The organism is Streptomyces mayteni (assembly GCF_054783955.1).
Window position 1 is genome coordinate 1 of sequence record NZ_BAAGPR010000009.1, and the last position, 57,671, is coordinate 57,671.

Annotated in this window: 42 protein-coding genes and 4 pseudogenes (1 of these 46 running past the window's edge); 30 read left to right on the top strand and 16 right to left on the bottom strand. The window is 73.1% G+C overall.

What is annotated here, in order from left to right; all coding sequences use genetic code 11:
* A pseudogene (locus tag ACYVPE_RS06470) lies at window positions 1-102 on the top strand (IS481 family transposase); the annotation flags it as partial.
* Here the strand turns inward: ACYVPE_RS06470 and ACYVPE_RS06475 are convergent.
* The gene (locus tag ACYVPE_RS06475; protein ID WP_461032435.1) at window positions 99-509 is read right to left on the bottom strand and encodes a Fur family transcriptional regulator; all 411 of its coding nucleotides are present in this window, start codon (window positions 507-509) and stop codon (window positions 99-101) included. The pseudogene ACYVPE_RS06470 and the gene ACYVPE_RS06475 sit on opposite strands and share 4 nt — an antisense overlap.
* A 302-nt stretch (window positions 510-811) precedes the next feature.
* On the opposite strand from ACYVPE_RS06475, the gene katG reads away from it, so the two are divergent.
* Window positions 812-3,043: a catalase/peroxidase HPI gene (katG, locus tag ACYVPE_RS06480; protein WP_461032436.1), complete on the top strand. Its 2,232-nt coding sequence runs from the start codon at window positions 812-814 to the stop codon at window positions 3,041-3,043.
* Window positions 3,044-3,109: 66 nt separating this feature from the next.
* Here katG and ACYVPE_RS06485 read toward each other — a convergent pair whose 3' ends face one another.
* The 3 genes from ACYVPE_RS06485 to ACYVPE_RS06495 all read right to left on the bottom strand — a co-directional run bounded on the left by ACYVPE_RS06485 (window position 3,110) and on the right by ACYVPE_RS06495 (window position 5,720).
* Window positions 3,110-4,138, bottom strand: a complete 1,029-nt coding sequence (locus ACYVPE_RS06485) for a methyltransferase (RefSeq protein WP_461032437.1) — start codon at window positions 4,136-4,138, stop codon at window positions 3,110-3,112.
* A gap of 165 nt (window positions 4,139-4,303) precedes the next feature.
* The gene (locus ACYVPE_RS06490; RefSeq protein ID WP_461032438.1) at window positions 4,304-5,311 is read right to left on the bottom strand and encodes a DUF6745 domain-containing protein; all 1,008 of its coding nucleotides are present in this window, start codon (window positions 5,309-5,311) and stop codon (window positions 4,304-4,306) included.
* A gap of 82 nt (window positions 5,312-5,393) precedes the next feature.
* Entirely contained in the window at window positions 5,394-5,720 is a 327-nt protein-coding gene (locus ACYVPE_RS06495) for a hypothetical protein (RefSeq protein ID WP_461032439.1), read from the bottom strand.
* Between the two features lie 160 nt (window positions 5,721-5,880).
* Between ACYVPE_RS06495 and ACYVPE_RS06500 the strand changes: the two genes are divergently transcribed.
* The 10 genes and pseudogenes from ACYVPE_RS06500 to ACYVPE_RS06545 all read left to right on the top strand — a co-directional run bounded on the left by ACYVPE_RS06500 (window position 5,881) and on the right by ACYVPE_RS06545 (window position 19,674).
* Window positions 5,881-6,849 (top strand): STM4015 family protein, encoded by a 969-nt coding sequence (locus ACYVPE_RS06500; RefSeq protein WP_461032440.1) that lies wholly within the window; start codon window positions 5,881-5,883, stop codon window positions 6,847-6,849.
* Window positions 6,842-7,981, top strand: coding sequence for an STM4014 family protein (locus ACYVPE_RS06505; protein ID WP_461032441.1), 1,140 nt, complete (start codon window positions 6,842-6,844; stop codon window positions 7,979-7,981). The genes ACYVPE_RS06500 and ACYVPE_RS06505 overlap by 8 nt, the downstream gene beginning before the upstream one ends.
* A gap of 44 nt (window positions 7,982-8,025) precedes the next feature.
* Window positions 8,026-8,832 carry an STM4013/SEN3800 family hydrolase gene (locus ACYVPE_RS06510; protein WP_461032529.1) on the top strand — a complete coding sequence of 269 codons (807 nt, stop codon included), beginning with the start codon at window positions 8,026-8,028 and terminating at the stop codon, window positions 8,830-8,832.
* Complete coding sequence (locus ACYVPE_RS06515; RefSeq protein WP_461032442.1) at window positions 8,829-10,184, top strand: STM4012 family radical SAM protein; 1,356 nt, start codon at window positions 8,829-8,831, stop codon at window positions 10,182-10,184. The genes ACYVPE_RS06510 and ACYVPE_RS06515 overlap by 4 nt, the downstream gene beginning before the upstream one ends.
* A gap of 11 nt (window positions 10,185-10,195) precedes the next feature.
* Complete coding sequence (locus ACYVPE_RS06520; RefSeq protein WP_461032443.1) at window positions 10,196-11,071, top strand: STM4011 family radical SAM protein; 876 nt, start codon at window positions 10,196-10,198, stop codon at window positions 11,069-11,071.
* Window positions 11,072-11,075: 4 nt separating this feature from the next.
* A complete protein-coding gene (locus ACYVPE_RS06525; protein ID WP_461032444.1) occupies window positions 11,076-11,960 on the top strand; it encodes an ABC transporter substrate-binding protein in 885 nt (294 codons plus the stop codon).
* Between the two features lie 111 nt (window positions 11,961-12,071).
* A complete protein-coding gene (locus ACYVPE_RS06530; protein ID WP_461032445.1) occupies window positions 12,072-14,723 on the top strand; it encodes a SpoIIE family protein phosphatase in 2,652 nt (883 codons plus the stop codon).
* Window positions 14,724-14,867: 144 nt separating this feature from the next.
* Window positions 14,868-16,178, top strand: a complete 1,311-nt coding sequence (locus ACYVPE_RS06535) for a YncE family protein (RefSeq protein WP_461032446.1) — start codon at window positions 14,868-14,870, stop codon at window positions 16,176-16,178.
* Between the two features lie 124 nt (window positions 16,179-16,302).
* Window positions 16,303-18,726, top strand: a pseudogene (locus ACYVPE_RS06540) (glycoside hydrolase family 95 protein); the annotation flags it as partial.
* Between the two features lie 6 nt (window positions 18,727-18,732).
* Window positions 18,733-19,674 carry a LamG domain-containing protein gene (locus ACYVPE_RS06545; protein WP_461032530.1) on the top strand — a complete coding sequence of 314 codons (942 nt, stop codon included), beginning with the start codon at window positions 18,733-18,735 and terminating at the stop codon, window positions 19,672-19,674.
* 59 nt (window positions 19,675-19,733) lie between these two features.
* Here ACYVPE_RS06545 and ACYVPE_RS06550 read toward each other — a convergent pair whose 3' ends face one another.
* From ACYVPE_RS06550 to ACYVPE_RS06585, 8 genes are all read right to left on the bottom strand, one after another.
* Window positions 19,734-20,717 (bottom strand): substrate-binding domain-containing protein, encoded by a 984-nt coding sequence (locus ACYVPE_RS06550; RefSeq protein WP_461032447.1) that lies wholly within the window; start codon window positions 20,715-20,717, stop codon window positions 19,734-19,736.
* Window positions 20,718-20,751: 34 nt separating this feature from the next.
* Entirely contained in the window at window positions 20,752-21,756 is a 1,005-nt protein-coding gene (locus tag ACYVPE_RS06555) for an ABC transporter permease (RefSeq protein WP_461032448.1), read from the bottom strand.
* On the bottom strand, window positions 21,753-23,297 hold the full coding sequence (locus ACYVPE_RS06560; RefSeq protein WP_461032449.1) for a sugar ABC transporter ATP-binding protein: 1,545 nt from the start codon (window positions 23,295-23,297) through the stop codon (window positions 21,753-21,755). The genes ACYVPE_RS06555 and ACYVPE_RS06560 overlap by 4 nt, the downstream gene beginning before the upstream one ends.
* The gene (locus tag ACYVPE_RS06565) at window positions 23,287-24,549 is read right to left on the bottom strand and encodes an enolase C-terminal domain-like protein (protein WP_461032450.1); all 1,263 of its coding nucleotides are present in this window, start codon (window positions 24,547-24,549) and stop codon (window positions 23,287-23,289) included. Before ACYVPE_RS06565 ends, ACYVPE_RS06560 begins: the two co-directional genes overlap by 11 nt.
* Before the next feature lie 220 nt (window positions 24,550-24,769).
* Window positions 24,770-26,377, bottom strand: coding sequence for an amidase (locus tag ACYVPE_RS06570; RefSeq protein ID WP_461032451.1), 1,608 nt, complete (start codon window positions 26,375-26,377; stop codon window positions 24,770-24,772).
* Window positions 26,374-26,676, bottom strand: a complete 303-nt coding sequence (locus ACYVPE_RS06575) for a hypothetical protein (protein ID WP_461032452.1) — start codon at window positions 26,674-26,676, stop codon at window positions 26,374-26,376. Before ACYVPE_RS06575 ends, ACYVPE_RS06570 begins: the two co-directional genes overlap by 4 nt.
* Window positions 26,677-26,870: 194 nt before the next feature.
* Window positions 26,871-27,992: a ferric reductase-like transmembrane domain-containing protein gene (locus ACYVPE_RS06580; RefSeq protein WP_461032453.1), complete on the bottom strand. Its 1,122-nt coding sequence runs from the start codon at window positions 27,990-27,992 to the stop codon at window positions 26,871-26,873.
* Between the two features lie 155 nt (window positions 27,993-28,147).
* The gene (locus tag ACYVPE_RS06585; protein ID WP_461032454.1) at window positions 28,148-28,555 is read right to left on the bottom strand and encodes a nuclear transport factor 2 family protein; all 408 of its coding nucleotides are present in this window, start codon (window positions 28,553-28,555) and stop codon (window positions 28,148-28,150) included.
* Window positions 28,556-28,673: 118 nt separating this feature from the next.
* Here ACYVPE_RS06585 and ACYVPE_RS06590 point away from each other — a divergent pair, with 118 nt between their 5' ends.
* Together ACYVPE_RS06590 and ACYVPE_RS06595 are read left to right on the top strand one after the other, a co-directional pair.
* Window positions 28,674-29,438, top strand: coding sequence for an MBL fold metallo-hydrolase (locus ACYVPE_RS06590; protein ID WP_461032455.1), 765 nt, complete (start codon window positions 28,674-28,676; stop codon window positions 29,436-29,438).
* A 63-nt stretch (window positions 29,439-29,501) separates the two neighbouring features.
* Entirely contained in the window at window positions 29,502-29,873 is a 372-nt protein-coding gene (locus ACYVPE_RS06595; protein ID WP_461032456.1) for a DUF488 domain-containing protein, read from the top strand.
* A gap of 95 nt (window positions 29,874-29,968) precedes the next feature.
* Here ACYVPE_RS06595 and ACYVPE_RS06600 read toward each other — a convergent pair whose 3' ends face one another.
* Window positions 29,969-31,657, bottom strand: a complete 1,689-nt coding sequence (locus tag ACYVPE_RS06600) for a cellulase family glycosylhydrolase (protein ID WP_461032457.1) — start codon at window positions 31,655-31,657, stop codon at window positions 29,969-29,971.
* Window positions 31,658-31,967: 310 nt separating this feature from the next.
* Between ACYVPE_RS06600 and ACYVPE_RS06605 the strand changes: the two genes are divergently transcribed.
* From ACYVPE_RS06605 to ACYVPE_RS06635, 7 genes and pseudogenes are all read left to right on the top strand, one after another.
* On the top strand, window positions 31,968-33,248 hold the full coding sequence (locus ACYVPE_RS06605) for an extracellular solute-binding protein (protein ID WP_461032458.1): 1,281 nt from the start codon (window positions 31,968-31,970) through the stop codon (window positions 33,246-33,248).
* A 75-nt stretch (window positions 33,249-33,323) separates the two neighbouring features.
* Window positions 33,324-34,415, top strand: a complete 1,092-nt coding sequence (locus ACYVPE_RS06610; RefSeq protein WP_461032459.1) for a carbohydrate ABC transporter permease — start codon at window positions 33,324-33,326, stop codon at window positions 34,413-34,415.
* Window positions 34,412-35,287 carry a carbohydrate ABC transporter permease gene (locus tag ACYVPE_RS06615; protein WP_461032460.1) on the top strand — a complete coding sequence of 292 codons (876 nt, stop codon included), beginning with the start codon at window positions 34,412-34,414 and terminating at the stop codon, window positions 35,285-35,287. Before ACYVPE_RS06610 ends, ACYVPE_RS06615 begins: the two co-directional genes overlap by 4 nt.
* 49 nt (window positions 35,288-35,336) lie before the next feature.
* Window positions 35,337-36,545 carry an ROK family protein gene (locus ACYVPE_RS06620; protein WP_461032461.1) on the top strand — a complete coding sequence of 403 codons (1,209 nt, stop codon included), beginning with the start codon at window positions 35,337-35,339 and terminating at the stop codon, window positions 36,543-36,545.
* A 74-nt stretch (window positions 36,546-36,619) separates the two neighbouring features.
* Window positions 36,620-36,811 (top strand): annotated as a pseudogene (locus tag ACYVPE_RS06625) (IS5/IS1182 family transposase); the annotation flags it as partial.
* A gap of 46 nt (window positions 36,812-36,857) precedes the next feature.
* On the top strand, window positions 36,858-37,355 hold the full coding sequence (locus ACYVPE_RS06630; protein ID WP_461032462.1) for a DinB family protein: 498 nt from the start codon (window positions 36,858-36,860) through the stop codon (window positions 37,353-37,355).
* Window positions 37,356-37,655: 300 nt separating this feature from the next.
* Window positions 37,656-38,363: a uracil-DNA glycosylase gene (locus ACYVPE_RS06635; protein WP_461032531.1), complete on the top strand. Its 708-nt coding sequence runs from the start codon at window positions 37,656-37,658 to the stop codon at window positions 38,361-38,363.
* A 6-nt stretch (window positions 38,364-38,369) separates the two neighbouring features.
* Here the strand turns inward: ACYVPE_RS06635 and ACYVPE_RS06640 are convergent, their stop codons facing one another.
* Window positions 38,370-38,852 (bottom strand): hypothetical protein, encoded by a 483-nt coding sequence (locus ACYVPE_RS06640; RefSeq protein ID WP_461032463.1) that lies wholly within the window; start codon window positions 38,850-38,852, stop codon window positions 38,370-38,372.
* Between the two features lie 53 nt (window positions 38,853-38,905).
* Window positions 38,906-39,946 carry a LacI family DNA-binding transcriptional regulator gene (locus tag ACYVPE_RS06645; RefSeq protein ID WP_461032464.1) on the bottom strand — a complete coding sequence of 347 codons (1,041 nt, stop codon included), beginning with the start codon at window positions 39,944-39,946 and terminating at the stop codon, window positions 38,906-38,908.
* A 221-nt stretch (window positions 39,947-40,167) separates the two neighbouring features.
* On the opposite strand from ACYVPE_RS06645, the gene ACYVPE_RS06650 reads away from it, so the two are divergent.
* The 8 genes and pseudogenes from ACYVPE_RS06650 to ACYVPE_RS06685 all read left to right on the top strand — a co-directional run bounded on the left by ACYVPE_RS06650 (window position 40,168) and on the right by ACYVPE_RS06685 (window position 56,328).
* Complete coding sequence (locus ACYVPE_RS06650; RefSeq protein ID WP_461032465.1) at window positions 40,168-41,439, top strand: ABC transporter substrate-binding protein; 1,272 nt, start codon at window positions 40,168-40,170, stop codon at window positions 41,437-41,439.
* A 12-nt stretch (window positions 41,440-41,451) separates the two neighbouring features.
* On the top strand, window positions 41,452-42,387 hold the full coding sequence (locus ACYVPE_RS06655; protein WP_461032466.1) for a carbohydrate ABC transporter permease: 936 nt from the start codon (window positions 41,452-41,454) through the stop codon (window positions 42,385-42,387).
* An 8-nt stretch (window positions 42,388-42,395) separates the two neighbouring features.
* The gene (locus ACYVPE_RS06660; protein WP_461032467.1) at window positions 42,396-43,220 is read left to right on the top strand and encodes a carbohydrate ABC transporter permease; all 825 of its coding nucleotides are present in this window, start codon (window positions 42,396-42,398) and stop codon (window positions 43,218-43,220) included.
* A complete protein-coding gene (locus tag ACYVPE_RS06665) occupies window positions 43,217-45,226 on the top strand; it encodes a glycoside hydrolase family 127 protein (RefSeq protein ID WP_461032468.1) in 2,010 nt (669 codons plus the stop codon). The genes ACYVPE_RS06660 and ACYVPE_RS06665 overlap by 4 nt, the downstream gene beginning before the upstream one ends.
* Window positions 45,227-45,240: 14 nt before the next feature.
* Window positions 45,241-49,314: an Ig-like domain-containing protein gene (locus tag ACYVPE_RS06670; protein WP_461032469.1), complete on the top strand. Its 4,074-nt coding sequence runs from the start codon at window positions 45,241-45,243 to the stop codon at window positions 49,312-49,314.
* Between the two features lie 695 nt (window positions 49,315-50,009).
* A pseudogene (locus ACYVPE_RS06675) lies at window positions 50,010-55,391 on the top strand (SDR family NAD(P)-dependent oxidoreductase); the annotation flags it as partial.
* 50 nt (window positions 55,392-55,441) lie between these two features.
* Entirely contained in the window at window positions 55,442-56,038 is a 597-nt protein-coding gene (locus tag ACYVPE_RS06680; RefSeq protein ID WP_461032470.1) for a TetR family transcriptional regulator, read from the top strand.
* A gap of 29 nt (window positions 56,039-56,067) precedes the next feature.
* Window positions 56,068-56,328 carry a hypothetical protein gene (locus tag ACYVPE_RS06685; RefSeq protein WP_461032471.1) on the top strand — a complete coding sequence of 87 codons (261 nt, stop codon included), beginning with the start codon at window positions 56,068-56,070 and terminating at the stop codon, window positions 56,326-56,328.
* A 334-nt stretch (window positions 56,329-56,662) separates the two neighbouring features.
* On the opposite strand, the gene ACYVPE_RS06690 is transcribed toward ACYVPE_RS06685, so the two are convergent.
* Window positions 56,663-57,268, bottom strand: coding sequence for a TetR/AcrR family transcriptional regulator (locus tag ACYVPE_RS06690; protein ID WP_461032472.1), 606 nt, complete (start codon window positions 57,266-57,268; stop codon window positions 56,663-56,665).
* 142 nt (window positions 57,269-57,410) lie between these two features.
* Between ACYVPE_RS06690 and ACYVPE_RS06695 the strand changes: the two genes are divergently transcribed.
* Window positions 57,411-57,671, top strand: partial view of a PQQ-dependent sugar dehydrogenase gene (locus ACYVPE_RS06695; RefSeq protein ID WP_461032473.1) — the start only. Its footprint extends 2,208 nt past the window's final position; only the first 261 of its 2,469 coding nucleotides appear in the window; its start codon is at window positions 57,411-57,413; the stop codon falls past the right edge of the window.

The window sequence follows — 57,671 nt, forward strand, 5'->3', positions numbered from 1 at the left end:
CCCAACTGGCTCCACACCTACAATCACCACCGCGGACACACCGCACTCGCAGGCCAACCACCCGCCAGCCGCGTCCCCAACCTCACAGGGCAATACACCTAGGCGCAGGAGGGACACAACCCCCGGTAGGTGACCTCGACTTCGGAGACCGCGAAGCCGAATCGTTCCTCCACGGGGAGGTCGGTGAGCGGGTCGCCCGTGGGGTGGACATCGCGGATGGTGCCGCAGTTCGAGCACACCAGGTGCTGGTGCGGCCGGTGCGCGTTGGGGTCGTAGCGCTTGGCGCGGCCGTCGGTCGAGACCTCTATCACCTCGCCGAGCGTGACCAGCTCCCCCAGGGTGTTGTAGACGGTCGCCCGGGATATCTCGGGCAGCCGCCGCGCCGCGCGGGCGTGCACCTCGTCGGCCGTGAGGTGCACGTGCTCGCCGTCGAGGACCTCCGCAACGACCCGCCGCTGGGAGGTCATTCGCCAGCCACGCCCTCGCAGTCGTGCCAGCAGGTCGCTCATGTCTGTTCACCTGTTCAGGTTCGGCGGGACGCCAGGAGTTCACCCGTGGACGGCCCGGCTCCGATGGGATACGGCCTTGGCACCCATCTTGACTTGGACTCTGTCTATCGTAGGATCTGTTCTGGTGATAGCCAAGGGACAGGACGACTCAAGTAGCTCTCCTCGGCGTGGGCGACGATCGCCCCCGGGGTGTGCGACCGCGCGAGTCCGCATGCCCTTCGCACGCTCCGAGCCTTTCGCATTCCCGTTCCATCGCCCGCAGTTGCCGGGCACTATGATCCGCCTTCGCCGGAAGGAAAGCCATGTCCGAGAACCATGACGCCAACGCCGTAGACGCGAGGACGGAGGGCGCGGGCGGTTGCCCCGTCGCGCATGGTCGCGCTCCGCATCCGACCCAGGGCGGCGGTAACCGCCAGTGGTGGCCGGAGCGGCTCAACCTGAAGATCCTCGCCAAGAACCCGGCCGTGGCCAACCCCCTCGGCGAGGAGTTCGACTATGCCGAGGCGTTCAAGGGCCTGGACCTGCCGGCGGTGAAGCGGGACATCGCCGAGGTGCTGACCACCTCGCAGGAGTGGTGGCCGGCGGACTTCGGCCACTACGGGCCGTTCATGATCCGCATGGCGTGGCACAGCGCCGGCACCTACCGGATAAGCGACGGTCGCGGCGGCGCCGGCGCCGGTCAGCAGCGGTTCGCGCCGCTCAACAGCTGGCCGGACAACGGCAACCTCGACAAGGCCCGCCGCCTGCTGTGGCCGGTCAAGAAGAAGTACGGCCAGAGCCTCTCCTGGGCCGACCTCATGGTCCTCACCGGCAACGTGGCCCTGGAGTCGATGGGCTTTACGACCTTCGGCTTCGGCGGCGGCCGCGAGGACGTCTGGGAGGCCGAGGAGGATGTCTACTGGGGCCCCGAGACCACCTGGCTCGGCGACGAGCGCTACACAGGCGACCGCGAGCTGGAGAGCCCGCTCGGCGCGGTGCAGATGGGTCTCATCTACGTCAACCCGGAGGGCCCGAACGGCAACCCGGACCCGATCGCCGCGGCGCGCGACATCCGGGAGACCTTCCGCCGGATGGCGATGAACGACGAGGAGACGGTCGCGCTGGTCGCGGGCGGCCACACCTTCGGCAAGACCCACGGCGCCGGCCCGGCGGAGAACGTCGGCGCCGCCCCCGAGGGCGCCCCGATCGAGGAGCAGGGCCTGGGCTGGCGGAACACGTTCGGCAGCGGCAAGGGCGGCGACACGATCACCAGCGGTCTCGAGGGCATCTGGACGCCCACCCCGATCGCCTGGGACAACAGCTTCTTCGAGACGCTGTTCGCCTACGACTGGGAGCTCTTCGTGAGCCCGGCGGGCGCCCAGCAGTGGCGGCCGAAGGAGGGCGCGGGCGCGGGCACCGTGCCGGACGCCCACGACGCGTCGCGCAGCCACGCCCCGACCATGCTGACGACCGACCTCGCGCTCCGCTTCGACCCGGTCTACGAGCCGATCTCGCGGCGCTTCCTGGAGAACCCGGCGGAGTTCGCGGACGCCTTCGCGCGCGCCTGGTTCAAGCTGACCCACCGCGACATGGGCCCGGTCGTGCGCTACCTCGGCCCCGAGGTGCCGACCGAGGCGCTGCTGTGGCAGGACCCGCTGCCCGCGGTGACCCACGAGCTCGTCGACGCCGAGGACGTCGCCTCCCTCAAGGAGCAGGTCCTCGCCACCGGCCTCTCGGTCTCCCAGCTGGTGTCCACCGCGTGGGCCTCCGCCTCGTCCTTCCGGGGCAGCGACCGGCGCGGCGGCGCGAACGGCGCCCGCGTCCGCCTGGAGCCGCAGCGCGGCTGGGAGGTCAACGACCCCGACCAGCTGGCCACGGTGCTGAGCGCGCTGGAGGGCGTCCAGGCGACCTTCAACGCCGCCCAGCCCGGCGACAAGCGGATCTCGCTCGCCGACCTGATCGTGCTGGCCGGCGGCGCCGCCGTCGAGCGGGCCGCCGCCGAGGCGGGCGTCACCGTCGAGGTGCCGTTCACCCCGGGCCGCGCGGACGCGTCGCAGGAGGAGACCGACGCCGAGTCCTTCGCCGCGCTCGAGCCGACCGCCGACGGGTTCCGCAACTACCTGGGCAAGGGCAACCGGCTGCCGGCCGAGTTCCTGCTCGTCGACCGGGCGAACCTGCTGACGCTGAGCGCTCCCGAGCTGACGGTGCTGGTGGGCGGCCTGCGGGTGCTGGGCGCCAACCACCAGCAGTCCTCGGTCGGCGTCCTGACCGCCACCCCCGGCGTGCTGACCAACGACTTCTTCGTCAACCTGCTCGACCTGGGCACGACGTGGCGGCCCACCGCCGGGGACGCGAACACGTTCGAGGCGCGGGACGAGGCCACCGGCGAGGTCCGCTGGACCGGCAGCCGGATCGACCTCCTCTTCGGGTCGAACTCCGAGCTGCGCGCGCTCGCCGAGGTCTACGCGAGCGATGACGCGAAGGAGAAGTTCGTGGGCGACTTCGTCGCTGCCTGGGACAAGGTGATGAACCTGGACCGGTTCGACCTGGTCTGATCGACGCCGTGCAGGCCGGCCCCCTGGCGGGGCCGGCCTGTACCGCTGTCCGCCGCCGCCCGGGCCCTAGGTCGCGGGCGCCTTGCGGCAGACGACCAGGGTGTCGAACGGGCCGAGCCGGCGGCTCGTCACGGACGAGAAGCCGGCGGCCGTGGCGTGGTCGCGCAGTTCCTCGTAGCTGCACGAGGTTCCGCCCCTGGTGAGCACGAGCATGGTGAGGCTGATCTTCAGGTTCACGCTCTCCGCCGGGTCAGCCAGGCCGCTGACCAAGCGGTCGTAGATCAGCAGCGCCCCGCCGGGGTTGACGCTGTCGAACGCCTTCCTGATGAGGAACTCCCGCTGCTCACGCGACCAGTCGATCACCGCGTGGCCGATCATGACGACGTCCGCCGGCGGGAACGGTTCGGTGAAGAAGTCCCCCGGGTGGAACGTCATCCGGTCGCTCACGCCGCGCTCGGCCGCCTTCTCCTCGAAGAGGCGGGCCATGATCGGCAGGTCGAGGACGTGGCCCGTCAGGTTCGGATGGGCCGCGACGAGGTGGGAGACCATGTTCCCCCGGCAACCGGCCAGGTCGAGCACGGACCGGTAGCGCCCCCACTCGCCGAAGGTCGTGATGAGGTGCGGGGCCAGCGGCTCCGTCATGTGGTCCATCTGGCTGGCGAACTGCCGGGTCACGTCGAGGCCCGCGACCGCCTCCATGAAGTGCGACCCGTCGTGCGGGGCGCCGGTGCGGAGCGACGTGGTGAATCCGAACAGGGCTGGGAACAGCCGACGTTGCAGCAGGTCCCCCGTGTATGTCGCGGTGTGGCGGACCAGGTAGCGGTCGGCCGCCGGGCTGTTGCGGTACTGCTCGCCCGTTCGTTCGAGCAGCCCGTTGATGACGAGCAGGTTCAACCAGTCCCGCACCCCGCGCGGCTGGAGGCCGAGCTCGGTGCGGATGGTCTCGCTGTCGGCCGGCCCCGAATGCAGCAGGGTGAACAGGCCGAGTTCGAGTCCGGTCGCCATGGCCTGTGCGTCGAGGAGAGAGGTGGTCAGGTTGAAGAAGTTGGCGGGCGTTTCCTCGCCGCTTTCGGCGATTTCCGCTTCGGTGTGCATCGCGTGCCTTCTTCTTTCCGAAGGGTCGAATTCCTCCTCCATTAGGAATGGCATATCTGCACATGTCAAGAAGAGCGAAAAGGTATGACCATGGGATAGTAATTCACAAATCTACGGGCGTTGAATCACTCGGAACTCCGGTGCGCAGCGTTCACTGTGAAACTCTCAGGTCTGCCGCAACGGGGCGTACGCCTCCTCGCTCAACCCGAACGTCCACGCCACCCCTTCGCGCGCCGTGCTCGTCGTGGGAGGCACCCGGAGCCAGTACGTGCGGCTCGTACCGTCGGGTTCCGGGGTCGAGTTGACGACCTCGACCATCACCACGTCCTCGTCGCCGACCAGCGGTATCCGCCAGAGCACGCCCGTCTCGTCGCGGTGCACCGGTTCGGCGTCCGACTCCCGCAGATAGCGGTCGTAGCCGTAGTGCTCCAGCATCACGCGCCGCAGCTCGGCGTTCTCCTCCCCCCGGATGACGGCCGGCGTCAACGTGCCGAGCCGGTCGAGGAACTCGGCGGGGACCGGCAGCCCGCGCCAGCCGTACAGGGCGAACCCGTCGGGGTAGGCGAGCGCCGGCCCGTCGCCCCGGTCCAGGCGGCCGGCCTCGTCCCTGTGCAGCTCGGTCGGCCGCTCGCTGACCACCGCGACCTCCGCGTAGGGCCACCACCAACCCGAGGTGCGCGCCACCTCGGCCAGCCCGTGGAGCGGCGACTCGGGGCCGGTGTCCAGGGCGCTCAGCCAGGCGGCCTCGTGCTGCCCGAGCACGGCGTCCAGCAGGAGCAGCCGGACGCGGGGCTCGTCGGCGCGGCCGGCCGCCGCCTCCTCGACGATCCGGGCGCGGATCCGGTCGACGAGCGGGGCGGTCGACTCCCACAGGTCCGCGCCGGTCGCGCGCCAGTGCTCGCCCCAGCCCGTGGGCCCCAACCGCGTGTGCGACCGGTCGCGTTCGGCGGCCAGCGGGCGGTCGCGGAGCGCGCCGCGCACACTGGGCCCGGTCGCCTCCGGCGCCTCGGACAGCAGCCGGATCGCCGCCCGCGGCGACTCGACCCAGACGATCCGCGCCGGCTCCGCCAGCCCGGCCCGCCGGTAGGCGAGGCGGACGCCCGCCTCGGCCGCCGCCCGGTCGCCAGGGCCGGTTGCCGTCGCGACCGCCCGCCAACTCGTCCGCTCCGTCATGTCGTCGCTCTCCCTCGTTCGTTGGATGTGCCCGCTGGGTGTGCCGGTGGTGGCCGCCGACGCCTCGGTCGGCTCGATCGCCTCAGTCGGCGACGATCCGCACCGAACCCGGCACGTACTCGCGCTGCCTGACGACCCGGTACCAGCCCTTGGGCAGGGTGATGGCGGCGTGCTCCTCGTGGACGACCCGGGCGCCGTCCGGCACGTGCAGCACCATCGAGTCGAACGCGCCGGCCTCGCGGATCAGCCGGCCAGGGCCGACCACGGCGTGCGCGTGCCCGGTGACCTCGCCGAGCGCGAGCACGAGCCTGCCGCGCCCGTCCCTCGGCTCCGACGCCGCGTCACGGGCCGTCGCGGGCACGGCGTCCTCGGCCAACGGCGCGATCAGCACGTCTCCCTGCCGGTACATGGATCTCCCTCCCGTGGGCCGCCCGGTGCGCCCCACGACAGGAACCGTAGGCACCGCCACTGACAGTCGCCCCGCCCGACGACCCGCGAACGGCGTTGTCAGTGGGGCTTGGTACAACTCCCGTGACGGTCGATCAAGACGACGAGAGAGCGGGCGCCACATGACCATCAACGGCCACCTCGAAGAGTTCCACGGCCTGGGGGCGTACGAGTTCCCGGACGCCGTGAAGGGCCCGGCGGACGCGGCGGGTCTGCCGGCTCCCGAGTCCGTGGCCTGGTGCGTCAGGGTCGACTCCTACGACAGCGCGGAGGAGTGGGAGGAGGCCTTCGCCCGCTTCGTCGCCGCCGTCGACACGAGCCGGGTGCGGGCGCTGATCGTGGGCGCCTGGAGCAACGTGTACGACACCGGTCCCGAGGCCGTGATCGAGGCGCTGGTGGCGGCCCGCGACCGGCTGCCGGCGCTGCGCGCGGTGTTCCTCGGCGACATCGTGATGGAGGAGTCGGAGATCTCCTGGATCACCCAGGGCGACGTGGCCCCGCTGCTCAACGCCTTGCCGGAGCTCGAGGAGTTCGGGGTGCGCGGCGGCAACCAGTTGGTGTTCCCGGCGGTGCGCCACGAGCGGCTGCGGAAGCTGACGATCGAGACGGGTGGCATGCCGGCCCAGGTGGTTCGGGGGGTGGCCGCGAGCGACCTGCCCGCGCTCGTCCACCTGGACCTGTGGCTTGGCACCGCGAACTACGGCGGCGACTCCGAGTTGGCCGACGTGGCCCCGATCCTGGCCGGCACCCGACTGCCCGCCCTGAAGCACCTGGCGCTGCGCAACAGCGAGATACAGGACGACATCTGCCGCGGGCTCGCGTCGGCCCCCGTGGTGGCCCGCCTCGAGGTCCTCGACGTGTCCATGGGGGTGCTGACCGACGACGGGGCGAGCGCGCTGCTCACCGGCCAGCCTCTCACCCACCTCCGGGTGCTCGACATGCACTACAACTACCTGAGCGAGGCGATGCGCGGCCGCCTCCGGGAGGCGCTGGAGCCGGCGGGCGTGCGGGTCGACCTCGACCCCGACGACGTCGACCTGGACGAGGACGAGGACGGCGACGTCTGGCGCTACGTGTCGGTGGGTGAGTAGCCCGGTGCCGGAGGACGCGCCGCGGTGGGCGGTGGTCGGCAACGGCGAGAACCGGCGCGTCCGGCTCTTCGTCGCGGCGGCGCGCGCCGCCGGAGTCGCGGAGCCGCGCGTCGTCGAGTGGCGGGACGTGCTGCGCGACGGCGGCCACGACTTCGCCGCCGACGAGTTCGTCCGGCTCGACTCGCCGGGCGAGAACGGCGAGGTGGACCGCCTGCTGCGGGGCGTCGAGGATCCGACGCGGGTGGAGGGCTCGGCCACCTGGTACGCGCGCCTGCTGGGCGCGGTCCGGTCGCTGCGGGGCGGGGTGCGGCTCGACGATCCGGCCGATCTCGCCGCCCTGTTCGACAAGCGGCTGTGTCACGCGCGGCTGGCCGCCGCGGGGATCCCGGTGCCGCCCTCGCCGACCTCGGGCGGCGGCGCGCCGCCGCTGCGCGGCTGGGACGACGTGCGGGCCGCGATGCGGGAGCACGCCGGGCCGCGCGTCTTCGTCAAGCCGGCCCATGGCTCCTCGGGCTCGGGGATCCTGGCCGTCGAGGCCGCCGCCGGCCGGATCGCCGCCACCACGTCGGTCGAGGTCGCGCCGGGCGGCCGGCTGCACAACTCGCTGCGGGTGCGCCGGCTCACGGACGAGCGGGTGATCGCCGGCATCGTGGACACGCTGGCCCCCGAAGGGCTGCACGTCGAGCGCTGGCTGCCGAAGGCCACCCTCCAGGGCCGGTCGGCCGACCTGCGGGTGCTGGTGGTGGCCGGCCGGGCCACGCACGCCGTGGTGCGCACCAGCCGCCACCCGCTGACCAACCTCCACCTGGGCGGGGCGCGCGGCGACCTGGCGGCGGTGCGGGCGGTGGCCGGGGACCGCTGGGCCAGCGCGCTCGACGTCTGCGAGCGGGCCGCCGGCTGCTTCCCCGGCACGCTGTGCGTGGGGGTCGACCTGCTCCCGGCGACCGGCTGGCGCGGGTTCGCCGTCGGCGAGGTCAACGCCTTCGGCGACCTGCTGCCCGGCCTGACCGGGCTGCCGGGCGGCGTGGCCGAGGGCCTGGACGGCTACACGGCGCAGCTCGCCGCCGCGGCCCACTGGGCGCCCGCGTCGCTTCCTTCCCCGCACCGCCTCCCGTCGAGGATCCCCGCATGAGCACCGACCCGCGCGCCGACCGACACCCCGACCCGATCCCGGACATGAACGAGGTGGTGGGCCGCGACGACCTGCTGCTGCTCACCCTCGACACCCTGCGCTACGACGTGGCCGTCGCGTCGGCCGCCGCCGGCCGGCTGCCCAACCTGACGGCCCGGCTGCCGGGCGGCGGGTGGGAGAAGCGGCACGCGCCAGGCAGCTTCACCTTCGCCTCGCACCAGGCCATGTTCGCCGGCTTCCTGCCGACCCCGGCCAGGCCCGGGCGGCATCCCCGGCTCTTCGCCGGCCGGTTCGCCGGCAGCGAGACCACCGACGGCCGCACCTACGTCTTCGACACGCCCGACCTGGTCTCCGGCCTCGCCGAGCGCGGCTACCACACGGTGTGCGTCGGCGGCGTCGGCTTCTTCGACAAGCGGGGGGCGCTCGGCAGCGTGCTGCCCGGCATGTTCCTGGAGAGCCACTGGGAGCCGGAGTTCTCCGTCGCCTCACCGACCTCCTTCGAGGCCCAGGTGGCGCGCGTCGAGCGGATCGTCGCCGAACTCCCCGCCGAGCGGCGGCTGTTCCTCTTCCTCAACGTCTCCGCGCTGCACCAGCCCAACTGGTTCCACCTGCCGGGCGCCAGCCGGGAGGCCGGGGACGGCCTGGCCTCGCACGCGGCGGCGCTCGAGTACGTCGACCGGCACGTGGGGCGGCTCTTCGCCGCGATGAGCTCCCGTCGCCGCTGCTTCGCCATCGTCTGCTCCGACCACGGCACCGCCTACGGGGACGACGGGTACACCGGGCACCGCCTCGGCCACGAGGCCGTGTGGACCGTCCCCTACCGCCACTTCTTCCTGGAGCCGTCCGCATGACCGTCACCGCCGCGCCCCCCGGGGCGCGCCTGCCCCGCCCCTACCAGCACTACGTCTACGCCTATCCGCACAAGACCGCCTACCGGGAGCTGACGCACCGGCCCCGGCTGGCCGACGTCTGGGCCGGGGAGTCCCGGCAGGCCCTGTCGTTCTACGCGCACATACCGTTCTGCGAGGTGCGCTGCGGCTTCTGCAACCTGTTCACCCGGGTCGGCGCGCCCGAGGGGCTGACCGGCCGCTATCTCGACGCGCTGGACCGGCAGGCGGCCGCGGTCCGCGAGGCGTTGGGCGACGAGGCGCCGGTCCGCTTCGCCAACGCGGCGTTCGGCGGCGGCACTCCGACGTTCCTGGAGGCCGCCGAGTTGGCGCGGCTGTGCGACATCGCGGAGCGGCGGATGGGGGTCGACCTCCGGGCGATCCCGCTGTCGGTCGAGGCGTCCCCGGCCACGGCGACGGCCGACCGGCTCGCCGTGCTCGCCGAGCGGGGCGCCACCCGGCTGAGCCTGGGGGTGCAGACCTTCGTCGAGGCGGAGGCGCGCTCGGCGGTGCGCCCGCAGCGCCGAGCCGATGTGGAGGCGGCGCTCGCCCGGGTCAGGGAGGCCGGCATCCCGGTCCTCAACATCGACCTGATCTACGGCATCGACGGGCAGACGGCGGCGAGTTGGCGGTCCTCGCTGGACGCGGCCCTCGCCTGGCGGCCCGAGGAGATCTACCTCTACCCGCTCTACGTCCGCCCGCTCACCGGCCTCGGCCGGCACGCCGACCCGGCGGCCGCCGACCGCGCCTGGGACGAGGCCAGGCTGAGCCGCTACCGGGAGGGCCGCGACCACCTGCTGGCGAGCGGCTACCAGCAGGCGTCGATGCGGATGTTCCGCCGGGCCGACGCGCCGGCGCAGGGTCCCGACGACTACGCCTGCCAGACCGACGGCATGATCGGGCTCGGCTGTGGCGCCCGCTCCTACACGTCGTCGCTGCACTACTCCTTCGACTACGCGGTGGGCATGCGGGAGATCCGCGGCATCATCGACGCGTACACCGCCACCGAGGACTTCGGCCGGGCGGTCCACGGCCGGGCGGTCGACAGGGACGAGGCCAGGCGCCGTCACCTGTTGCAGTCGCTGCTCCAGGCGCGGGGGCTCGCGGTGGCCGACTACCGGCACCGGTTCGGGGCCACGCCGCAGGCGGACTTCCCCGCCGAGTTGGCGACGCTGGCCGACCGGGGCTGGCTGGCCGAGGCCGGGCCCGAGTGGCTGCGGCTCTCGCCCGAGGGGCTCGCCCACTCGGACGCCGTGGGGCCCGGGTTCTTCTCCCCCACCGTGCGGGCGGCGATGGCCGCCTACGACCCGAGGTGACGGCGGCCGCCATGCATCTGACCGTCCTGTACCGGGGCCCGCTCGCCTCCTGCGACTACGACTGCCCCTACTGCCCCTTCGCCAAGCGGCGGGACTCGGCGGCCCAGCTCCGCGCCGACCGGGCGGCGCTCGACCGGTTCACCGGCTGGGCGCGGGCCCGTCCGGAGGAGCGGCTCTCGCTGCTCTTCACCCCCTGGGGCGAGGGCCTGACGCGCTCCTGGTACCGCCGGGCGCTGGTGGAGCTCTCGCACGAGCGGCACGTCGACCGGGTGGCGATCCAGACGAACCTCAGCTGCCGCACCGAGTGGTTGGCGGAGGCCGACCTGGACACGCTGGCGCTGTGGTGCACCTTCCACCCGGGGCAGACGCCGTACGAGCGGTTCCTCGACAAGACCCACCGACTCGCTACGCTCGGCGTCCGCTTCAGCGTCGGCGTGGTCGGCCTGCCCGAGCACCTGGCGCCGGCCCGCCGGCTCCGCGCCGACCTGCCCGAGCACGTCTACCTGTGGGTGAACGCGGCGGAGGGGCACCGCTACTCAGACGAACAGGCTGCGGAGTGGACCGCGTTGGACCCGTTGTTCCCGTTCAGCCGCGATCCGCACCGCTCGGCGGGCCGCCCGTGCCGCACCGGTTCGACGGTGGTCTCGGTCGACGGCGAAGGCACGGTGCGCCGCTGCCACTTCGTCCGCGCCGAGCTCGGCAACCTCTACGACGGCTCCTACCGCGCGGCCCTCGCTCCGCGGCCCTGCCCACTGGCGGTCTGCGACTGTCACATCGGCTACGTCCACCTGGAGACGCTGCCGCTCTACGACGTGTTCGCGGGCGGCGTGCTGGAACGCGTCCCGACGGCGGCCGCGCTCGGCGCGGCGGGGCAGGGCCTACGGTAGGGGGGTGCGCATCGTCTCCCTCCTCCCCTCGGCGACCGAGATCCTGTTCGCGCTCGGCGCGGGCGACGACGTGGTGGGCGTGACGTTCGAGTGCGACCATCCGCCGGAGGCCCGCGGCCGGCGCATCGTGTCCACCAGCGCGCTTCCCCAGGACCTCTCGCCGGTCGGGATCGACCGGCTGGTCAGCGAGCGGATGGCCGCCGGCGAGGATCTGTACCACCTGGACCGGGGCGCGCTGGCCGGTCTCGCGGCCGATCTGGTGGTCACTCAGGACCTGTGCGCGGTCTGCGCGGTGGACGTCTCGACGGTGCGGGAGGCGCTCGACCACCTCGCCTGCTCCGCCGAGGTGCTCACCGTCGACCCGCACACGCTTCCCGAGGTGCTCGACTCGATCCTGCTGATCGGCGGAGCCACCGGCACCGGGGAGCGGGCCCAGCGCCTGGTGGCGCGGTTGGCCGACCGGCTGGCGGCCGTGCGGGCGCGGGTGGCCGCCGAGGAGCCGGTGCCGGCCTTGGTGCTGGAGTGGACCGACCCGCCGTTCGCGCCCGGGCACTGGGTTCCCGACATGATCGAGGCGGCGGGCGGGCAGTGCGTGCTCGGCGCCTCCGGGGCGCGTTCCCACCGCACCGACTGGGAGGCGGTGGCCGGCGCCGGGGCGGCCGTGGTCGTCTGCGCGCCGTGCGGCTTCGGGCTGGACGAGTCCGCCCGGCTGGCCGGTCAGGTGGCCGACCGCCTGCCGCCAGGGGTGCCGCTGTGGGCGGTGGACGCCAACGCCTCCTTCGCCCGTCCTGGTCCGCGCCTGGTCGACGGCGTCGAGGCGCTGGCCGGCGTCTTCCACCCCGCGGTGGCCGGCCCGCCGGATCCGGCGCTGGCCCGGCGGATCGCCTGACCGTCCGTTCTCGTCGTCCACCCCTGCCGCCCGTCCCCGCGGCTGGTGACGGCGGCTGGTGGTGGCGGCCGGCCGGTTGCGGCCCCAACAGTCTTTATATACAAGATTGATATGAAATGGTCCCGGTCGGAGAGGTGGACCGACCGGTTCTCCGCCGGGCGGCGCGCACTCTCCGCGCTGGCCCCGCGCAGCATCGCCGCACAGGTGTTCGCCCTGGTGACGGCGATCATGCTGTTCTTCGTGATCGCCGGCGCGGTGACCCTGGTGGCACAGGCCCGCCGCAGCAGCGAGGACCAGGCCAGGGGGCGGGCGCTCGCCGTCTCCGAGGCGCTCGCCCACACCCCCGAGGTGCGGCGCGCGCTGGAGTCCGACGATCCGTCCACGCCCCTGCAACCGCTGGCCCAGAGCGTCCGGCGGCACGCCGACGTCGACTACGTCGTGATCACCGCACCGAACGGCGTCAGGTTCACCCACCCGAACCCCAGGGAGATCGGCAAGAAGGTCGAACAGTCCCTCTCCCCCGCCACCGAGGGCCGAGCATTCACCGACAAGGTGCCGGGCCAGACGATCTCCGCCGCCTCGATCCGCGCCGCGGTGCCCGTCGAGGACTCCACCGGCCGGGTGATCGGCATCGTCAACACCGGCGTCACCATTCCCAACGCCACCCACGACATCGACCGCGGGATGCCCCTCATCCTCGGGATCACCGGGGCGGCCCTGCTGCTGAGCGCCGGCGCCGTGGCGCTGGTGACCAGGCGGCTGCGACGGCAGACCCACGGCCTCGGCACCGCCGAACTCACCCGCATGTACGAGCACCAGGACGCGGTGCTGCACTCCGTCCGGGAGGGCATCCTCATCACCGACGACGACGGCCGGCTGCTGCTGGTCAACGACGAGGCGCGGCGACTGCTCGGCCTGGCCGAGGACACCCAGGGCCGGCACGTGACCGAGGTCGGCCTCGGTCCAGAGGTCGGCGAGCTGCTGGCCACCCAGCGGGTCGCCAACGACGAGGTCGTCGAGGTGAGCGACCGGCTGCTCGCCGTCAACCAGCGCCCGGCCGAGCGGCGCGGACGCCCGATGGGCGCCGTCGCCACCCTGCGCGACACCACGGAGCTGCGCGCGCTGGCCGACCGGGCGGACGTGGCACGCCAACGGCTGAAGCTGCTGTACGACGCGAGCGTCGCGGTCGGCACCTCGCTCGACATGCGCCGCACCGCGCAGGAGCTGGCGCAGGTGGCGGTCCCGCGTTTCGCCGACGTCGTCACCGTGGACCTGCTGGAGTCCGTGCTGGCCGGCGACGAGCCGAGGGACACCGACCGGCGGACCCGGCGCGTGGCGCGCGCCGGCGGCCGGGAGGACACCCCGCTGGCCCGGGTCGGCGAGCGGGTCGAGCTCGAAGCCGCGGTGCGGGGCGGCGACGGCGCCGACGGGCGGGCGATCGTCAGCCACGCGCCCTACCCGGAGCACGGCGTCCACTCGCTGCTCACGGTGCCGCTGCGGGTGGGCCGCGTCGTCCTCGGCCAGGTCGGCTTCTGGCGGACGGACGACACCCCGCCGTTCGACGACGACGACCAGTCGCTCGCCCACGACCTGGCCAGTCACCTCGCCGCCTGCGTCGAGAACGGCCGCCGGTTCACCGGGGAGCACGCCAGGGCCCTCGACCTCCAGCAGAGCCTGCTGCCCCGCGACCTGCCGGAGCAGACCGCGGTCGACGCCGCGTTCCGGTACCTGCCCGCGGTCACCGGGGTGGGCGGGGACTGGTACGACGTCATCCCGCTGTCCAGCGCGCGGGTCGCGCTGGTCGTCGGCGACGTGGTGGGGCACGGCCTGCGCGCGGCCGCCACCATGGGCCGGCTGCGCACGGCGGTGCAGAACTTCTCGGCGCTCGACCTGCCGCCCGACGACCTGCTGGCGCATCTGGACGAGCTGGTGGTGCGGCTCGACCGGGACGCGGCCGCCTCGAACGGCGGGGACGGGATCATCGGGGCCACCTGTCTCTACGCGATCTACGACCCGGTCTCCCGGCACTGCCTGCTGGCCCGCGCCGGCCATCCGCTGCCGGCCCTCGTCCGGCCCGACGGCTCCGTGGAGTTCCCCCAGCTGCCGGCGGGACCCCCGCTCGGCCTCGGCGGCCTGCCGTTCGAAGCCGCGGACCTCGAACTCCCGGAGGGCAGCAGCCTCGTGCTGTACACCGACGGCCTCGTCGAGGACCGCGACCGCGACATCACCGCGGGGCTCGACCGGCTGGGCGCGGCCCTGGCCCACCCGGGGCGGACGCCGGAGGAGACCTGCCAGGCGGTGACGGACGCGCTGCTGCCCGAGCGCCCCAAGGACGACATCGCGCTGCTCGTCGCGCGCACCAACGCCCTCGACGCGCGGCACGTCGTCAGTTGGGACCTGACGGTCGACCCGTCGGTCTGCGCGGGCATGCGGGCCGCGGTGACCGAGCAGTTGGCGCAGTGGCACCTCGAGGAGCTGGCCTTCACCACCGAGCTGGTCGTCAGCGAGCTGCTGGGCAACGCCATCCGGCACGCCGCGGGGCCGATCCAGCTGCGCCTGCTGCGCAACCGCGCGCTGATCTGCGAGGTCGCCGACGGCAGCACCATCGCCCCGCATCTGCGGAGCGCGGCCGGCAGCGACGAGGGCGGGCGCGGCCTGTTCCTGGTCGCGCAGCTGGTGACGAGCTGGGGCACCCGCTACACGAGCACCGGCAAGGTGATCTGGACCGAGCAGACCCTGCCGCCCACCGCCGGCGGCGGGTGACGGCGCGGCGGGGCGCCGTTCTGGCCGAAATCCGCGGTGGTGCTCGCCCGCGATTTCACGAATATGTATCACGTTCATGTTTTGACTTAGCATGCACATGCCCTCATGACCGCCCGTCACACCGACGTGAAGGGAAGCTTCGCCATGACCAAGAGGCCCCACCTGACCAACCGAAAGGGAGGCGCGGCCCTCCACTCGGCCCTCCGCTCGGCCCTCCGCGTCGCCCTGGCCGCCGGGCTGCTGGGCGCCGGCCTCACCGCCCCCGCGGCGGCGCAGGCCGCCCCCGCCGAGACCCGGCAGGTGCTGTTCGTCGGGAACAACTGGGACGGCACCGTGGACGTGGTCACCCCCGACGCGGAGTTGGCGCGCGTCGGCCGGATCAACGTCGTACCCGACCTGGAGGAGCGCCTGGCGGAGATCCGCTGGAACCCCATCCGCTGGGCCTACTTCATCAGCATCCGCCACCTCATCGGCGAGGGACACGACCAGTTCGTCGACGACATGTACACCACCCAGGACGGCCGGACCCTGATCGTGTCCCGGCCCAGCCTGGCCGACGTCGTCGGCATCGACACCGAGAGCGGCGAACTGCGCTGGCGGTTCCCGGTGGCCGGCCAGCGCTCGGACCACATGGCGCTCTCCCCCGACGGCACCGAGGTCGCCGTCTCCGCGTCCACCGCCAACACCGTGCACCGGCTCGACGTGAACACCGGCGAGGAGATCGGCAGCTTCACCACCGGCGACCAGCCACACGAGAACATCTACACGCGCGACGGCGAACGGATCATCAACGCCAGCATCGGCACCGTCTACACGGCGCTCGACGCGCCCTGGCTCGACTGGACCAAGGGGCAGCGGTACCTCCAGATCACCGACCGCGAGACCGGCGAGGTGCTGCGGCGCGTCGACATCCGGGCGAAACTCGCCGAGGCCGGCTACCCGGACATGAGCTCGTCCGTGCGGCCGATGACGCTCTCCCCCGACGAGCGCTACGTCTACCTCCAGGTCTCGTTCTTCCACGGCATCGTCGAGTACGACCTGGAGCGGGACCAGGTCACCCGGGTCGCCGAACTCCCGGTCGCCGAGGCCGTCGAGGACCTGCCGCGCGAGGAGTACCTCCTGGACTCGGCCCACCACGGCATCGCGATGAACCCGGAGGGCACCGCCATCTGCGTCGCGGGCACGATGTCCGACTACGCCACCGTCGTCCCCCGCGACACCCTGCGGGCCGGCGAGCTGGTCACCACCGGGACCAAGCCCTACTGGGCGACCCAGAGCGCCGACGGCGAACACTGCTTCGTCTCCTGGAGCGGCACCGACCAGGTCTCAGCCATCTCCTACGAGACCGGCGAGGAGGCCGGCCGGGTGACCGTGGGCGACCACCCGCAGCGGATGCGGCTCGGGTATCTGCCCACCGACTGGACCGATACATCGGATGTATCGTCTGTCAAGTGACGGCGCACTGCTGAAGTTTCGCGTTTCCTCACGGTGAACTCCGGGCAGAGCTCGGATGTATCGACGGTCCTGGCATGGGCGAGGTAACGCGATGGTCGAACAAGGCGTCCCCAGACGCGTCTTCATGGCCGGGCTCTCGGGCGCGGCCGCGGGCCTCGGACTGCCGGTGCCGCCCGCTGCGGCGGCCGGCGGCACCGGCTTCACCGGCGGCCAGGAGAACGAGGGGCGGCGGCCAGCGGCCGCCGCCCCGACCCTGTGGTACGAGGAGCCGGCGACGGACTGGGAGTCGCAGTCGCTGCCGCTCGGCAACGGCGCCCTCGGCCTGTGCGTCTTCGGCGGGATCGGCACGGAGCGGCTGCAGTTCAACGAGAAGACGCTCTGGCTCGGCGGCCCTGGCGCGCCCGGCTACGACTTCGGGAACTGGCGCTCGCCACGCCCCGGCGCGGTCGAGGAGGTGCGGGAGCGGATCGACGCCGAGCTGCGGGTCGACCCGGAGTGGGTCGCGGACCGGCTCGGCCAGCCCAAGACGCACTTCGGCTCCTACCAGCCCTTCGGCGACGTCTGGATAGCCATGGCGCCGGAGCCGGCCGACGTCAGCGGCTACCGGCGCCACCTCGACATCGGCGAGGCCGTCGCCGGCGTCCGCTACGTGTCGGGCGGCGTGCCCCACACCCGCGAGTACTTCGCCTCCGCGCCCGACGGGGTGATCGTCGCCCGGCTCACCGCCGACCGGCCGGGCGCGGTCGGCCTCACCGTGTCGGTCACCACCGCGGCCAACCGCTCGCGGCGCGTCACCGCGAGCGGCGGCCGGATCACGCTCGCCGGCGCGCTGAACGACAACGGCCTGCGCTACGAGTCGCAGCTCCAGGTCCTCAACCGGGGCGGCACCAGGACCGACAACGCCGACGGCTCGGTGACGGTGGCCGGCGCGGACTCGGTGGTGCTGGTGCTGGCGGCCGGCACCGACTACGCCGCCCGCTACCCGCGCTACCGCTCGGGCGTCGCCCCGCACGGACCGGTGACCGAGCGGGTCGACCGCGCGGCCGGGAAGGGGTTCGACCGGCTGCGGGCCGCCCATGTGGCGGACTACCGCGCCCTGTTCGACCGGGTCCTGCTCGACCTCGGCGCGGCGGAGGCCGCCGTCCCCACCGACGAGGCGCTGCGCGCGTACCAGGAGGGCTCCCTCGACGCGGCGGCGCGCCGGGCGTTGGAGACGCTGTACTTCCAGTACGGCAGATACCTGTTGATCTCCTCGTCCAGGGCCGGCTCGCTGCCCGCCAACCTCCAGGGCGTGTGGAACCACTCGACGAGCCCGCCGTGGAGCGCGGACTACCACGTCAACATCAATCTCCAGATGAACTACTGGCCCGCCGAGACCACCAACCTGTCGGAGACCACCGGGCCGTTGTTCGACTACGTCGACGCGCTGGTGGCACCCGGCGAGGTGACGGCCCGCGAGCTGTACGGCGCCGGCGGCTGGGTGGTGCACAACGAGACGACCCCGTACGGGTTCACCGGCGTCCACGACTACCCGTCGGCGTTCTGGTTCCCGGAGGCCGGCGCCTGGCTCGCCCAGCACTACTACGAGCACTACCTGTTCACCAGGGACGAGCGGTTCCTGCGGGAGCGTGCCTATCCGATGCTGAGATCGCTCGCGAGGTTCTGGATCGACGCGCTGGTCACCGACCCGAGGGACAGCACGCTCGTGGTGTCGCCGAGCTTCTCGCCCGAACAGGGCGACTTCTCGGCCGGCGCCTCGATGTCGCAGCAGATCGTGTGGGACCTGCTGACCAACACCGCGGCCGCGGCCGGCGCCGTCGGCGATCGGAGCCCCTTCGTCACCGAGCTGACCGACACCCTCAGCAGGCTCGACCCGGGGCTGCGGATCGGCTCGTGGGGCCAGTTGCGGGAGTGGAAGGAGGACTGGGACGAGCCGGGCAACACCCACCGGCACGTCTCGCACCTCTTCGCGCTCCACCCGGGCCGGCAGCTCTCGGTGCGGGAGGACGCGCAGCACGCCGCGGCGGCCGAGGTCTCGCTGCGGGCGCGTGGCGACGGCGGCACCGGCTGGAGCAAGGCGTGGAAGGTCAACTTCTGGGCGCGGCTGCTCGACGGCGACCACGCGCACCTCATGCTGTCGGAGCAGCTGCGCTACAGCACCCTGGCGAACCTGTGGGACACCCACCCGCCGTTCCAGATCGACGGCAACTTCGGCGCCACGGCGGGCGTCGCCGAGATGCTGCTGCAGAGCCACCACGGGGTGATCGACCTCCTGCCCGCGGTGCCGGCCCGCTGGGCGCGCGGCTCCGTCACCGGCCTGCGGGCCCGTGGCGACGTCACGGTGGACCTGGAGTGGCGCGGCTCCACCCCGACCAGGGCCGTGCTGCGGGCCGGCGTCTCCGGTGAACTGACCGTGCGCGGCGGCATGTTCGGCGGGCTGTTCCGGGTCACCGAGCTGGCGACCGGACACGCTGTCGACGTGGCGCGGGACGGCGAGCAGATCACCCTGCGGGCCAGGGCCGGCCGGGCCTATCTGGCGACCTCCCAGGTGACCATGGAGCTCTCGGTCCCCGAACAGGCCGCGCCCGGCACCCCGTTCACCGCCGAGGTCACCGTGTCGGCCAGCGGCCGGACGGTGCCGGCGGGCGAGCTGACCCTCGGCCTGCCCGCGGGCTGGTCGGCAAGCCCGGCCCGCCACGCGGTGCCGGCCGTCCGGGACGGGCGGTCCCACACGGTCGGCTTCGAGGTCACGCCGCGGGCCGGCGAGCGGCCGGAACACCGGCTGCGGGCGGTGCTGGTCGGCGACGGCTGGGTGACCGGCGCCGTCGCCCTGGTGACGGCCGAGGCCGGCCCGCCCTGCCCGGTGCCGCCGGACGGGCTGACCCTGGTGGCGTGGGACCCGCGTTCCGGCGCCACGGTCGCGGACGCCTCGGGGCAGGGCAGGGACGCCACGGTGGAGGGCGTCGCCGGCTACCAGGAGGCCGGCCCGACCGGCACCGCGCTCACCCTGGACGGCGGGGCGTTCCTGCGGACGGCGCCGACGACGCTCGGCTTCCTGCGGGTGGCGACGTTCGCGGCCGAGGTCAGGGTGGACGGCACGGGCGGCTACCGGCGGCTGTTCGACTGGCAGCCGAGCGGCGACGACGGCCGCGACGGCGTCCTGATCGACCTGACGCCGTCGAACGCGGTGCGCTTCATCGGCGCGGGGGCCGGCGTCACCACCTCGGCCACCGTGCCGACCGGCCGGTTCGTGGACCTGGTGGTCACCATGGGCGACGGCGGCCGGCTGACCGTCTACCTGGACGGGCGGGAGGCCGCGACCGCCCAGGTGCCGAGCACCGGGATCAACGGCTGCGCCACCCGCGAACTGCGGTTCGGCGCCGACCAGAACGGCGGCCAGCGGCTCGTCGGGGCCGTCGACCGGATGGCGGTCCTCGCCGGCCTGCTCGGTCCCGAGGAGATCGGCGACTGGCAGCGCCTGGCCTTCGGCGAGTAGCACGGCGTGGGCGGCGCCCGGGAACCATCTCCCGGGCGCCGCCCACGCCGTCGTTCCGGCTACTCGTAGAGCGCGGCGCGGATCGTCGGGTCGTCCACGTTGGTCTGGTCGTACCAGTGGAACGCGGTGTCGATGCGCTCCGGCAGCTCCTCCCCTTCGATCGCGGCCAGCGCCGCGTCGACGAGTTGCCGGCCCATGTCGACCGGGTCCTGGGTGACGGCGCCGGTCATCTCACCGCTGCTGACGGCGTCGATCTGGGCCTGGCCCGAGTCGAAGCCGACGACCGCGATGTCGTCCCGGCCGCTCTCCCGGACACCGTTGATCACGCCGATCGCGGAGCCCTCGTTCGCCGCGTAGATCCCGGCGAGTTCGGGGTTGCCCTGGATGATGGACCGGGTGATGTCGGCGGAGGCCAGCTGGTCGCCGCCACCGTACTGCGGGTCGAGCACGGTGATGCCCGGCGCGTTCTCCGCCATCCACTCCAGGAAGCCGTCCCTGCGGTCCCGGCCGGAGAGGCTGGTCTGGTCGTGCACCACCAGCGCGACGGTGCCCTCCCCGCCGACCGCCTCCGCCAGGTGCTCGGCGGCCTCGGCGGCGGCCGCCCGGTTGTCGGTGGCGACCGTGGTCACCGGCACGTCGCTCTCCACGCCTGAGTCGAACGCCACCACCGGGATCTCCTGCGAGCTGGCCTGCTGGAGCAGCGGTTCTGCGGCCTGCGAGTCGAGGGCGGCGAACCCGATGGCGTCCGGCGACCTGGCCAGCTCGTTGGTGAGCAGGTTGACCTGTTCCTCCACGTCGGCCTCGGTGGGCGGCCCGACGAAGGTGACGCGGGCGCCCCTGGCCTCCGCCTCCGCCTCGGCGCCCTCCTTGACGGACTGCCAGAACTGGTGCTGGAACCCCTTGGAGACGATGGAGATGAGCGGCCCGTCGCCCCCGCCTCCTCCGCCGCCGCCCCCGCCGGTCCCGTCGTCGGCACAGGCCGTGGCCAGCATCGCCAGGGCCGCGCAGAGGACCGCGGCGAGGCTCCTTCTCGTCTTCATCATCACCAGATCTCCCTCGTTCTGGTCAGGGACGTGCTCATGACGTCTCGCGCCGGCGCACCCGGTCGGTGTAGACGGCGAGGAGGATCACGCAGCCGAGGATGACGTTCTGCCACTCCTGGGGGATCGACATGATCTGCAGCCCGTTGTTCAGCACCGAGATGATCAGCGCCCCGATCAGGGTGCCGACGATCGAGCCCTTGCCGCCGGAGAGCGACGTGCCGCCGATCACGACGGCGGCGATCGCCTGCAGCTCGTACCCCATGCCGGTGGCGGGCTGCGCCGAGCCGAGCCGGGCGGAGATCAGCACGCCGGCCAGGCCGGTGAAGAGCCCCGCGAACGTGTAGATGACGATCTTCCAGCGCCGGACGTCGATCCCGGAGAGTGCGGTGGCCTCCTCGTTGCTGCCGATCGAGTAGGTGTAGCGGCCGAGCACGCTCTTGGTGAGCAGCACGCCGGCGACGGCGGCGATCACCAGGAGGACGAGCACGGCGTTCGGGATGTCGACGCCGGGGACCAGGTGACCGGTGGAGATGTCGCCGTAGCCCGACACGTCGGTGAAGTAGATGGGCGTGCTGTCCGAGACGACCAGGGCAAGACCCTCGGCCACCAGCATCATGGCGAGCGTCGCGATGAACGGCGGGATCCGCAGCACGGCCACGTTGACGCCGTTGACGAGCCCCATGAAGCCGCCGAACAGGATGGTGGCGAGCACGCCGACCGCCAGCGGCAGGCCGGCGTTGACCAGGAAGACGCCGGACATCACGGCGCACAGCGCCATGCCGGTGCCGATCGACAGGTCGATGCCGGCGGAGATGATGACGAAGGTGGTGCCGACGGCCAGCGTGCCGATCACCACGGTGGAGAACAGGATCGAGATGAAGTTGTCGTAGGTGAAGAAGTAGGGGCTGGCAATCGCGAAGAACGCGTAGATCACGACGAGGCTGGCGAAGGCCAGCAGTTGTTGGAGGCGGCTCCTGATCGCCGCCAGCGTGCCGCTCTCCGGTCGCCGTCCGACCGCCGGCGCCTTGGCCGTCGTCATGGCCGACCCGCCGTCCGGTCACTGGCCTCGGCGGTCTCGCCGGGCCGCAGCGTCGCGTAGCGCATGATGTTCTCCTGAGTCGCCTCGGCGGCGTCGAGCACGCCGGTCACCCGCCCCTCGCTCATCACCACGACCCGGTGGGAGAGGCGCAGGATCTCCGGCAGTTCGGAGGAGATCATGATGATCGACTTCCCCTGTGCCGCGAGTTGGTTGAGCAACTGGTAGATCTCGTCCTTGGCGCCCACGTCGATGCCGCGGGTCGGCTCGTCGAAGATGAGGACGTCGCAGTCCTTCACGAGCCACTTCGCGATGACGACCTTCTGCTGGTTGCCGCCGGACAGGTGCTTCGTGGTCTGGTGCGCGGACGGCGTCCTGATACGGAGCGACGCGATCAGCTGCTCGGCCCTGGTGCGCAGCGGCCCGTCGCGGACGAACCCGGCCCGGGTGAACCGGTCGCGCAGCGCGCTGAGCGCGATGTTGGCCTTGACGTCCTGCTCCAGCAGGAGCCCGAACCGCTTGCGGTCCTCGCTGAGATAGCCGATGCCGAGCCTGGCGGCGTCGGCCGGGTTGCCGATCCTGACCTCCGTGCCGCGCAGGGTGATCCGGCCCGCGGTGCGCGCGTCGGCGCCGACCAGCGCCCTGGCGACCTCGGTGCGCCCCGAGCCCATGAGCCCGGCGAAGCCCAGGATCTCGCCGTGTCGGAGGTCGAAGGAGACGTCGCGGAGCAGGGACCTGGTGGTGAGCCCCCGCACGCCGAGCACCGTGTCGCGGTCGGCGCGGACGCCCTCGGGGCGGCTGTCGGCGGTGATGGCCCGGCCGACCATCAGCGCGATGATGTCGGGGGTGGTGGCGGTCGGGACGTCGAGGGTGTCGACGTACTCGCCGTCGCGGATCACCGTGACCCGGTCGGCGATCCGCTTGATCTCGCCCATCCGGTGGGAGATGTAGATGACGCCGGTGTCGGGTCGGGTGAAGCGGCGGATCAGCTCGTGGAGCGTGGCGACCTCGGCGTCGTTGAGGGCGGCCGTGGGCTCGTCCATGATCAGCACGCGCGGCCGGTACGAGAGCGCCTTGGCGATCTCCACCATCTGCTGGTTGGCGACGGTGAGTTCGCCGACCACGGCGCGCGGGTCGAGGGGCAGTTCGAGCCGTTCGAGCAGCGCGGCCGCGTCGGCGTTGAGCCCCCGGTCGTCGAGCAGCAGCCGGCCGAGGCGCGGTTCGCGGCCGATGAAGATGTTCTGGGCGACGGTCAGGTCGGGGACGAGGTTGAACTCCTGGTGGATGATGCTGATGCCCAGTTCGAGCGCGTGCCGCGGGCTGGTCGGGCGGTAGGGGCGGCCTCCGAGCCGGAAGTGCCCGGCGTCGGCGGTGTGGATGCCGGACAGCAGCTTCATCAGGGTGGACTTCCCGGCGCCGTTCTCGCCGACCAGCGCCAGCACCTCGCCCGCGCGCAGTTCGAGGCGCATGGCGCGCAGCGCGCGGACGCCGGGGAAGCTCTTGTCGACGCCCTCGACCTCGAGCAGCGCCGGCTCAGCCGCCATGGGTGTACTCCTCGATGGAGCGTGGGCGCATCTCGGTGCCGGCGCCGGGGGCCAGGGGTGGGTGGTAGCGCCCGTGGCGGACGTCGACCGGGGTCACGAAGTGTTCGTGGAGGTGGTCGACGAACTCGATCATCCGGTTCTCGGCGGAGCCGGAGACGGCGAGGTAGTCGAACATGGCGAGGTGCTGGACGGCCTCGCACAGGCCGACGCCGCCGGCGTGCGGGCAGACCCGGACCCCGAACTTCGCGGCCAGCAACAGGATCGCCACGTTCTCGTTGACCCCGGCGACGCGGGTCGCGTCCAACTGCAGCACGGAGAGCGCCTCGGCCTGCAGGAGTTGTTTGAACAGCACCCGGTTGGCGCCGTGTTCGCCGGTGGCGACGGGGATGGGCGCGATGGCCCGGGCGATCGCCGCGTGCCCGAGGACGTCGTCGGGGCTGGTGGGCTCCTCGACCCAGGCGAGGTCGAACGGCCGCAGCGCCTCGATCCAGCGGATCGCCTCGGCCACGTCCCACCGCTGGTTGGCGTCCACCGCGATCCGCACGTCGGGGCCGACCGCCTCCCGCGCGATCCGCAGGCGACGGATGTCGTCGGCCAGATCGCCGCCGACCTTGAGTTTGATCTGGGTGAAGCCCTGTTCCACGGCCTCCCGGCAGAGCCGGGCGAGTTTGTCGTCGTCGTAGCCGAGCCAGCCGGGGCTCGTGGCGTAGGCGGGATACCCCTCGGCCAGTAGCCGGGTCTCGCGCTCGGCCCGCCCGGGGTGGGCGGCTCGGAGGATGTCCAGCGCCTCGTCCCTGGTCAGGGCGTCGGTGAGATAGCGGAAGTCGACCAGGTCGACGATCTCCTCGGGGCTGAGCGAGGCCAAGAGCCGCCATAACGGCTGGCCGGCGCGCTTCGCCCGCAGATCCCACAGCGCGTTCACCACCGCGCCGACCGCCATATGCATGACACCCTTTTCCGGGCCCAGCCAGCGCAGCTGCGAGTCGTGCACCAACTCCCGCCACAAGCCGCCGAGATCGGCCAGCGTGGCCGCCACGTCCCGACCGACCAGATGCCCTTCGAGGGCCCTGAGCGCCGCCACCTGGACGTCGTTGCCACGGCCGATCGTGAAGACGAAGCCGTGACCCTCAAGACCGTCGCCGGCATCGGTCACCAGCCGGAGATACGCGGCCGAGTAGTCCGGGTCCGGATTCATGGCATCCGAACCGTCCAGCGTCCGCGAGGTGGGGAAACGTACATCGTGCGTGTGCATGCCGATCAGTCGAGCCACAGACACACTCCCTCTACGGGATCTACGTCACGGCGCACCATAGACATCCGATGAATCACCGTCAAGACTGCCGTGGGTTCCGCTGTTTGATCCCGGAGGCCCGGAGAGGCTTTGTCAAGACACCCGACCAATAGCGGGCCTGGTGCGGACCTGGCGGATCTCCGGCCGGCCGCCGAGCGGTGGGCCGGAGATCGCCGAGGGCTCAGGCGGAGGTGGCCGCCGCCTCCTCCGCGGTCAGGCGCGGCGCCGCGGTCGCCATGGTGCGCGCCCGCGACGTGGCCGTCGTCGGGTCGGCCGGGCGGCGCGTGTGCCAGTCGGTGACCGCCTGGTAGGCGGCGACCACCTCGAGCAGCCGGTCCTCCTCGTAGGGCTGGCCGCCGAGGATCACCCCGGACGGCACGCCGTTCACGAAGCCGGCGGGGAAGCCGATCTCCGGCAACCCCAGGATGTCGAACGGCACGACGTCGGTCTGGAACACCACGTCGCACTCGCCGAGCACGCTGTCGAAGACCTCCCGCAGCAGGTGGTTCTTGGCCCGCTGCGCGGTGATCCACTCGTCGCCCGACAGCATCAGCCCCTGCAGCCAGGACAGCAGCGAGACGCCGAACTTGCGCGGGTCGTCGCGCAGCCAGTGCCGGAACGGCTCGGTGCGCTCCGCGAGCCGCGCGCTGTTGAACGCGCCGGTGAGCAGGGACCAGTCGTCGGGGTACGCGACGTCGACCAGGGTGACGCCGGGGATGGCGTCCAGCTGGTCGAGGAGCGCCCGGCGCACGTCGGTCGCGGAGTTCAGGAAGTCGGCCGGCACGCCGATCCTGGTGGCCCGGCGCAGCCGGACCCGGCCGCGCGAGGAGACCGGCGTGGCCGACGTCACCAGATCGGGCACGGACGGCAGGCCGAGGGTGCGCGGATCGTCGCCGTCGGGGCCGGCCATCACCGCGAGCATCAGGGCGGCGTCCATCGCGTCCCTGGCCAGCGGTCCTACGTGGTCACGCGTGTAGGAGAGCGGGATCACGCCGTGGACCGAGGCCCGGCCCATGGTGGGCTTCAGGCCGGTGAGGTTCTGCCGGTTGGCGGGCAGCACGATCGATCCGCCGGTCTGGGTGCCGATGGACGACGAGGCGAGACGCCCGGCGACGGCGCAGGCCGGGCCGGTCGAGGAACCGCCGGGATCGGTGGCCGGGTTGTCCGGGGTCCAGGCGTTGACGGTGGTGATCTCGCCGTTGGGCCTGGTCGCCCTGGTGGTGGCCAGCGGCCCCATCTGCCCCTTGCCGAGCACGATGCCACCCGCGCCGGTGAGCCGGGCGACCACGGTGGCGTCGTAGTCGGGGACGAAGTCCTCGAAGACGTAGGAGTTGCAGCGGGTCGGGACGTCCTTGGTGAAGAAGTTGTCCTTGATGCAGAGCGGGATCCCGGACAGCACGCCCCGTGGGCCGCTGCCCCGGTCGGCGGCCCGTGCCGCGGCCCGGGCGGCGTCCGCCGTCACCTCGGCGTACGCCTGGTAGACGGGGTCGTACGCGGTGATCCGGTCCAGGTACGCCTCGATCAGGGTGGCCGAGGTCAGCTTGCGGCGCTTGATCAGCACGGCGGCCTCGGCCAGGGTGGCCTCGGTGGGGTCGCGCCGCGCCTCGTCCCGCACGTCGATGTCCGGCAGCCGGGGTTCGGTCCGGCCGCCGCTCGCCGTGCGTGACGGGGTCACGGCGGCGGGGGTGCTCGCGGCGGCGGGCGCCGCGAAGGCCGCGCCGCCGGCCACGGCCCCGGTGGCCGCGGCGGAACTCGCGAGGAACGTCCGGCGGTTGAGGGCTCTACTCATCGTGTGTCCGCCCCTCCGGTCCAGGCGTCGGTGATCGACGGGTAGAGCAGCGGTGGTGCGGCCTGCTGCGCGTAGGCGGCCGCGGGCCGCCCCTCGACCGGGGGCGACCAGCCCGCGATCGCGACGGGCGACGACGTGACGAACGACCGCAGGGAGCGCAGCGCCTGATCGCGCGTGGGCACGCCGGTCTCCGGGTCCGGCTGCTCGGGCAGCCGCTCCAGGTCGAAGCCGGCCAGGGCGAGTCTCGTTCGTATGTAGGCGTCCACCTGTTCCGAGGTGGGCGGCTGGGGTTGGCTCAACGCATCCTCCGTGGTGCTCGGCGAGGAGTGACTCGGCGTGACTTCATCACCCGTTCATGACCGCCCGATTGAGGCCGCATATCACCATTGTTACCGCTGTTACCGGTGATTCACCGAACGGCCGACTCCGGCCGTCACGCCATGTCACCGGTGGTCGCCGGCCCGCACCCGTGCGGACCGGCGACCGGTGGCCGTCAGCCGGCGGGTTGCGGCAGGTCGGCGGCGCGGTCATCGCCCTCCCGGGACCGCGCGGCGGCCGGCCCCGAGGGGCGGAGGCGGTGGGCGACGGCCACCAGGACCAGGGTCAGCACCAACAGCCCCGTCCAGATGACCCACTGTTCGGGCCAGAGCCCCGCCGAGGCGCCGTCCGGGGTGCGGCCGCCGTCGGTTCCGGAGACGATGACGGCCGCCAGGCCGACGATGGTGGCGACGACGGCGAGCCGTCCTGCGACGCGGACGGTCAGGGGCAGCGACCGCGGTTCCCGGCCGGGCCGGCGCGGCCGCGACGGCAGCCGCAGCCGCTCGCTCGGCCTGGCGGGCGCCAGCAGCCGGAGCAACAGCAGCCCGGCGAGCGGCATCTGCAGCGCCCAGACCAGCGTCCGGAAGGATCCGTCGTACCAGACGTTGGTGCCGTACAGCAGGGTGTGCCAGACGCTGAGCACGTAGACGACGAGGATGAAGCGGTGCAGCGCCCGCCACATGCGGGCGCCCGTCCGCTGCCGCACATAGTAGGCGAGCCCCAGCACGATGCCGAGGTAGAACGCGATCAGCCCCAGGAGGATCGCGATCCGGCCGGTGCCCGAGGGGTATCCGCCGGGCACGAACGCCTCGACGAACGCGGTCCGCACCAGGTCGCCCGCGGCCTGCCCGTCGAAGTTCGCCTGGACCTCGGCGCCGAAGAACGTGACCGCGTGCATGAACATCAGCCCGATGGTCGTCAGGCTGGTGGTGCGGTGCCACTTCTCGACCCGAGCCGCCGACAGCCAGCGCCACGGCGGCAGGCTCCCGGACCTGAGCAGGCCGAAGACGATGGTGACGTAGGCCCACAGCAGACCCGACCAGCCGAACGCCTGGCACAGCCAGTACAGCCAGTACCGGGGCGCGTCGGCGAGGAAGGGCATCACCTCGGTGGTGCCCGAGGTGCCGTTCTCGACCCTGACCCACAACCACCAGAAGACGAGGCCGGTGATCACCAGGGCCAGGCTGGCGTCGGGTACCGCGGCACGGGCGTCGGCCCGGAGGCCGGGCCCGTCGAAGCGCCTGGCGACTCTTCGCCTTCCGGCCGGGGGCACGACGGGTTTCGTGGAGTCGGTCATCGGAGTCCCGTTCTCTCGGAGTGACTTCGCGGCCCAGCCCCCGGTGACGACCTCTCACGTGCTTTTTCCCCGAGACTAATCGCGATGCCGACGGGCCGGAAGACGCGGGAACCCGGCGGTGTGCCGCGCCCTCCGGCCCGTGACCGCCGGGGCGGTCAGGCCGCGGGACGTGAGAAGACGAGCGCGATGTCCGCCTTGTCGAAGCGCCAGCCGGCCGGCGTCCTGGCGGCGGCGCAGACCACCCGCACTCCGGCCTCCCGGTGCGGCGGCCGCCCCTCCCGGTAGAAGTAGACGAGTTGGGTCGCCGAGGCGGACCCCCGGTCGCCTTCGACGGCCACCTCGACGTCACCGTGCAGATGCAGGGTGCGCTCGCCCTCGGGCCGGGACTGGCGCAGGTGGTCGGTCACCGCGTCGATCCCGTTCAGCCGGCCGCCGACGGGCGACCGCACCGTCACGTCGTCGGCGTAGACGGTGTGGGCGTCGTCGTACCGCGCCTCGTCGAGGACGCGGGAGAGCCGGGCGAACAGGCCGGCGATCTCGGCCCGGTCGGTGGTTTCTGACATGACTCGATCCCTTCGTTGGTCATTCCAACATTTACCGCACCGACCATACCCCCAACCCGTTGGCCACGCCAACGATTGCCCTCCTGTCACGCGTTCCAGACCGTGGGAGCCTTGGGGGATGCGCCCCCGCGTGCGAGAGGTCGGGTCGGACACGTTCCTCGTCTCCGGCAGCGACACCAACTGGGTCATCGTCCGGGACGGCGACGCCGCCACCCTGATCGACAGCGGCTATCCGGCGGACCACGACGGGGTGCTGGCCTCGCTGGCCGCCGTCGGGGTGGCGCCCGAGGGGGTGGCCGCGCTGCTGCTGACCCACGCCCACGTCGACCACCTCGGCTCGGCCGAGGCGCTGCGCACCCGGTACGGCACGCCGGTGTTGGCGCACCCTGAGGAGGTGCCGCACGCCAGGCGGGACTTCCTCGACCAGGTGTCGCTCGGCCGGATCGCCGCCCGGGTGTGGCGGCGCGGGGTGGCGCCGTGGGCGGTGCGCGCGATCCGCGCCGGGGCGACGGCCGACGTGGCGGTGGCCGAGCCCCGCCCCTTCCCGGCGCCCGGCCCCCTCGACCTGCCGGGGGCGCCGCTGCCGGTCCACACCCCGGGCCACACCCGCGGCCACTGCTGCTACCTGCTGGCGGACCGCGGCGTCCTGGCCACCGGCGACGCGCTGGTGACCGCGCACCCCACCTCCCGGGTGACGGGACCGCAGCTGCTGCCCGACATGTTCCACGCGGACCGCGCCGGGGCGCTCCGCTCCCTCGCGGCGCTCGAGACGCTGCCCGCGGAGCTGCTGCTGCCCGGCCACGGGCCGGCGCTGCGGGGCGACCCGCGGGCGGCGGTGGCGCGGGCTCGCGAGTCGGCGACACCGCATCGCTACAGTGGGTGACCGTGCGGGCGCGCGGTGTCCCGCCGGCCGGTCGCTCACCGACGAGTCGAGGAGAGGTGTGGCATGACGAAGCGGATCACCTGTCGCAGGGTCTACGAGGACGTCGCGACCGGCGAGGGAAAGCGGGTGCTCGTCGACCGGGTCTGGCCGCGCGGCCTGACCAAGGAGGCCGCCAGGCTCGACGAGTGGCTGCGGGACGTCGCGCCCTCCACCGAGCTGCGCCGCTGGTACGGCCACGACCCGGCGAGGTTCGACGAGTTCCGGCGCCGCTACCTCGCCGAACTGCGCGACGCCGACCACCGCCCGGCGGCCGGCCGGCTGCGCGAGCTGGCCGAGCACGACCGGGTCACCCTGCTGACCGCCACCCGCGACCTCGACCACAGCCAGGCCGCCGTGCTGGCACACTGGCTGGCCGACGGCTCGGCCGAACGCTGACCCACGCCCCACCCGCCCGCGACCGGGCCGCCGCGCTCGCCACCACGCCCTACAGGCCAGGCGGCGAGCGGACGACGGCGGGGTCGGTGCCGCGGTCAGGCCGTGGCGCAGGCGCTGCCGCTGAGGGTGAACGCGGAGGGAACCGCGTTGGTGCCGCCCCGGTTGCCGAGGAAGCCGAGGCTGACGGAACCGGCCGCCGGGATGCTGTTCGTGTACGCGGCGGGGGTCACGCTCACGTTGGCGCCGCTCTGGGTGGCCGTGCCGCCCCACATGTTGCTGATGGTCTGTCCGTTGGCGAACGCGAAGGCGAGGGTCCAGCCGTTGATGGCGGCGGTGCCGGTGTTGCGGATGGTGATCTCGCCCTGGAAGCCGCTGCCCCAGTCGCCCACCACCCGATAGGCGACGGCACAGCTCGCGCCAGGCGTGCCGCCCCCCGAGGTGGTGACCGCGACGGTCGCCGAGCGCGCCGACCGGTTGCCGGCCGCGTCGCGCGCGTAGACCGCGAAGGTGTAGGCGGTGCTCGCGGTCAGTCCGGTGACCGTGACCCGGTTGGTGGTGGAGGTGGCGACCTGGCTCTCGGTGCCGCCGCTCACCCGGACGACGTCGTAGGCGGTGACCCCGACGTTGTCCGTCGAGGCCGTCCAGCCGAGGGTGACCGACGACGACGTCACCCCCGAGGCCGTCGGCGCGCCGGGCGTGGTGGGGGCCTGGGTGTCGCCGGGACCACCGCCACCGCCGAAGATGGTGGCCTCCCTGGACGTCTGGGTGATGCCGTTGACGCCGTTGAAGATGCGCTGGCCCCAGGAGCTGAGCTGGTCGGGGTCGAAGCCGATCGACAGGTCGAGGATCGGATCGGTGTTGCCGCTCCACGACCAGGCCAGGTAGCCGAGCCCCAGTCGTTGGGTGGTGGCCAGGATGGTGTCCTCGTCCGGGTCGCCGTACTGGTCGGGCGGGCCGCCGAACTCGCCGACGACGATGGGCAGTCCGGCGTTGACGAAGGCGTTCAGGTAGTCGTTGATCGACTGGGCGGTGCTGTAGACGCTGTACATGTGGATGGAGAACAGCAGGTTGCCGGTCGGGTCGGCGTCGTAGACGGACTGTGCGTTGGTGCGCATGACGTTCTGCCAGTCCTGACCCCAGTTGGGCGCGTCCACCATGATCGTGTGCTGGAACCCGGCGTTGCGCAGCTTCTGCACGGCGGCGATGGTCGGGGCGGTCCAGCCCGCGGGGTTGGTGTTGCCCCACGGCTCGTTGCCGATGTTGATGATGACGTAGTCCTCCTGGCCGACCAGCACGTCCCGGAGGCCGATCCAGTAGTCCGCCGCGCTGTCGAGGGTGGCCGCCGCGCCCTCCTCGCCGTAGCCGGTGGTGTCGTGCACCTCCAGCACGCAGATCATCCGGTTCTGCTTGCAGAGGTTGATGACGTTGGTGACGTCGGCCGCGTCGTTGCGGGTCCAGCGGTGCCCGTTGGCGAGCACGACGCGCACGGTGTTGGAGCCGTACGCCTTGATGTCGGCGAACGACCCGGTCTGGTTGGTGTACCAGGTGTGGGCGTGGTTGACGCCGCGCATGACGAAGTCGTTGCCGTTGGCCTCCACCAGGCGGCCGTCGCTGATGTGCAGGCCGACGGCCTCCGCGCCCGGCGCCTCGGCCGGCGCGGACGGCGTGGCCCGGGCGGTCTGGCCCAGGCCGAGCAGGCCGAACAGGGTGACCAGCGCGGCCAGTAGGGCGACGAGGGACCTGACCCGCGCCCGCGCGGCCCTCGTGTCGGTTCTCGATCTCACTGCGGCTCCCGAGAGGTGTCGGTCGAGCACGATGGAACCCGGTCGAATGGGAGCGCTCCCAGGTCTCACGGATACACCGTTTCCCCACGCCGTCAAGACCTCCGGGGCCAACGCGCCGCCCCTTGACTGACTTTTGCCACGAAACCCTGCCGCCGAAGGACGCCGTCATCTTCCCCGCGAACCAGGCGCGTTACCTGTATGGACATCACACGACGAGCGGGGTTAGGTTCTGCGCCGAAGCCAATGCCGGCCCGGATCACCGCTGGTGGGCGCTGGCTGAGAACGATCGAACGGGACGGAAGACAACCGCATGCACGGACGGATTCCGCGTCGACTCGCCGCGCTCGCGGCTGTGACGGCGCTGCTCGGCTCCTGTGGCCTCGGCGACGACGACGGCGTCGTCACCCTGGACTTCTGGTGCTGGGGTGATCTCCAGACGGCGCGGGTCGACGCGTTCAACGCCGCCCACCCGGACATCCAGGTCCGCCGCACCGACGCGGGCGGCGGGAACGACTCCGCGACGAAGCTGTTGACCGCCAGCCGGGCCGGCAACGCCCCGGACGTCACCTGCGTCGAGTACCAGACGATCCCGGCGCTCGTGGTGTCGGACGTGCTGGCGGACATCGCCGACCACGTCGACGGCCTCGCTGACGAGTTCACCGACGAGACCTGGCAACTCACCAGCTTCGAGGGGCAGGTCTTCGGCGTCCCCGACGACGTCGGGCCGATGGTGCTGCTCTACAACCGGGCCAGGTTCGAGGAGTTGGGCCTCGCGGTACCGGCCACCTGGGAGGAGTTCGCCGAGGTCGCGGCGGAGGCCAGGGAGCGCGACCCCGACACCTATGTCGCCACCTTCTCGCCCACCGAGTTCGGCAACTTCGCGGGGCTCGCGCAGCAGGGCGGCGCCACCTGGTGGGAGGTCGACGACCGCCGGTGGACGGTCGGCATCGACGACGAGGCGTCCCAGCGCGTCGCCGGCTACTGGCAGGACCTGATCGAGCGGGACCTGGTGAACGCCGAGCCGCTGCTGACGCCCGAGTGGAACAACCGGGTCAACCGCGGCGAGGTGCTGACCTGGCCGGCGGGCCTGTGGTCGCCCTCGGTGATCTACGGGATCGCGGAGGGGCAGGCCGGCGACTGGGCCATCGCGCCGCTGCCGCACTGGGAGGGCGAGTCCGACGCGGTGGCGTTCCAGGGCGGTTCGGCGCTCAGCGTCACCAACGACGCCGAGGACGTCGCGGCCGCCGTCGAGTTCGTCAGCTGGATGGAGACGGCCGCCGAGTCGACCGACGTGCAGATCACCGGCGGCCAGTACCCGGCCTCGCTGAGCGGCCAGGAGGCCGCGGTGCTCAGCGATCCGCCGACGCTGACCGCGGGGCAGGAGGACTACTGGGACGTGGCGACGGCGGCCGCCAGGAACACCGTGCCGCACATCCAGTGGGGGCCGAACGTCACCACCGCCAACGACGCCTACGCCGACGCCTTCTCCGCCGCGATCCGCGACGGGACGCCGCTGACCGACGCGCTCGCCCGCACCCAGCGGGAGGTCGTCGCGGAGATGGAACGCGTCGGCTTCCCCGTCACGGGCTGAGCCCCGCCGCCGACCGACGCGACGCGCCGGTAGCCACGATCCCGTTCCTTCACCAGCCCGGAGGGCACCACCCGTATGTCAGAAACCACCTCAGGCCCCGCGTCAGGCCCGGCGGCGGGCTCCGCAGCAGCCGCCCCATCGGGCCCCGACTCGGAGGCGATCGCGCCGGCCAGCGGGTCGGCCCCCGCGCCCGACTCCGGATCGGGCACCGGCGCACGCGGCGCCCCGCCACCGCGGGCCGGCGGCGCCAGGCGCGTCCGCGGCCAGCGTGGCCTCGGCGGGTTCCTCGCGCCCTACGTGTTCCTCACGCCGGCGCTCGCGCTCTTCGTCGCCTTCCTCGCGATCCCGGTGGGCTACGCGCTGTACCTCAGCGTCCAGGGGCTGCGGATCGTCGACGAGGGCGTGTTCGGCACCCGGAGCGAGGTGTTCGTCGGGTTCGCCAACTACGCCGACATCCTCACCGACTCCACGTTCTGGGCCGGGTTCGGGCGGATGGCGCTCTACGGGGTGATCGGAGTGCCGCTCACCCTGGGCGCGGCCCTGCTGTTCGCGCTGCTGCTCGACTACGGCGGCGCGCGGGCCCGCCGGTTCTCGCGGGCCGCGATCTTCCTCCCCTACGCGGTGCCCGGCGTCGTCGCCTCGCTGCTCTGGGGCTTCATGTACCTGCCGTCGACCAGCCCGTTCAGCCATGTCACGGAGGGGTTGGGGCTCGGCGTGATCCCGTTCCTGGACGGCGGGGGGCTCTATCCCTCGCTGGCCAACGTCGCCATCTGGGGCGGCATCGGCTTCAACATGATCATCATCTACACCGCGTTGCGCGGTATACCGCCGGAGTTGGCCGACGCGGCGCGGATCGATGGCTGCTCCGAGTGGCGGCTGGCCCTGCGGATCAAGGTGCCGCTGGTCGCCCCCGCCCTCGTGCTGACCGGTCTTTTCTCGCTGATCGGCACGCTCCAGGTCTACGGCGAGCCGACGATGCTGAAGCCGATGACCATCGAGATCTCCGAGACATGGGTGCCGTTGATGCACATCTACCGGGACGGGTTCATCCGGGACGACCTGCCGATGGCGGCGGCCGGTTCGATTGTCCTGGCCGTCGGCACGCTGGTGTTGTCGCTCGTGCTGCTGCGGGTCGCCCAGCGCCGTACCTTCGGAGGGGCCCAGTGAGCGCGTCGACCACCGGGGCGCGACGCCCCGGGCTCCTTCCGCACCAGCGGGCCAGGCTGCTGCCGACCGTGGTGCTGCTGATCGGGGCGTTCTACTGTCTGGTGCCGGTGGCGTGGATCGTCGTCGCGGCCACCAAGTCGAACACCGAGCTGTTCTCGACCTTCACCTTCAGCCCAGGCACCGGGCTGCTCGACAACCTGCGCGAGCTGTTCACCTACCAGGACGGGGCGTTCGGGCGGTGGGCGCTCAACAGCCTGCTGTACGCGGGGCTCGGCTCGCTGCTGTGCACGCTGATCTCGACCGTCGCCGGATACGCCTTCTCGCGCTACGAGTTCCCCGGCCGCACGGTGCTCTTCTACCTGATACTCGCCGGGGTGCTGCTGCCCGGCATGCTGCTGGCGATCCCGCAGTACATCATCATGACCAAGATCGACATGGTGGGCAGCTACTGGTCGGTCCTGCTGCCCGGGCTGATCTCGCCGTTCGCGATCTATCTCGCCCGGGTCTACGCCGACGCGGCGGTCCCGCTGTCGACGATCGAGTCGGCGCGGATGGACGGCGCGAGCGAGTACCGGATCTTCGGGACCATCGCGCTGCCGATGATGCTGCCGGGGATGGTCACGATCTTCATGCTCCAGTTCGTCGGGGCCTGGAACAACTTCCTGCTGCCGTACGTGATGCTCTCGGACGAGAGCAGGTTCCCGATCAACGTCGGCCTGTACACGCTGCTGTCCAAGGGTTCTGGCGAGCCGTCCCTCTACAGCCTGGCGATCGTGGGCACCGCCGTCTCCGTCCTGCCGCTGATCGCGCTGCTGCTGTTCCTCCAGCGGTTCTGGCGACTCGACATGATCAGCGGGGGGTTGAAGGGATGAGCGGGTACTCGGGTGAGGCCGGCGGGCGGGCGCTCCTATCCTTCGTCTCGTGAGCGGTCTTGATCGGGTGAACGGCGGTCGGTACGGAGACGGGCGGGGGCCGACGTCGGCCATCGACGCCTGGCGGGCGGCGCCGCGGCCCGCGCGCCCGGTGCTGCGCGAGCTGGTGATCCATGGGCCGCAGTCCCGCACCGACCTGGCCCGCCGGCTCGGTCTCTCGTCGGGGAGCCTGACCCGGCTGACCAAGCCGCTGGTGGAGTCGGGCCTGGTGGTCGAGCGGGACGTCAGGCACGACCCGGTCAACGGCCGCCCGACCCGCCCGCTGGAGGTCGTCGCCGACCGGCTGCTGTTCCTCGGGCTGAAGCTGACGCCGGACCGGGTCCACGCCACGCTCACCACGCTGCGGGCCGAGGTGGTGGCGCGGGAGAGCGCCCCGCTGACGGCGCCGAGCCCGGAGGAGGTGGTGGCGGAGGCGGGCCGGCTCGCCGACCTGCTGACGGCGGCCGGCGGCCCGGCGGTCGCCGCGGGCGTCACCTTCGGCGGCGACGGGACGGTCCCGGCGCTGGTGGAGGAGAGCGAGCTGGTCGACTCCGGCATCCTGGGCTGGCAGCGGGTGCCGATCCGCCGGCTGATGGCGGAGCGGCTGGGCGTTCCGTGCTTCGTGAAGAACGACGTGGCGGCGCTGGCCCACTCCTACTCCTGGTTCGGGGAGGCGCGCGGCGTCCAGGACTTCGCGGTGGTCACGGCCGGGGACGGGGTGGGCTACGCGCTGTTCGTCCACGGCCGGGCGATGCGGATGACGGAGGCCGACGTCGGCGAGTTCGGGCACCAGATCCTGGACCCCGGCGGCCCCATGTGCCCGGCCGGGCACCGCGGCTGCGCCTCCTCGTACGTGACGACGCGCTCGATCCTGATGACCGCGGCCCAGGGCATGCGGCGCTTCCCCACCTACCGGGAGGTGCTGCGGCTGGCGGCGGACGGCGACCCGGTCTGCCGGGAGGCGGTGCGGCAGGCGGCGTGGGCGCTGGGCGCGATGATCGCCAACGTGGTCAACGGCACCACCGTGAAACGGGTGTTCCTGGCCGGCGAGGGCGCGGACGTGGCCCGCGGCTGGCGCGCCGACCTCGACGCCGGCCTGGCGGCCCGCCGCCGGGACACCACGGGCGTCGAGCTCTCGGTGCGGGCCCACGACTTCCACGACTGGGCACGCGGCGCGGCGGTGGTGGCCATCCGGGCCCACGTCTCGGACGCCGGCTGACGCGGCACCGGCCGGTGCGCCGGATCGTGGGCGGATTTACGCGACGAGGGCCGCCGGCACGACGCTGCGGGCTGATCGCCCGACGCGGCGTCGCACGCTGTTCCGGACTGGGCAAGGTGCGCTGGGTCGATGAGCGCGCATTCGCCTGGCCGCACCGGTTCAAGCGCCTCCGTACCCGCTACGAGCGGCGCGCCGACCTCCACCACGGCCTCCTCGAACTCGCCTGTGGCGTCATCTGCCTCCGACGACTCCGAACGGCATCTTGAAACGCTCAGTGAACCGGCGTCAGTGGGGCCGCATAGGGTCCGGCCCATGGCTGACACTGAACTGACGACGCTACTCGGCGTCCTGAACAGCAAGCGCAAGCACGTCCTGGGCATCTTGGAAGGCCTGGACGAGGAGGCACTGCGGCGCCCGGTTCTACCGTCCGGCTGGACATGCCTTGGGCTGGTGCACCATCTCGCTCTGGACGACGAGAAGTTCTGGTTCCGCGCGGTTGCCGCCGGGGAGCAAGCAGCGATCGAAGAGATCCTCGGGTCCGGGGAGAACGCGTGGCAGCCCGCACCGGAGAAGACGGCCGAGGAGGTCTTCGCTCTCTACCGCAAGGAAGGGGAGCTCGCCGACACCTTCCTTGCCGGCGCCGACCTGGAGGCGGCCCCGAGCTGGTGGCCGGACTTCTTCGGTAACTGGCGCCTCGACAACCTGCGCGAGGTCATCCTGCACGTGATCACCGAGACCGCCACCCACGCCGGCCACTTGGACGCCGTGCGCGAACTCATCGACGGCAGGCAGAGGTTGGTTCTCCCTTGACGGGCAAGCCACTCCGCTGTGCCCACCAAGATCGTCGAACGCGAGGTCCAGAGCTCAACTCGTTCTGAAAGACCCCTGCCCTTGGCACCCCAGCCGCCGGGCCACCGTCGGCGTCGAGGTCTCGGTGCGGGCCCACGACTTCCAGGACTGGGCGCGCGGCGCGGCGGTGGTGGGCATCCGGGCCCATGTCTCGGATACCTGCTGGCCGGTCCGCCGTATCGGACGGCCGCCGGGCCATGATGGGCGGCGGACGAGAGGAGCCCTGCGGTGGTATGGGAGCCGGAGCGGGTGGCGGCCGGGATGCGGTCGGTGGAGGAGTTGGACGAGACGATCGCCGGGTGCCGGGCCTGCCCCCGTCTGGTGGCGTGGCGGGAGGAGACGGCCCGGGTGAAGCGGTCGGCGTTCCGGGACTGGGAGTACTGGGGCCGGCCGGTGCCGGGCTTCGGCCCGGCGGACGCGGCGATGCTGCTCGTCGGCCTGGCCCCGGCGGCGCACGGCGGGAACCGCACAGGCCGGATGTTCACCGGGGACCGCGCGGGCGACGTGCTGTTCCGGGCCCTGTACGACGTGGGCCTCGCCGACCGCCCGGTCGCCACGCACCGGGGTGACGGGATGACGCTGCGCGGGGTGCGGATGACGGCCCCGGTGCACTGTGCCCCGCCGGCCAACCGGCCGACGGTGACCGAACGCGACACCTGCCGCGCCTGGTTGGCGAACGAGCTGCGGCTGTTGCGTCCCACGCTGCGCTCGGTGGTGGTGCTCGGCGGCTTCGGCTGGCAGGCGGCCTGGCCCGCCCTGGCGGCGGCCGGCCGCCCGGCGCCCAGGCCGCGCCCGAAGTTCGGCCACGGCGTGCGGGTCGCGCTGCCGGCCGTGCCGGAGGTCGGCGGCCCGTTGGAGGTGTTCGGCTGCTACCACGTGAGCCAGCAGAACACCTTCACCGGGCGGTTGACCCCGGCGATGGTCCGGGAGGTGCTGACGGCGGCGGCGGAGTCGGCCGGCCTGCGGTGACGGTGGTCAGCCGACGCCGGAGAAATCCATGCTGAGGATCCGGTCGGTCGCCAGGTCCATCGACGCCTGCCAGGCGCATGAGCCGAAGTCGCTCGCGACAGCGTAGGTCCAGTCGCTCTCCCAGTCGGTCTGCCACCCGTCGTCGCAGATGCCGTTCGCCCGGAGCTCGCGGCGGCCGTCCTCTCCGGTCAGCAGGGTGTACTGCCGCTGGTAGCCCTCGTCGACGGCGATGGTCTCCAGCCCGCTCAGCCCCAGGAACTCCGCCGTCGGCGGCAGCACTTCCTCGAACCGCTCGACGTCGGAAACCTCCGGCAGGCTGGACTCCGCCGGCGTGCCGTCCCGCAGCCCCATCGGCTCCGTCTCCAGCAGCACGCCGCGCCAGCCCTCCCCCTCGACCCGGACGGCCTCGGCGCCCTCGCCGCCACAGGCCGTCAGCAGGGCGCCGGCCAGCAGGGCGGCGCCGATCGCGGTACGAGTCCCCCGTCTCATGTCGATCGGACGACGGCGAACCGCGTCCGGTTCCCGGGCGGTCGGTGGCCCGGTCAGGAGAGCGGCGCGGTGGACTCGCGGATCACCAGGCGGCTGGGGATCGTCTCGACGCCCGCGCGTGGCTGGCCCTCGATGGCGGCGAAGAGGGCCTGCGCCGCGGTGCGGCCGACCTGTTCGAGGTTGAGGTCGACGCTGGTCAGCGGGGGGCGGGAGCCCGAGGCGAGGATCTCCCAGTTGTCGAAGCCCAGGACGGCGACGTCCTCGGGGATCCGCCGGCCGCGCTCGCGGGCGGTCTCGACGACGCCGCGGGCGATCTGGTCGCTGCCGCACACGATGGCGTCCAGCGTGGGGTGCCGGTCGAGGAGCATGCCGGCGGCGGCCCGCCCCCATCCCTCGGACCAGTTGCCGAACAGGATCTCGCCGACCGGCGGCAGTCCGGCGTCCGCCAGGGCGGCGGCCGCGCCCTCGGCGCGCTCCGTGGCCGCCGCGTATCCGGGGTCGCCCGAGACATGGGCGATCCGGGAGCGGCCGCAGGCCAGCAGGTGCGCGACGGCCAGCCGGCCGGCGCCGACGCTGTCCGGCACGATCGAGAGGTCGGCCGGGTCGAGCGAGGGCGCGTAGGCGTAGACGACGGGCACCGGGAGGTCGCGGCCGAGTGACGGCCTGGGGTCGGTGCGGCTGCCGACCACGATCAGGCCGTCGACGCGCCGACCGAGTAGCGCCTGGACGTGGTGCTGTTCGCGGAGCGCGTCGCCCCTGGCGTCGCAGAGGAAGACGGCGACCCGGCCGACGCCGAAGGCGTCCTCGGCGCCCATCAGGATGGGGATGCTGAACCGCCCCTCCAGGTCGCCGGTGAGCAGTCCTACGGTGCCGGTGCGGCCGACCGGGAGGCCGCGGGCCAGTGGGTTGGGGTGGAAGGCGAGCCGCTCGGCGGCCTCGATGACCCGCGCCCTGGTCTCGGCCCGCACCTGGCTGCGCCCGTTGAGCGCCTTGGAGGCGGTGGCCAGCGAGACGCCGGCCAGCCGGGCGACGTCGCTGAGCTTGGCGGCCGGCGGCCGCCCGTGCGGCGACGGGCGGTCCGGTGGCTGTGCCATTGCCTGTCCCCTCCCGCCTGTCACGACGGCCGCGCGCCGTGCCCCGGGCCGAGTGTAGCCGAGGGCCGGACCACTGACCGAAAGTCGTTTCGGTCCGGGGACCTTCGGCGTCCTTCAGCGTCCGGCCCGCCCAAATCCCGTCTCGGCAGGATGGATTGACGGGGCATCGATCCGCCTCTACCTTCCGCCCGAAAGCGTTTTCGGCACAGAGGAGTCAGACCATGGGAAAGGCTGTGTCCGGCATCGCCGCGGCGCTCGTCGTCGCCGGCCTGCTCACCGCGTGCGGGGGCGGCGGGAGCGGGGCCGCCGGCACCGGGGACCCGGAGGGGGTGGACGACGGCGCCACGCTGACGATGTGGACCCGGGCGGCCACCGGACCGCAGAGCGAGGCGCTGGTCGAGGCGTACAACGCCTCCCACGAGAACACCATCGAGCTGACCGTGGTGCCGACCGACGACTACCAGGCCAAGATCGGGGCCGCCGCCGGCTCCGGTGAACTCCCCGACCTGTTCGCCTCCGACGTGGTCTTCGTGCCCAACTACACGTCGAGCGGCCTGTACGCCGACCTGACCGAGCGCATCGAGGCGCTGCCCTTCGCCGACGACCTGGCCCGCTCGCACCTCGACGCCGGCACCTGGGAGGGCGCCAGCTACGTGGTGCCGCACACCCTCGACCTGTCCGTGCTGTTCTACAACCGCGAGCTCTACCGGCAGGCAGGACTCGACCCCGACCGGCCGCCGACCACCCTGGCGGAGTGGGACGAGCAGGCCAGGGCGGTCGACGCGCTGGGCGGCGACGTCGACGGCACCTTCTTCGGCGGGAACTGCGGCGGCTGCGGCGTCTTCACCTGGTGGCCGTCGATCTGGGCCGCCGGCGCCGAGGTGATGAACGAGGACGGCACCGAGGCCGACCTCGACTCGGACGTCGCCCGCGCGGTCTACGACACCTACCGCGGCTGGGCCGCCGACGGCATCGCCGCCCCGGGCACCAGGGAAGAGACCGGCACCACCTGGACCGGGGTCTTCCCCGAGGGGCGGATCGGCGTCATGCCGATGCCCTCCACCACCCTCGGCCTGATGCCGGACGACCTCGACTTCGGGGTGGCGCCCATCCCAGGCCCGGACGGCGGCGCCAGCACCTTCGTCGGCGGCGACGCGATCGGCGTCGCGGCCACCAGCGACTCCCCCGACCAGGCCTGGCACTTCCTGCGCTGGTCGCTGAGCGACGAGGCGCAGTTGGACGTCGTGGCCGCCGGCGGCGACGTCGTCGCCCGCACCGACCTGGCCGCCAACGAGTACTCGGCGGCCGACCCCCGGATGGTCACGATCAACGAGCTGGTGGCCGAGGGCCGCACGCCGTACTCGCTGCGCTTCGGCCAGACCTTCAACGACCCCAACGGCCCCTGGCTGGCGCTGATGCGGGACGCCGCGTTCGGCGACGGCGGGTCGCTCGAGTCGGACAACCAGGCCGTCAGCGACTCGCTGAGCGACTGAGGCCGGCGAAGGATGAGGAGAGCCACCGAGGTCACCGAGGCCACCGCGCCCAGGGCCCGCGCTCGCGGGCCCTGGTGGCGGTCCCGTGCCGCCCAGGGCGTCGCCTACGCCGCGCCAACCGCCGTCTTCGTCGCCGTCTTCTTCGTGGTGCCGCTGCTGCTCGTGGGCCGGATGTCGGCCAGCGAGTGGCCGCTGCTCGCCGGCGACCGCGGCCTCAACCTGCCGGACAACTACACCGACGTGGCGGACAACCAACTGTTCTGGCCGGCCGTCAGGTTCACGCTGCTGTACACCGCGATCGTCACGGGGGCGCTGCTCGGGCTCGCGCTGCTGCTGGCGCTGCTGGTGCAGGAGGCGCGCCCGGGCGTCGGCTTCCTGCGCACCGCCTACTTCCTGCCGAGCGTGCTCGGGCTCGCCTCGGCCTCGCTGCTGTTCTGGGGCCTGTACAGCCCGTCGATCGGCCCGATCGGCCCGCTGCTCGAACGGCTGGGTCTTGTGGACGGGCCGGTGTCCTTCCTGGGTGGTTCCGACTCGGCGCTGGCCTCCACGGTGTTCCTCGTGGTGTGGAAGTTCGCCGGCTTCTACATGCTGATCCTGCTGGTCGGCCTGCAACGGATCCCGGCGGAGGTGTACGAGGCGGCGCGGATCGACGGCGCCAGCCGCGGCCAGATCTTCCGCGCCGTCACGCTGCCGCTGCTGCGCCCCTCGCTGGCGCTGACGCTGATCCTCTGCGTCACCGGCTCGCTGCTCGCGTTCGACCAGTTCTTCATCCTCACCAAGGGCGGCCCGGACAACAGCACCGTCACCGTGGTCCAGCTCATCTACCGGGAGGCGTTCCAGCGGCTCGACCTCGGCACGGCCGCGGCGCTCTCGATGCTGGTGCTGGTGGTCCTGCTGGTGCTGAACGCCCTCCAGTTCCGCGGCCTGCGCCGCCCCGACGAGATGTGAGGCGAGGGATGACACTCGGCCGCGCCTGGGGGCGCACCCCCTACTACGTGCTCGCCGGTGGACTGGCGATCATCTTCCTGTTCCCGATGGTGTGGACGGCCTGGGCCTCGGTGGCCGGCCAGCCGGGCACCGCGCAGGAGGCGGGCTTCGGCCTCGGCAACTACCGCAGGCTGCTGGAGTACGACGCGGGCCTGTGGCGCTACCTGGCGAACAGCACCGTCGTCTCGGTGCTCACCGTGGCGCTGACGCTCGGGGTGTCGCTGCTCGGCGGCTACGCCTTCGCCCGGTTCGACTTCCCCGGCAAGAACGTGCTGTTCCTGCTCACCCTGGCCATCCTGATGGTGCCCTACGCCACGCTGCTGATCCCGCTGTACGTGCTGCTCGGCGAACTCGGCCTGCAGAACTCGTTCGTCGGGCTGAGCCTGGTGCTGGCGATGTACCAACTGCCGTTCGCCACCTTCATGATGCGGATCAGCTTCGAGGCGGTGCCGCGGGAGCTCGAGGAGTCCGCGCTGATGGACGGCTGCGGCACCTTCGGGGCGCTGCGGCGGATCCTGCTGCCGGCCGTCGTGCCCGGGCTGATCACGGTGGGGCTGTTCGCGTTCCTGGCCGCCTGGAACGACTTCATCGCCCCGCTGATCCTGATCAGCGACGGCGACAAGGCCCCGCTGCCGCTGGCGGTGGCGAACCTGCGGCAGCAGAGCATGGGCGCCGTCGACTACGGGGTCACGGAGGCCGGGGTGGTGGTGCTCGCGCTGCCCTGCCTGGTGCTTTTCCTGCTGCTGCAACGCCACTACCTGCGGGGGTTCATGTCCGGGGCGTTGAAGGGATGACCGACGTGAGGACCGTGACCGTGAGTTCGCCTGTGCTGCCCACCGCGGGCCGGCTGCGCCCGCTGTCGCTCGCCGACGTGCGGATCACCGGCGGCTTCTGGGGCCGCGGGCAGGACGTCAACGCGCGGGCGTCGCTCGGGCACTGCCTGCGGTGGCTGGGGCGGGAGGGCTGGCTGGACAACTTCCGGGCGGCGGTCGAGGGCCGGATCGCCGGGGACCGGCGCGGCCGTGAGTTCGCCGACTCCGAGGCGTACAAGCTGCTGGAGGCCGCCGCCTGGGAGCGGGCCAGGCCGGGCGGCGTCCCGCCGGCGGACGCCGCCGGGGTGGCGGCGCTGGTGGCGGCCGCCCAGGAGCCGGACGGCTATCTGGGCACGGCCTTCGGCCGGGCGGGACAGGCCGCGCGCTACAGCGACCTGGAGTGGGGGCACGAGCTGTACTGCGCCGGCCACCTGATCCAGGCGGGGGTGGCCCAGGCCAGGTCGGGCGGCGGGCCGCTGGTCGAGGTCGCCCGCCGGCTGGCCGACCACGTCTGCGACACGTTCGGCGCGGACGCTCCTGGCCCCGGCCTGTGCGGCCATCCGGAGATCGAGCCGGCCCTGGTGGAGCTGGCCAGGCAGACCGGCGAGCAGCGCTATCTGGACCAGGCGGCGCTGTTCCTCGACCGGCGCGGCCACGGCGCCCTGCGCCGTGCCGAGTTCGGCGCCGGCTACTTCCAGGACGACGTGCCGGTCCGGGCGGCCACGGTGTTCCGCGGCCACGCGGTGCGCGCGCTCTACCTGGCGGCCGGCGCGGTGGACGTGGCGGTGGAGACCGGCGACGACGAGCTGCTCGCGGCGGTCGTCCGCCAGTGGGAGGCGACGGTGGCGCGCCGCACCTATCTCACCGGCGGGATGGGCTCGCGGCACCTGGACGAGTCGTTCGGCGAGGACTTCCAGCTGCCGCCCGACCGCGGCTACTGCGAGACCTGTGCCGGCGTGGCCTCCGTGATGCTGGCCTGGCGGCTGCTGCTCGCCACCGGGCAGCCGCGCTTCGCCGATCTAGCCGAGCGCACCCTGTTCAACGTCGTCGCGGCCTCGCCGGCCGAGGACGGCCGGTCGTTCTTCTACACCAACACCCTGCACCAGCGGAGCCGTTCGGCGGCCCCCGACCCGGAGGCGGCCAGTCCGCGGGCCGTCTCGGGGCTGCGCGCGCCGTGGTTCGCGGTCTCCTGCTGCCCGACCAACGTGGCCAGGCTGCTGGCCAGCCTCGGCGGCTATCTGGCGACCACCGACGGGACGGGGGTGCAGCTGCACCAGTACGCGGACGCCGAGCTGACCGCCGAACTCCCCGACGGCCGCCGGCTCTGCCTGCGGGTCGCCACCGGCTACCCGGCCGACGGCACGGTGTCGGTCCTGGTCACCGAGGCGCCCGGCGGCCCGCTCACCCTCACCCTCCGGGTGCCCGGGTGGGCCGGCGCGGGGGCGGTGCTCACCGAACCCGACGGCGTGAGCCGGCCGGTGGCCCCCGGGGTCGCCGCCGTCACCCGGGACTTCCGCCCCGGGGACGAGGTGCGGCTCGCGCTGCCCATGGCGCCCCGCTGGGTGGCGCCCGATCCGAGGATCGACGCGGTGCGCGGCACGCTGGCCGTGGAACGGGGCCCGCTGGTGCTGTGCGCCGAGTCGGTCGACCTGCCGGCGGGCCACGAGGTCGACGCGCTGCGCGTCGATCCCCGGGTCCCGCCGGCCGACGAGAACGGCCGGGTCGTGGTCCGGGCCGAACTGGCCGGCGCCGCGGACCTGACCTGGCCCTATCCCCCGCACCAGGGGCCCGACGCACCACGGGCCCCCGCCGGGGACGGCTTCCTGGCCGTCCTCGTGCCCTACCACTCCTGGGCCAACCGAGGCCCCTCCACCATGCGGGTCTGGCTGCCGGCCGGGGACCCCGACCGAGGAGGTACGCGATGCGTTTCCGGCACCGAAGAGGGCACCGCAGAGGGCACCGCAGAGGGCGACGCGGCGCGGTCCTGACCGCCGCCCTCGTCATGGCGTTGACGCTGAATCCGGCCGGCGTCCCGCCGGCCGCCGCGGACAACGACGCGATCGGCTACCCGGAGTTCGGCGGCTCGGCCGAGCCGGTGCCCGAGCTGTCCGAGGGGTTCGCCGTCACCGGCACCCTCCAGGCGCAGTACGAGGCGGACCTGGCCGCCGGCGACGGCACCAGCTTCTGGATGGACCGGATGCTGGCCAGGCGCGGCGCCGATCCGGCGGGCGACTGGCTGTTCACCCGGGGCCGTGCCGTCTTCATGAAGGAACACGACCCGTCGCGGCTCGGGTTCGGGGGGAGCGTCGCCTACTGGGAGAGCATCGACAACCGCGCCGCCTACACGATCACCCTGAACGCCGGCGGTCAGGACGTCCGGCTCGCCGAGGACGTCGGCCAGCGGGTCCAGACGCCCAGTTACTGGCGGAGCGAGTTCACCGGCGGTGGACTGCGGGTGGTGCAGACGAAGTTCATCACCGAGGCCAACGTGGTGGTGACCAACCTCCAGGTGACCAACACCGGTTCGGCCGCCAGGCAGGTCGGGGTGCGGGCCGTCTCGCCCTACGCCACCACGGCCGAGGGCGCGGAGCTGACCGGCACCGTGCCGGCCCGCAACAACCTCACCACGCTCTATCCGCGGCTGTCGGGCGACGGCCTGTCCCCGGGCGGCGGGGCGCTGACCGGCACGCTGAACCTGCCGGCCGGCGGCTCGGCCACCACGAAGGTGCAACTGGGCTTCGTCACCGACGAGATCGCCGACTCTCGGACCGGGTACGAGGCGGTCGGCGACGCCTCGCCGGCGGCCGCGTTCGCCGAGCACGTGCGGCACTACAACCGCTGGTGGGTGGAGAACCTGCCGTACATCGACATCCCGGACGACAACATCGAGAAGACGCTGTACTACCGCTGGTGGCTGCTGCGTTACAACTACCTCGACGCCGACATCCCGGGCAGCGACTACCAGTTCCCCACCTCGATGGAGGGGGTGCTGGGCTACAACAACGCCATCGTGCTGACGATCGGCATGTTCGTCGACGATCTCAAGTACCTGCGGGATCCGGCCTACTCGTACGGGCCCTGGGTGTCGGCCGGCGAGGTGTCGCGCAACGACCGCTACACCGACAACCCGGGTGACCCGGAGAACTGGTCGAACAGTTACACCCAGTACCTCTCGGAGTCTGCCTGGGACTCCTACCAGGTGCACGGCGGGCCCGAGGGCGTGGTGCGGAACCTCGCCCAGTACGCGGCGGCCGACGTGCGCGGCCAGCTCGACGCCTACGACACGGACGGCAACGGCCTGATCGAGTACGACTGGGGCGCGATGACCGGCAACGACGCCGACGCGGTGTCGTTCGACTGGCGTGCGGGCAACCTGGACCGCGCCGAGTCCGCCTATGTCTACAGCAACGCGCTGGCCGCCGCCGACGCCTACGCGCAGCTCGGCGAGGACGCGGCGGAGGACGAGATGCGGGCGGTCGCCGAGCGGGTGCGGGACGGCGTGCTCGAGTACCTGTGGAACGACGAGGAGCGCCTGATCCAGCACCGGCACGTCGCCTCCGGCGACCTGGTGCCGTGGAAGGAGATCAACAACTACTACCCGTACTCGGTCGGCCTGATGCCGACGCCCGACGAGGACCCGCGGTACCTGGAGGCGCTGCGGCTGTGGGAGGACGCCGACGAGTACCCCGTCTTCCCGTTCTTCACGGCCAACCAGGCCGACAAGCGGGAGGCCGCCCAGCAGGGCCACCCGGGCAGCAACAACTTCTCCGTCATCAACTCCACGGTGACGTTCCGCTTCCTGGCCTCGGTGCTGCGCAACTACCCGAGCGAGTACATCGACGAGGACTGGTACGCCAGGCTGCTCTCCTGGAACGCCTGGGCGCACTACATCGACGGCGACAACAACTGGCCCGACCAGAACGAGTTCTGGGCCGACGGCAGCGCCGACCCGCAGGACATCGGCTACCGCTCGTGGATCCACCACACCATCCTCGGCACCACCAACTGGACGGTGATCGAGGACGCGATGGGGTTCCAGCCGCGCTCCGACGACCTGATCGAGCTGTGGCCGATCGACATCGACTGGCCGTCGTTCGCGGTCACCGACATCAACTACCGCGGCACGGACCTGGCCGTGGTGTGGGACGAGCCGGGTGACGGCGACCGCCCGTACGGCACCGCGGTGCCCGAGGGCTACTCCGTCTTCCTCGACGGCGAACGCGCCTTCACCGTGGACTCGTTGACCCACCTGGTGTACGACCCGGAGACCGGCGAGGTGACGTTCCCCGAGGGCGGCGGCGAGGTGATCGCCGCCACCACCGCCACGCTCGCCGCCCCCGGCGAGGTGGTCTTCGACGCGGACGACCGGGTCACCGACGTGTTCGCCAAGGCCGGGCGGGACGTGACCGTCTCCGAGGAGGCCCCCAACCTGGCGGAGGGCGCCACGGTCAGCGCCTCGCACCAGGCGTCTGGCCGGCCGGCCTCGGCGGCCGTGGACGGCTTCACCATCAACGAGCCGTTCTGGGGCGCCGCCGGCTCCGGCGACCCGGAGGACTGGCTGGCGTTGGACTTCGGCGAGCCGGTCGACGTCGACACGGTGCGGCTCCACTTCGCCAGCGACAAACGCGCCGGCGGCTACGCGGAACCCGCGATGTACACCGTCCAGTACCGGGACGGCGGTCAGTGGCGGGACGTGGCGTCGGCGGTGCGCGCCCCGAGGGTGCCGCGCGCCAACCTCAACGAGGTGCGCTTCGACGAGGTGACGACCACCGGGCTCCGGGTGCTCATGACGCACCGGCCAGGGCACAGCGGCGGGCTCAAGGAGATCCAGGCGTTCGCCACCGGGGCCGGCGGCGCGGACGTGCCCAACGAGCCGCCGGGGATCAGGGCCTGGCAGGACCCCGGGTACGCCATGGCGGGCGCGGCCCGGCTGGTCGGCGTGGTGAAGGACGACGCGCGTCCGTCCAGGAGCCTGACCACCCGCTGGGACGTGGTGTCGGCGCCGACGGACGGAGTGGCGATCTTCGAGGACCAGACGGCGGCGACGACGGTGGCGCGGTTCTCGGTGGCCGGCGCCTACCGGCTGCGGCTCACCGCCGACGACGGGGAGCGCCGGTCGACGAGCGATGTGGTGGTGACCGCGGACGGCGCGGCCGCCGGCCGGGTCAACGTGGCCCCGGCGGCGACCCCGAGCGCCTCCTACACCTCGGGCTGGGAGTCCCTCGCGGCGGTGAACGACGGCCGGGAGCCGACCTCCTCGGGTGACAGCCCGCGGTGGGGCACCTGGCCGCAGAAGGGCACCCAGTGGGTGGAGTACCGGTGGCCAGAACCGGTGCGCGTCGACGGCTCCGACATGTACTTCTTCCGCGACGCCCAACCGGGCGCCGCGGACGGCGTCGGCGTGCCGCGGTCGTGGGTGATCGAGTGGTGGGACGGCTCGGCCTGGCGGCAGGTGAGCGAGCCGACCGGCTACGGCACGGCGGAGAACGCGTACAACGCCACCGGCTTCGAACCGGTGACCACCACCCGGCTGCGGGCCGTGCTCACCGGCCATCCCAACCTGGCGCTCGGCGTCCAGGAGTGGAAGGTGTACGCCCAGGCGCCCGAGGAGATCCGCCCCGTGCACGTGCCGACCTCCCCGGGCGTGGTGCCCGAACTGCCCGAGCGGGTCACGCTGGTGTACCCGGACGGCACCACCGCGGGGGCCGCCGTCCAGTGGCAGGCGCTCACCGAGGAGCAGGTCTCCCAGGGCGGCACCAGCGTGCGGGTGGCCGGCCTGACGGAGTCGCCGCCGCTGACCGTCTCGGCCACCGTCTGGGTGCGGGTCACCGGGGCGGTGGAGATCACCAGCGTCGCCGAGGAGCGGCTGCGCACCCTGGCCGGGGTGGCGCCAGAACTGCCGGAGACGGTGACCGCGACCTACAACGACGGCTCCCGGGACAGCGCCGTGCCGGTCGACTGGGACGCGATCCCGCCCGACCGCTACGCCCGCCCCGGCACCTTCACGGTCGCCGGCGCGGTGGCCGGCACCGGCATCGAGGCGACCGCCACCGTGACGGTGCTCGCCGGCACCTGACAACACTGGCACCTGACGCGCCACCGCCACCCCGCCGCGGGCGATTACGGCCCCCGGCGGGGTGGTACGGCAAGGAGCCTGTGCACCAGACGTGACCACCCGCCGGAATTCTTGAAATCCTGCGGAGGTCGCACATCAAAAAACCCCATCCTCCATGACAGCTGAATTTACGGCGAATTCACCGGGCCGGTTCGACAACGTCGATCGATTCCGCTTAGGCTGCCAACTCCGCAGGTCACAGGAGTGCCATTCCCTCCTGCATCGACAGTGCGCGGAGTTTTGCACCAGCACTTCACAAGCCCCTGGAGAAATTCGCCATGCCGGAAACCGAGGGAAATTGGAGCAGTCGGCTCACCGCGCTGCCGGACTCGGCGTGGCACGAGGCGCTGCTCGCGCTGATCGCCGGACAGGTGACGACGGCGACGGGCCTGGCGGACTCCTCGACGATCGACCCGGCAACGCCCTGGCGCCGGCTCGGCGTCTACCGCGAGGTGGCCGGGCGGCTGCGGGACGGCCTCGCCGAGGCCACCGGGCTCGACCTGCCCGCCACGCTCTTCTTCGACCACCCGAGTCCGCTGGCGGTCGCCGAGTACCTGCGGTCGCGGCTGCTCGGCACCCCGGCCCAGGCCGGTGCGGAGCCGGCCGGCGGCGGCCCCGCCGCGCCGCCCGTCGCGACCCAGGAGCCGATCGCCGTCGTGGGCGCCGCGTGCCGGCTGCCGGGCGGCGCGGACTCACCCGAGGCGCTGTGGCGGCTCGTCGACGAGGGCCGGGACGCCATCGCGGGACTGCCCGAGGACCGCGGCTGGGACCTGGAGGCGCTCTACGACCCGGACCCCGAGCGGCACGGCACGGCCTACACCCGGCACGGCGGATTCCTGCCCGGCATCGACCAGTTCGACCCGGCCTTCTTCGGGATCAGCCCACGGGAGGCCCGGGCCCTCGACCCGCAGCAGCGGCTGTTGCTCGAGATCTCCTGGGAGGCCGTGGAGCGCGCCGGGATCGACCCGCACGCGCTGCGCGGCTCCCGCACCGGCGTGTTCGCCGGCGTCTCGCTCCAGGACTACGGCCCCGCCTGGCACGAGGCGCCCGCCGAGGCGCAAGGCCAGATGCTCACCGGCAACGCCCTGGGCGTGATGGCGGGTCGCGTCGCCTACACCTTCGGCTTCGAGGGCCCGGCACTCACCGTCGACACCCAGTGCTCGTCGTCGCTGGTCGCCGTGCACCTGGCCGGCCAGGCCCTGCGCACGGGCGAGGCCGATCTGGCGCTGGCCGGCGGCGTCACGCTGATGGCCACGCCCGGCATGCTGCTGGAGTTCAGCAGGAAGCGCGGCCTCGCCCCGGACGGCCGCTGCAAAGCGTTCGCCGCCGACGCCGACGGCACCGGCTGGGCCGAGGGCGCCGCGGTGCTGCTCCTCGAACGGCTCTCCGACGCCCAGCGCAACGGCCACCGGGTGCTCGGCCTGGTGCGCGGCACCGCCATCAACCAGGACGGCGCGAGCAACGGCCTCACCGCCCCCAACGGCCCTTCCCAGCAGCGGCTGATCCGGCAGACCCTGGCCAACGCCGGACTCCGGCCGGCCGACGTCGACGCGGTGGAGGCGCACGGCACCGGCACGGCGCTCGGCGATCCCATCGAGGCCCAGGCCCTGCTCGCCACCTACGGGCAGGACCGGCCGGCGGGGCGGCCGCTCCACCTCGGCTCGCTCAAGTCCAACATCGGCCATCCGCAGGCCGCCGCCGGCGTCGCCGGGGTCATCAAGATGGTGGAGGCGATGCGCCACGGCGTGCTGCCGAGGACGCTGCACGTCACCGAGCCCTCGCCGCACGTCGACTGGTCGGCCGGCCAGGTGCGGCTGCTCACGGAGCCGGTGCCCTGGAAGCGTTCGGGGCGCCCACGCCGAGCCGCCGTCTCCGCCTTCGGGGTCAGCGGCACCAACGCCCACGTGGTCATCGAGGAGGCGCCGGACGCGGAGCCGGTCGAGGCGACCGCCGTCCCCGTGGTGCTCTCGGGGCGCACCGGGAACGCGCTGCGCGCCCAGGCCGAACGCGTCGGGGCCCACCTCGCGGAACGCCCTGAACTGACGCCCCTCGACGTCGGGTTCACGCTTGCCGGGCGCTCCAGGTTCGAGCACCGCGCGGTCGCCGTCGCCGCCGACCGGGAGCAACTGGCCGGCGCGCTCACCGCGTTGGCCGCCGACCGCCCGGCGCCCGGACTGGTCAGCGGCTCGGTGCGCCCCGCGCTGCGGCACGGCGGGCCGCGGGGCAAGCTGGCCGTGCTGTTCACCGGCCAGGGCAGCCAGCGGCCCGGCATGGGCCGCGAACTGCGGGCCGTCTACCCGGTGTTCGCCCGCGCCCTCGACGAGGTCTGCGCCCGGATGGATCCGTTGCTCGAACGGCCGCTGCGGGACGTCATGTTCGCCGAGGAGGGCTCCCAGGACGCGGCGCTGCTGCACCACACGGCCTACACCCAGCCCGCGCTCTTCGCCTACGAGACGGCGCTGTTCCGGCTCGCCGAGTCCTGGGGGCTCGCCCCCGACCTGCTGGCCGGCCACTCCGTCGGCGAGTTGACCGCCGCCCATGTGGCCGGCGTCTGGTCGCTCGACGACGCCTGCCGGCTCGTGGCCGCCCGCGGCCGGTTGATGCAGTCGTGCCGGGCCGGCGGCGCGATGGTCGCGATCCGGGCCGGCGCCGAGGAGGTCGGCGAGTCGCTGGCCGGCACCGAGGGGCGGGTCACGGTCGCCACCGTGAACGGCCCGCTGGCGACCGTGATCGCGGGCGACGCCGACGAGGTGGAGCGGATCGCCGCCGAGTGGGCGGCGGCCGGCCACCGGACCCGGCGGCTCGAGGTCAGCCACGCCTTCCACTCGCCGCACATGGACGGCATGCTCGACGCCTTCCACGACGTCGCACGGCACGTCACCTACCACCCCCCGGCCCTGGCCGTCGTCTCCACCCTCACCGGCGAGCCGGCGAGCGAGCGCGAGCTGTGCGCGCCCGAGTACTGGGTGCGCCAGGTGCGGGAGCCGGTCAGGTTCCTCGACGCGGTGCGCCGACTGCACCGGGAAGGCACCGGCGCCTACCTCGAACTCGGCCCCGACGCCGTGCTCAGCGCCCTCACCCCCGGCTGCCTGCCGCAGGAGCCCGAGGGGGCCGAGCCCGTGATCGCCGTGGCGACGGCCAGAGCCGGCCGCCCCGAGGCCGTCACGCTGGTCACCGCGCTGGCCGAACTCCATGTGCACGGCGTCCCGCTCGACCTCCGCGCCCCCTACCAGGGCTCCGGTGCCACCCACGCCGAGCTGCCCACCTACGCCTTCCAGCGCGGGCGTTACTGGCTGGACCGCCCCGCCACCACGCCCCCCACCACGCCCCCCGCCGCGCCCCAGGCGCGCGGGCGGCGCCGCCAGGCCGACCCGGCGTCCTGGCGCCACCGCGTCGAGTGGCGTCCGGCGAACCCGGTCGCGCCGCCGGCCGCCGACGCGCTCGCCGGCGTCTGGCCGCTGCTCACCCCGCCGGCCGGGGTGGACGACGAGCTCGTCAACCGGCTGTCCTGGGTGGTCGAACGCCTCGGCGGGCAGGTCGTCAGACTGCCGCTGGCCGCCGAGGACGCGGACCGCGCCCGGGTGGCCGAGGCGCTGGAGAAGGGGGTGATCGCCGAGGGCGGCGCCGTCGGCGGGGTGCTCTCGCTGCTCGCCCTCGACCCCGCACCGCACCCCGTCCACCCGGCGCTCCCGCAGGGCGCGGCCCTCACCTGCGCGCTCTCCCAGGCGCTGGCCGACCTGCGGATCGCCGCCCCGCTGTGGTGCGTCACCCGCGGCGCGGTCCGGGTGACGCACCACAGCGGGGCGGAGCCGGGACCCGACCCGCGCCAGGCCCTGCTGTGGGGGCTCGGGCGGACGCTGGCGCTGGAGCGTCCTGACGGCTGGGGCGGTCTGCTCGACATGCCGGCCGAGTTGGACGACGAGTCCCTCGGCTGGCTGGGCGCCGCCCTCGCCGGCCAGGACGGCGAGGACCAGCTCGCGGTCAGGCCCACCGGGCTGCTGGTGCCCCGGCTGGTGCCGGCCGACCCGGCGCGGGCCCCGGCCGAGCCGTGGCGGCCGCACGGCACGGTGCTGATCACCGGCGGCACCGGCGCCCTCGGCGCGGACGCCGCCCGCTGGCTGGCCGCCAACGGCGCCAGCCGGCTGTTGCTCACCAGCCGGCGCGGCGTGGACTCGCCGGGCGCCCAGGAACTGCTCGGGGAGCTTGGGGCGCTCGGCGCCCAGGTCACCATCGTGGCCTGCGACGTGTCGGAGCGGGACCAGCTGGCCAGGCTGCTCGACTCGCTGCCTGGCGACCAGCCGCTGTCCACCGTGGTGCACGCGGCCGGCGTCGGCGGCCGGCTCGCCCCACTGACGGAGCTGTCGCTCGACGAGTTCGCCGCCACCCTGGCCGGCAAGGTCGCCGGCGCCGTCCACCTGGACGAGCTGCTTGCCGAACGCGACGTCCCGCTCGACGCCTTCGTGCTCTACTCCTCCATCTCCGGCGTGTGGGGCAGCGCGGGCCAGCCGGCGTACGGCGCGGGCAACGCCTTCCTCGACGCGCTCGCCGAGCGGCGCCGGGCCCACGGCCTCGCCGCCACCTCGGTCTCGTTCGGGCCGTGGGGCGAGGCCGGCATGGGCGCCGAGCCCGAGCTGCGCGACTTCCTGCGGGACCGGGGTCTGCCGCCGCTCGACCCGGCGGCGGCCGGCGCCCTGCTGTGGGAGTCGGTGGCCGCCGGCGAGACCGGGACCACCGTCGCCGACGTGGACTGGGAACGCTTCCTGCCGCTGTTCACGGCGGCCCGCCCCGGCCGCTTCTTCGCCGAACTGCGGGCGGCCGCCGAGCCTGCGGAGGGCACGGCGGACGGGCCGGCGGACGCCGACCGGCCGTCGACCCGCGACCGGCTGGCGGAGCTCGCGGCCCTGCCCGAGGCGGAGCGCGACCGCCGGCTCCTCGACCTGGTGCGGGGCGAGGCCGCCGTGATCCTGGGGCACGCCACGCCGGACGAGGTGGACGCGGACCGCCGCTTCCTGGAGCTCGGCTTCGACTCGCTGGCCTCCGTCGAGCTGCGCCGGCGCCTGATGGCCTCGACCGGCCTGACGCTGGCCACCCCGGTGGTGTTCGAGCACCCGACCGCGACCGACCTCGCCCGGCACCTCGGCGAGCTAACCCTGCGCGCGGGGCGGGCGCCGGGCGGTGAGGCGCCCGCTGCCAGGCCCTCGTTCGGGGTCCGCGACCTGTACCGGCAGGCCTGCGAGATGGGCAAGTTCGCCGAGGGCGTCGGCCTGTTGCGGGCCGCCGCCAAGCTGCGGCCGGTCTTCCAGCGGCCCGAGGAGCTCGGCCGGCCGGTGGCGCCGGTGCGGCTCGCCACCGGCCCCGCAGGACCCGCGCTGATCTGCCTGCCCTCCATGGTCGCCCCCTCGGGACCGCACAACTTCGCCCGCCTCGCGCTGCATCTGCACGGTCTCCGCGACGTCCAGGCGCTGCCGCACCCGGGCTTCGGCGACGACGAGCTGCTGCCGGCGACCAGCGAGCTGGTGATCGACCTGCACGCCGACGCGATCCTCCGCGCCTACCCGGACGCCCCGGTGGCGCTGGCCGGCTACTCCTCCGGCGGCTGGCTGGCCCACGCCGTCGCCGCCCGCCTGGAGGCGCGCGGCGGCGCGCCGAGCGCCGTGGTGCTGCTCGACACCTGGTTCCCCAAGGACCGGATACCCGAGGAGCAGATCGAGGGTCAGCTCCGCGGCATCGCCGTCAACGACCAGGCGTACGCGCTGATGACGGAGGCCCAGGTCACCGCCCAGGGTGCCTACCTCGACCTCTTCGACGGCTGGCAGCCGGAGCCGGTGCGGGCGCCGGTGGTGCTGGTGCGGGCCGGCGAGCGGATGCCGCAGGCGTCGACCGACGAGGCGGCGGGACAGGGGCAGTGGACCACGGCGTGGGAGGTCGAGCACGACACGATCGAGGCGGTCGGCAACCACCAGACGATGATGAACGAGCACGCCGAGTCGACGGCCAGGGCGCTGCACGAGTGGTTGGGGGCGCTGACGGGCGCCTGACCGCCACGGCTGGACAGCCCTCATACATACATACATGCTTGCATGTATGTATGAGGAGAACTGCCGAGGAGGCGGCGGCCACCCGCGCCGCGCTGTTGGACGCGGCGCTCACGGTCGTCGCCCGCCAGGGCTACGCCGCGACCCGGCTCGAGGACGTCGTCGCCCAGGCGCGCGTCACCCGGGGCGCGCTCTACCACCACTTCCGCGGCAAGGCCGACCTGTTCGCGGCGGCGCTCGCGGCCCGCTGGGGCGAGTTGGCCGGCGAGGTCTTCGGCGCGCTGGACGGCGACCGGCCGCCGCTTTCCCGCCTGGAGCGCTTCGTCGCCGGCTACGCGCGGCGCGTCCAGCAGGACCCGCGGTTCCGGGAGCTGCTCGAGGTCGTCGTGCTCCGCACCGAGGCGCTCCCGGAGCTCGCCGAGGGCATCGCCGAGAAGCGGCACGCCGTCGACGGCTGGCGGCAGGCCCTCGGCCCGGTGCTCGCCGAGGCCGAGGCCGCCGGCCAGCTACGCGCCGGGCTCGACGCCGGGTCGGCGGCGGCCGACGTGCTGGTGCTGCTGCACGGCGTCACCGTCGTCACGACGCTCGACGCCGGCCCCGTGGACCCCGACCGGCTGGCCCGCACGCTGGTGCGCGGCCTCGCCCGATGATCGACCGACCACCCACCGGAGAACCCGGCATGACCACCGAAGAGCCGCACCCCGACGCCCACGCCGACGCCGACGGGGCGTCCGCCGGGTATCTGCCCGACTCGGACGTCGAGACGCGGGCCGTCGTCGACGGCTTCCTGACCCTGCCCCCCGGCTGCTGCGCGAGCGCGGCCTCGACGAGGAGGCCACCCGCCGGCTCCTCGACGCCATCCGGCGGCGCCAGGCCCAGTTGGAGGAGGAGTCGAGCGCCTGGCGGGTGGACGAGCAGGCCCGCCACCAGCTGCGCGTGACCTCCCTGGTCGTCGCCGGGGCCCGGGTGCTCGCGACCGTGCCGCCCAAGGACGCCGTGGTCGCCGTGCTGGCCACCGCCTGCCACGAGCCGCTGCGCGAGGAGGTACTCGCCGGCACGAGGGCCGCCCTCGACCACTCCCCCGACCCCTTCCGCGTCATGGTGGAGATCTCCAAGTCCAGGGAGCGGCACTTCTTCGGGGCCGGCTTCACCTTCGAGCGCGCCAGGGACGACGAGGACGCCTACCACCTCGACGTGCACCGGTGCCTCCACCACGACCACCTGGCCGCGCTCGGGGCCACCGATCGGGCGGTTGGCTGGCGGGCGGCTGCCGGTCAGGCCGGGTCCCGGTGCGGTTGGACGATCGCCAACGCGTCGATGGCGTGCGCCAGTTCGGCCGTCATGTCGACCCGCGGGTCGATCAGCCACTGGAGTTGGAGCCCGTCGGAGAAGGCGATGAGGTTCACGGCGGCACGGGCGCTGTCGAGTTCCGGCGGGTAGCGGCCGTCCGCCTTGCGGCGTTCGATGTCGTCGATCAGGACGCCCCTGACCCGCTCGAAGCGCCGCAGGAAGAACTCCCTCGACGGGTGGCCCCCGGCCGCGGCCTCCGCCGCGAACGCCGTGTAGAGGTGGACGAGCCCCGGAACTCCCGTGTTGTGTCGCACCAGTTCCGGCCAGAGGGTGAGGATGCCCTCGTCGGACCCGACCGCGGCGACGCCGGCCTCCCAGGCGCGCCGGTCCCACGCCGTGACGACGGCCTCCAACAGGCGCTCGCGGGAGGGGAAGTAGTGCAGGATGTGCGCCGGCTGTAGCCCCAGCTCACGCGCGATCGCGCGCAACGAGGCGTTGCGGTAGCCGCGTTCGGCCAGGGTCCGCAGCGCCGTGGCGATGATCTGTTCCCGCCTGGCCACGCCCTTGGCGTACGCCCCCCGGCCCGTCATGCCCCCATCGTAGGCACGCCCACGGGAGTTGGCGCACGACCCTTGCCAGCCAAATCTGACCATCGGTAAATTTTGAGCCGTCAACTTTTGCCGACCCCCGGCAAAAGCCCCCCTCTCCCAACGGTGAAAGAGGTGGACGAGAGTGGTAGTCCATGGCGGAAGACGCCCGTGGGTGTGGCTGCTGGCGCTGCTCCTGCCGCTGGTGGCCCTGGCCCCGGCGACGGCGACGGCACACGAGGGGCACGGCGGCGGGCCGGACCGGCCACCCACCGTGCCGAGCGACGACCGGTTCCAGCGGGTGCTCATCGAGGGCAACGACCTGACCCAGCCGATGCGCGTCAGCGTCGCCCCCGACGGCCGGGTGATCTACATCGAGCGCGACGGCCGGGTGAAGGTGTGGGAC

What these genes read in the sequence shown, in the direction of transcription:
- ACYVPE_RS06565 (WP_461032450.1), bottom strand. Translation starts at nt 24,549, where the DNA reads ATGCACACGCACGATGTACGTTTCCCCACCTCGCGGACGCTGGACGGT.
- ACYVPE_RS06520 (WP_461032443.1), top strand. Translation starts at nt 10,196, where the DNA reads ATGCATCTGACCGTCCTGTACCGGGGCCCGCTCGCCTCCTGCGACTAC.
- ACYVPE_RS06495 (WP_461032439.1), bottom strand. Translation starts at nt 5,720, where the DNA reads ATGTACCGGCAGGGAGACGTGCTGATCGCGCCGTTGGCCGAGGACGCC.
- ACYVPE_RS06550 (WP_461032447.1), bottom strand. Translation starts at nt 20,717, where the DNA reads ATGATGAAGACGAGAAGGAGCCTCGCCGCGGTCCTCTGCGCGGCCCTG.
- ACYVPE_RS06680 (WP_461032470.1), top strand. Translation starts at nt 55,442, where the DNA reads ATGAGGAGAACTGCCGAGGAGGCGGCGGCCACCCGCGCCGCGCTGTTG.
- ACYVPE_RS06500 (WP_461032440.1), top strand. Translation starts at nt 5,881, where the DNA reads ATGACCATCAACGGCCACCTCGAAGAGTTCCACGGCCTGGGGGCGTAC.
- ACYVPE_RS06530 (WP_461032445.1), top strand. Translation starts at nt 12,072, where the DNA reads ATGAAATGGTCCCGGTCGGAGAGGTGGACCGACCGGTTCTCCGCCGGG.
- ACYVPE_RS06475 (WP_461032435.1), bottom strand. Translation starts at nt 509, where the DNA reads ATGAGCGACCTGCTGGCACGACTGCGAGGGCGTGGCTGGCGAATGACC.
- ACYVPE_RS06670 (WP_461032469.1), top strand. Translation starts at nt 45,241, where the DNA reads ATGGCGTTGACGCTGAATCCGGCCGGCGTCCCGCCGGCCGCCGCGGAC.
- ACYVPE_RS06655 (WP_461032466.1), top strand. Translation starts at nt 41,452, where the DNA reads ATGAGGAGAGCCACCGAGGTCACCGAGGCCACCGCGCCCAGGGCCCGC.
- ACYVPE_RS06535 (WP_461032446.1), top strand. Translation starts at nt 14,868, where the DNA reads ATGACCAAGAGGCCCCACCTGACCAACCGAAAGGGAGGCGCGGCCCTC.
- ACYVPE_RS06570 (WP_461032451.1), bottom strand. Translation starts at nt 26,377, where the DNA reads ATGAGTAGAGCCCTCAACCGCCGGACGTTCCTCGCGAGTTCCGCCGCG.
- ACYVPE_RS06485 (WP_461032437.1), bottom strand. Translation starts at nt 4,138, where the DNA reads ATGCACACCGAAGCGGAAATCGCCGAAAGCGGCGAGGAAACGCCCGCC.
- ACYVPE_RS06685 (WP_461032471.1), top strand. Translation starts at nt 56,068, where the DNA reads ATGACCACCGAAGAGCCGCACCCCGACGCCCACGCCGACGCCGACGGG.
- ACYVPE_RS06555 (WP_461032448.1), bottom strand. Translation starts at nt 21,756, where the DNA reads ATGACGACGGCCAAGGCGCCGGCGGTCGGACGGCGACCGGAGAGCGGC.
- ACYVPE_RS06630 (WP_461032462.1), top strand. Translation starts at nt 36,858, where the DNA reads ATGGCTGACACTGAACTGACGACGCTACTCGGCGTCCTGAACAGCAAG.
- ACYVPE_RS06580 (WP_461032453.1), bottom strand. Translation starts at nt 27,992, where the DNA reads ATGACCGACTCCACGAAACCCGTCGTGCCCCCGGCCGGAAGGCGAAGA.
- ACYVPE_RS06660 (WP_461032467.1), top strand. Translation starts at nt 42,396, where the DNA reads ATGACACTCGGCCGCGCCTGGGGGCGCACCCCCTACTACGTGCTCGCC.
- ACYVPE_RS06610 (WP_461032459.1), top strand. Translation starts at nt 33,324, where the DNA reads ATGTCAGAAACCACCTCAGGCCCCGCGTCAGGCCCGGCGGCGGGCTCC.
- ACYVPE_RS06690 (WP_461032472.1), bottom strand. Translation starts at nt 57,268, where the DNA reads ATGACGGGCCGGGGGGCGTACGCCAAGGGCGTGGCCAGGCGGGAACAG.
- ACYVPE_RS06490 (WP_461032438.1), bottom strand. Translation starts at nt 5,311, where the DNA reads ATGACGGAGCGGACGAGTTGGCGGGCGGTCGCGACGGCAACCGGCCCT.
- ACYVPE_RS06635 (WP_461032531.1), top strand. Translation starts at nt 37,656, where the DNA reads ATGCGGTCGGTGGAGGAGTTGGACGAGACGATCGCCGGGTGCCGGGCC.
- ACYVPE_RS06650 (WP_461032465.1), top strand. Translation starts at nt 40,168, where the DNA reads ATGGGAAAGGCTGTGTCCGGCATCGCCGCGGCGCTCGTCGTCGCCGGC.
- ACYVPE_RS06510 (WP_461032529.1), top strand. Translation starts at nt 8,026, where the DNA reads ATGAACGAGGTGGTGGGCCGCGACGACCTGCTGCTGCTCACCCTCGAC.
- ACYVPE_RS06590 (WP_461032455.1), top strand. Translation starts at nt 28,674, where the DNA reads ATGCGCCCCCGCGTGCGAGAGGTCGGGTCGGACACGTTCCTCGTCTCC.
- ACYVPE_RS06605 (WP_461032458.1), top strand. Translation starts at nt 31,968, where the DNA reads ATGCACGGACGGATTCCGCGTCGACTCGCCGCGCTCGCGGCTGTGACG.
- ACYVPE_RS06645 (WP_461032464.1), bottom strand. Translation starts at nt 39,946, where the DNA reads ATGGCACAGCCACCGGACCGCCCGTCGCCGCACGGGCGGCCGCCGGCC.
- ACYVPE_RS06545 (WP_461032530.1), top strand. Translation starts at nt 18,733, where the DNA reads ATGGAGCTCTCGGTCCCCGAACAGGCCGCGCCCGGCACCCCGTTCACC.
- ACYVPE_RS06595 (WP_461032456.1), top strand. Translation starts at nt 29,502, where the DNA reads ATGACGAAGCGGATCACCTGTCGCAGGGTCTACGAGGACGTCGCGACC.
- ACYVPE_RS06585 (WP_461032454.1), bottom strand. Translation starts at nt 28,555, where the DNA reads ATGTCAGAAACCACCGACCGGGCCGAGATCGCCGGCCTGTTCGCCCGG.
- katG (WP_461032436.1), top strand. Translation starts at nt 812, where the DNA reads ATGTCCGAGAACCATGACGCCAACGCCGTAGACGCGAGGACGGAGGGC.
- ACYVPE_RS06640 (WP_461032463.1), bottom strand. Translation starts at nt 38,852, where the DNA reads ATGAGACGGGGGACTCGTACCGCGATCGGCGCCGCCCTGCTGGCCGGC.
- ACYVPE_RS06665 (WP_461032468.1), top strand. Translation starts at nt 43,217, where the DNA reads ATGACCGACGTGAGGACCGTGACCGTGAGTTCGCCTGTGCTGCCCACC.
- ACYVPE_RS06515 (WP_461032442.1), top strand. Translation starts at nt 8,829, where the DNA reads ATGACCGTCACCGCCGCGCCCCCCGGGGCGCGCCTGCCCCGCCCCTAC.
- ACYVPE_RS06560 (WP_461032449.1), bottom strand. Translation starts at nt 23,297, where the DNA reads ATGGCGGCTGAGCCGGCGCTGCTCGAGGTCGAGGGCGTCGACAAGAGC.